This window comes from Streptomyces sp. NPDC056527, from assembly GCF_042794475.1.
In the GTDB taxonomy this organism is placed as follows: domain Bacteria; phylum Actinomycetota; class Actinomycetes; order Streptomycetales; family Streptomycetaceae; genus Streptomyces.
On the sequence record NZ_JBHTTQ010000055.1, the window covers coordinates 1 to 46,659 of the forward strand.

Annotated in this window: 50 protein-coding genes, 2 pseudogenes and 1 riboswitch; of the genes and pseudogenes, 27 read left to right on the forward strand and 25 right to left on the reverse strand. The window is 70.6% G+C overall.

The annotated features are described in order from the left end of the window. Positions 1-95: pseudogene (locus ACFQ7Q_RS23920) on the forward strand (ectoine/hydroxyectoine ABC transporter ATP-binding protein EhuA); the annotation flags it as partial. A gap of 60 nt (positions 96-155) precedes the next feature. On the opposite strand, the gene ACFQ7Q_RS23925 reads toward ACFQ7Q_RS23920, so the two are convergent. Next, positions 156-920 carry a class I SAM-dependent methyltransferase gene (locus tag ACFQ7Q_RS23925; RefSeq protein ID WP_383558595.1) on the reverse strand — a complete coding sequence of 255 codons (765 nt, stop codon included), beginning with the start codon at positions 918-920 and terminating at the stop codon, positions 156-158. Positions 921-1,014: 94 nt separating this feature from the next. Here ACFQ7Q_RS23925 and ACFQ7Q_RS23930 point away from each other — a divergent pair, with 94 nt between their 5' ends. Further along, entirely contained in the window at positions 1,015-1,644 is a 630-nt protein-coding gene (locus ACFQ7Q_RS23930; protein ID WP_383558597.1) for a CGNR zinc finger domain-containing protein, read from the forward strand. Here ACFQ7Q_RS23930 and sodX read toward each other — a convergent pair. Further along, complete coding sequence (gene sodX / locus ACFQ7Q_RS23935; protein ID WP_383558599.1) at positions 1,548-1,982, reverse strand: nickel-type superoxide dismutase maturation protease; 435 nt, start codon at positions 1,980-1,982, stop codon at positions 1,548-1,550. The genes ACFQ7Q_RS23930 and sodX overlap by 97 nt on opposite strands. Before the next feature lie 150 nt (positions 1,983-2,132). Here sodX and sodN point away from each other — a divergent pair, with 150 nt between their 5' ends. Continuing rightward, positions 2,133-2,528 carry a superoxide dismutase, Ni gene (gene sodN / locus ACFQ7Q_RS23940; RefSeq protein WP_137993403.1) on the forward strand — a complete coding sequence of 132 codons (396 nt, stop codon included), beginning with the start codon at positions 2,133-2,135 and terminating at the stop codon, positions 2,526-2,528. Positions 2,529-2,612: 84 nt separating this feature from the next. Here sodN and ACFQ7Q_RS23945 read toward each other — a convergent pair whose 3' ends face one another. Together ACFQ7Q_RS23945 and ACFQ7Q_RS23950 are read right to left on the reverse strand one after the other, a co-directional pair. Then, complete coding sequence (locus ACFQ7Q_RS23945; RefSeq protein ID WP_383558600.1) at positions 2,613-3,083, reverse strand: GNAT family N-acetyltransferase; 471 nt, start codon at positions 3,081-3,083, stop codon at positions 2,613-2,615. A 67-nt stretch (positions 3,084-3,150) separates the two neighbouring features. Then, positions 3,151-4,107, reverse strand: a complete 957-nt coding sequence (locus ACFQ7Q_RS23950; protein ID WP_383558602.1) for a LysR family transcriptional regulator — start codon at positions 4,105-4,107, stop codon at positions 3,151-3,153. A gap of 191 nt (positions 4,108-4,298) precedes the next feature. On the opposite strand from ACFQ7Q_RS23950, the gene snpA reads away from it, so the two are divergent. Further along, the gene (gene snpA, locus ACFQ7Q_RS23955) at positions 4,299-4,952 is read left to right on the forward strand and encodes a snapalysin (RefSeq protein ID WP_383558603.1); all 654 of its coding nucleotides are present in this window, start codon (positions 4,299-4,301) and stop codon (positions 4,950-4,952) included. Between the two features lie 131 nt (positions 4,953-5,083). Further along, a complete protein-coding gene (locus tag ACFQ7Q_RS23960) occupies positions 5,084-5,542 on the forward strand; it encodes a group II truncated hemoglobin (RefSeq protein ID WP_383558605.1) in 459 nt (152 codons plus the stop codon). Positions 5,543-5,621: 79 nt separating this feature from the next. On the opposite strand, the gene ACFQ7Q_RS23965 is transcribed toward ACFQ7Q_RS23960, so the two are convergent. Both ACFQ7Q_RS23965 and ACFQ7Q_RS23970 read right to left on the reverse strand, forming a co-directional pair. Next, the gene (locus ACFQ7Q_RS23965; protein ID WP_383558607.1) at positions 5,622-6,041 is read right to left on the reverse strand and encodes a DUF6304 family protein; all 420 of its coding nucleotides are present in this window, start codon (positions 6,039-6,041) and stop codon (positions 5,622-5,624) included. Between the two features lie 375 nt (positions 6,042-6,416). After that, positions 6,417-6,998 (reverse strand): dihydrofolate reductase family protein, encoded by a 582-nt coding sequence (locus ACFQ7Q_RS23970; RefSeq protein ID WP_383558609.1) that lies wholly within the window; start codon positions 6,996-6,998, stop codon positions 6,417-6,419. 120 nt (positions 6,999-7,118) lie between these two features. Here ACFQ7Q_RS23970 and ACFQ7Q_RS23975 point away from each other — a divergent pair, with 120 nt between their 5' ends. Next, the gene (locus tag ACFQ7Q_RS23975; RefSeq protein WP_383558610.1) at positions 7,119-7,694 is read left to right on the forward strand and encodes a TetR/AcrR family transcriptional regulator; all 576 of its coding nucleotides are present in this window, start codon (positions 7,119-7,121) and stop codon (positions 7,692-7,694) included. Between the two features lie 3 nt (positions 7,695-7,697). On the opposite strand, the pseudogene ACFQ7Q_RS23980 reads toward ACFQ7Q_RS23975, so the two are convergent. Both ACFQ7Q_RS23980 and ACFQ7Q_RS23985 read right to left on the reverse strand, forming a co-directional pair. Then, a pseudogene (locus ACFQ7Q_RS23980) lies at positions 7,698-7,856 on the reverse strand (polyprenyl synthetase family protein); the annotation flags it as partial. Between the two features lie 168 nt (positions 7,857-8,024). Beyond that, positions 8,025-9,440 carry a family 2B encapsulin nanocompartment shell protein gene (locus tag ACFQ7Q_RS23985; RefSeq protein WP_383558611.1) on the reverse strand — a complete coding sequence of 472 codons (1,416 nt, stop codon included), beginning with the start codon at positions 9,438-9,440 and terminating at the stop codon, positions 8,025-8,027. Between the two features lie 265 nt (positions 9,441-9,705). On the opposite strand from ACFQ7Q_RS23985, the gene ACFQ7Q_RS23990 reads away from it, so the two are divergent. Then, positions 9,706-10,296 (forward strand): N-acetylmuramoyl-L-alanine amidase, encoded by a 591-nt coding sequence (locus tag ACFQ7Q_RS23990; protein WP_329116169.1) that lies wholly within the window; start codon positions 9,706-9,708, stop codon positions 10,294-10,296. 11 nt (positions 10,297-10,307) lie between these two features. Continuing rightward, complete coding sequence (locus tag ACFQ7Q_RS23995) at positions 10,308-11,243, forward strand: 1-aminocyclopropane-1-carboxylate deaminase/D-cysteine desulfhydrase (RefSeq protein WP_383558613.1); 936 nt, start codon at positions 10,308-10,310, stop codon at positions 11,241-11,243. A 2-nt stretch (positions 11,244-11,245) separates the two neighbouring features. Here the strand turns inward: ACFQ7Q_RS23995 and ACFQ7Q_RS24000 are convergent, their stop codons facing one another. After that, positions 11,246-12,841 (reverse strand): Na+/H+ antiporter, encoded by a 1,596-nt coding sequence (locus tag ACFQ7Q_RS24000; RefSeq protein ID WP_383558614.1) that lies wholly within the window; start codon positions 12,839-12,841, stop codon positions 11,246-11,248. 46 nt (positions 12,842-12,887) lie between these two features. Here ACFQ7Q_RS24000 and ACFQ7Q_RS24005 point away from each other — a divergent pair, with 46 nt between their 5' ends. From ACFQ7Q_RS24005 to ACFQ7Q_RS24015, 3 genes are all read left to right on the forward strand, one after another. Continuing rightward, positions 12,888-13,148, forward strand: a complete 261-nt coding sequence (locus ACFQ7Q_RS24005) for a UBP-type zinc finger domain-containing protein (RefSeq protein ID WP_383558615.1) — start codon at positions 12,888-12,890, stop codon at positions 13,146-13,148. A 258-nt stretch (positions 13,149-13,406) separates the two neighbouring features. Beyond that, a complete protein-coding gene (locus ACFQ7Q_RS24010) occupies positions 13,407-13,820 on the forward strand; it encodes an anti-sigma regulatory factor (RefSeq protein ID WP_015036094.1) in 414 nt (137 codons plus the stop codon). Beyond that, positions 13,817-14,836: a SigB/SigF/SigG family RNA polymerase sigma factor gene (locus ACFQ7Q_RS24015; protein WP_383558616.1), complete on the forward strand. Its 1,020-nt coding sequence runs from the start codon at positions 13,817-13,819 to the stop codon at positions 14,834-14,836. Before ACFQ7Q_RS24010 ends, ACFQ7Q_RS24015 begins: the two co-directional genes overlap by 4 nt. Positions 14,837-14,881: 45 nt before the next feature. On the opposite strand, the gene ACFQ7Q_RS24020 is transcribed toward ACFQ7Q_RS24015, so the two are convergent. Continuing rightward, the gene (locus ACFQ7Q_RS24020) at positions 14,882-15,295 is read right to left on the reverse strand and encodes a hypothetical protein (protein WP_383558617.1); all 414 of its coding nucleotides are present in this window, start codon (positions 15,293-15,295) and stop codon (positions 14,882-14,884) included. Positions 15,296-15,385: 90 nt separating this feature from the next. Between ACFQ7Q_RS24020 and ACFQ7Q_RS24025 the strand changes: the two genes are divergently transcribed. Both ACFQ7Q_RS24025 and ACFQ7Q_RS24030 read left to right on the forward strand, forming a co-directional pair. After that, positions 15,386-16,354 (forward strand): diacylglycerol/lipid kinase family protein, encoded by a 969-nt coding sequence (locus tag ACFQ7Q_RS24025; protein WP_383558619.1) that lies wholly within the window; start codon positions 15,386-15,388, stop codon positions 16,352-16,354. Positions 16,355-16,671: 317 nt separating this feature from the next. Then, the gene (locus ACFQ7Q_RS24030; protein ID WP_003953983.1) at positions 16,672-16,929 is read left to right on the forward strand and encodes a WhiB family transcriptional regulator; all 258 of its coding nucleotides are present in this window, start codon (positions 16,672-16,674) and stop codon (positions 16,927-16,929) included. A gap of 173 nt (positions 16,930-17,102) precedes the next feature. On the opposite strand, the gene ACFQ7Q_RS24035 is transcribed toward ACFQ7Q_RS24030, so the two are convergent. Continuing rightward, complete coding sequence (locus ACFQ7Q_RS24035) at positions 17,103-18,569, reverse strand: PAS domain-containing sensor histidine kinase (RefSeq protein ID WP_329125378.1); 1,467 nt, start codon at positions 18,567-18,569, stop codon at positions 17,103-17,105. 353 nt (positions 18,570-18,922) lie between these two features. After that, positions 18,923-19,534, reverse strand: coding sequence for a TetR/AcrR family transcriptional regulator (locus tag ACFQ7Q_RS24040; protein WP_383558621.1), 612 nt, complete (start codon positions 19,532-19,534; stop codon positions 18,923-18,925). Between the two features lie 83 nt (positions 19,535-19,617). Here ACFQ7Q_RS24040 and ACFQ7Q_RS24045 point away from each other — a divergent pair, with 83 nt between their 5' ends. Both ACFQ7Q_RS24045 and nagB read left to right on the forward strand, forming a co-directional pair. Then, a complete protein-coding gene (locus ACFQ7Q_RS24045; protein ID WP_383558623.1) occupies positions 19,618-20,370 on the forward strand; it encodes an SDR family oxidoreductase in 753 nt (250 codons plus the stop codon). 172 nt (positions 20,371-20,542) lie between these two features. Beyond that, positions 20,543-21,328, forward strand: coding sequence for a glucosamine-6-phosphate deaminase (gene nagB, locus ACFQ7Q_RS24050; RefSeq protein ID WP_383558625.1), 786 nt, complete (start codon positions 20,543-20,545; stop codon positions 21,326-21,328). A 66-nt stretch (positions 21,329-21,394) separates the two neighbouring features. Here the strand turns inward: nagB and ACFQ7Q_RS24055 are convergent, their stop codons facing one another. From ACFQ7Q_RS24055 to ACFQ7Q_RS24070, 4 genes are all read right to left on the reverse strand, one after another. Further along, positions 21,395-22,909 (reverse strand): glycoside hydrolase family 3 protein, encoded by a 1,515-nt coding sequence (locus ACFQ7Q_RS24055; RefSeq protein ID WP_383558627.1) that lies wholly within the window; start codon positions 22,907-22,909, stop codon positions 21,395-21,397. A gap of 8 nt (positions 22,910-22,917) precedes the next feature. Beyond that, positions 22,918-23,772, reverse strand: a complete 855-nt coding sequence (locus ACFQ7Q_RS24060) for a carbohydrate ABC transporter permease (protein WP_383558628.1) — start codon at positions 23,770-23,772, stop codon at positions 22,918-22,920. After that, positions 23,769-24,761 carry a carbohydrate ABC transporter permease gene (locus ACFQ7Q_RS24065; RefSeq protein WP_383558630.1) on the reverse strand — a complete coding sequence of 331 codons (993 nt, stop codon included), beginning with the start codon at positions 24,759-24,761 and terminating at the stop codon, positions 23,769-23,771. The genes ACFQ7Q_RS24060 and ACFQ7Q_RS24065 overlap by 4 nt, the downstream gene beginning before the upstream one ends. 79 nt (positions 24,762-24,840) lie before the next feature. Continuing rightward, a complete protein-coding gene (locus ACFQ7Q_RS24070) occupies positions 24,841-26,118 on the reverse strand; it encodes an extracellular solute-binding protein (protein ID WP_383558631.1) in 1,278 nt (425 codons plus the stop codon). 283 nt (positions 26,119-26,401) lie between these two features. Here ACFQ7Q_RS24070 and ACFQ7Q_RS24075 point away from each other — a divergent pair, with 283 nt between their 5' ends. The 6 genes from ACFQ7Q_RS24075 (at position 26,402) to ACFQ7Q_RS24100 (ending at position 33,518) form a co-directional block, all read left to right on the forward strand. After that, complete coding sequence (locus ACFQ7Q_RS24075) at positions 26,402-27,166, forward strand: GntR family transcriptional regulator (protein WP_329125380.1); 765 nt, start codon at positions 26,402-26,404, stop codon at positions 27,164-27,166. A gap of 210 nt (positions 27,167-27,376) precedes the next feature. Then, complete coding sequence (locus ACFQ7Q_RS24080) at positions 27,377-27,631, forward strand: DUF3311 domain-containing protein (protein ID WP_361436479.1); 255 nt, start codon at positions 27,377-27,379, stop codon at positions 27,629-27,631. Beyond that, on the forward strand, positions 27,628-29,247 hold the full coding sequence (gene mctP, locus ACFQ7Q_RS24085; RefSeq protein ID WP_383558633.1) for a monocarboxylate uptake permease MctP: 1,620 nt from the start codon (positions 27,628-27,630) through the stop codon (positions 29,245-29,247). The genes ACFQ7Q_RS24080 and mctP overlap by 4 nt, the downstream gene beginning before the upstream one ends. 81 nt (positions 29,248-29,328) lie before the next feature. Further along, a complete protein-coding gene (locus ACFQ7Q_RS24090; protein WP_383558635.1) occupies positions 29,329-29,832 on the forward strand; it encodes a GNAT family N-acetyltransferase in 504 nt (167 codons plus the stop codon). Between the two features lie 78 nt (positions 29,833-29,910). Next, positions 29,911-29,989: riboswitch (cobalamin riboswitch) on the forward strand. Between the two features lie 149 nt (positions 29,990-30,138). Continuing rightward, entirely contained in the window at positions 30,139-32,502 is a 2,364-nt protein-coding gene (locus ACFQ7Q_RS24095) for a ribonucleoside-diphosphate reductase subunit alpha (protein ID WP_383558636.1), read from the forward strand. Next, entirely contained in the window at positions 32,502-33,518 is a 1,017-nt protein-coding gene (locus tag ACFQ7Q_RS24100) for a ribonucleotide-diphosphate reductase subunit beta (RefSeq protein ID WP_383558637.1), read from the forward strand. Before ACFQ7Q_RS24095 ends, ACFQ7Q_RS24100 begins: the two co-directional genes overlap by 1 nt. A gap of 77 nt (positions 33,519-33,595) precedes the next feature. Here the strand turns inward: ACFQ7Q_RS24100 and def are convergent, their stop codons facing one another. The 8 genes from def to ACFQ7Q_RS24140 form a co-directional block, all read right to left on the reverse strand. Next, entirely contained in the window at positions 33,596-34,225 is a 630-nt protein-coding gene (def, locus tag ACFQ7Q_RS24105) for a peptide deformylase (RefSeq protein WP_383558639.1), read from the reverse strand. Between the two features lie 69 nt (positions 34,226-34,294). Further along, entirely contained in the window at positions 34,295-35,275 is a 981-nt protein-coding gene (locus ACFQ7Q_RS24110) for a hypothetical protein (RefSeq protein ID WP_260228954.1), read from the reverse strand. 79 nt (positions 35,276-35,354) lie between these two features. Then, the gene (locus ACFQ7Q_RS24115) at positions 35,355-36,617 is read right to left on the reverse strand and encodes an HD-GYP domain-containing protein (protein WP_383558640.1); all 1,263 of its coding nucleotides are present in this window, start codon (positions 36,615-36,617) and stop codon (positions 35,355-35,357) included. Beyond that, positions 36,614-38,155: an HD-GYP domain-containing protein gene (locus ACFQ7Q_RS24120; protein WP_383558656.1), complete on the reverse strand. Its 1,542-nt coding sequence runs from the start codon at positions 38,153-38,155 to the stop codon at positions 36,614-36,616. The genes ACFQ7Q_RS24115 and ACFQ7Q_RS24120 overlap by 4 nt, the downstream gene beginning before the upstream one ends. 138 nt (positions 38,156-38,293) lie before the next feature. Beyond that, complete coding sequence (gene rsrA, locus ACFQ7Q_RS24125; RefSeq protein ID WP_376441382.1) at positions 38,294-38,599, reverse strand: mycothiol system anti-sigma-R factor; 306 nt, start codon at positions 38,597-38,599, stop codon at positions 38,294-38,296. Then, positions 38,596-39,252, reverse strand: a complete 657-nt coding sequence (locus ACFQ7Q_RS24130) for a sigma-70 family RNA polymerase sigma factor (RefSeq protein WP_055641410.1) — start codon at positions 39,250-39,252, stop codon at positions 38,596-38,598. Before ACFQ7Q_RS24130 ends, rsrA begins: the two co-directional genes overlap by 4 nt. A gap of 225 nt (positions 39,253-39,477) precedes the next feature. Next, positions 39,478-40,116 (reverse strand): alpha/beta family hydrolase, encoded by a 639-nt coding sequence (locus tag ACFQ7Q_RS24135; protein WP_383558642.1) that lies wholly within the window; start codon positions 40,114-40,116, stop codon positions 39,478-39,480. Between the two features lie 38 nt (positions 40,117-40,154). After that, a complete protein-coding gene (locus ACFQ7Q_RS24140) occupies positions 40,155-40,970 on the reverse strand; it encodes an SOS response-associated peptidase (RefSeq protein ID WP_383558644.1) in 816 nt (271 codons plus the stop codon). Between the two features lie 103 nt (positions 40,971-41,073). On the opposite strand from ACFQ7Q_RS24140, the gene ACFQ7Q_RS24145 reads away from it, so the two are divergent. The 4 genes from ACFQ7Q_RS24145 (at position 41,074) to ACFQ7Q_RS24160 (ending at position 44,550) form a co-directional block, all read left to right on the forward strand. Next, positions 41,074-41,760 (forward strand): M50 family metallopeptidase, encoded by a 687-nt coding sequence (locus ACFQ7Q_RS24145; RefSeq protein ID WP_383558646.1) that lies wholly within the window; start codon positions 41,074-41,076, stop codon positions 41,758-41,760. Between the two features lie 28 nt (positions 41,761-41,788). Beyond that, complete coding sequence (gene aroA / locus ACFQ7Q_RS24150) at positions 41,789-43,117, forward strand: 3-phosphoshikimate 1-carboxyvinyltransferase (RefSeq protein WP_383558647.1); 1,329 nt, start codon at positions 41,789-41,791, stop codon at positions 43,115-43,117. Positions 43,118-43,120: 3 nt separating this feature from the next. Beyond that, positions 43,121-44,134 (forward strand): ribosome small subunit-dependent GTPase A, encoded by a 1,014-nt coding sequence (gene rsgA / locus ACFQ7Q_RS24155; protein WP_383558648.1) that lies wholly within the window; start codon positions 43,121-43,123, stop codon positions 44,132-44,134. Positions 44,135-44,226: 92 nt separating this feature from the next. Beyond that, entirely contained in the window at positions 44,227-44,550 is a 324-nt protein-coding gene (locus ACFQ7Q_RS24160) for a DMT family transporter (protein WP_376441362.1), read from the forward strand. Here the strand turns inward: ACFQ7Q_RS24160 and ACFQ7Q_RS24165 are convergent. Continuing rightward, on the reverse strand, positions 44,442-45,104 hold the full coding sequence (locus ACFQ7Q_RS24165) for a TetR/AcrR family transcriptional regulator (RefSeq protein WP_383558650.1): 663 nt from the start codon (positions 45,102-45,104) through the stop codon (positions 44,442-44,444). The genes ACFQ7Q_RS24160 and ACFQ7Q_RS24165 overlap by 109 nt on opposite strands. A 106-nt stretch (positions 45,105-45,210) precedes the next feature. Between ACFQ7Q_RS24165 and hisN the strand changes: the two genes are divergently transcribed. Then, positions 45,211-46,011: a histidinol-phosphatase gene (gene hisN, locus ACFQ7Q_RS24170; RefSeq protein ID WP_383558651.1), complete on the forward strand. Its 801-nt coding sequence runs from the start codon at positions 45,211-45,213 to the stop codon at positions 46,009-46,011. Between the two features lie 215 nt (positions 46,012-46,226). Continuing rightward, positions 46,227-46,628 (forward strand): cyclic nucleotide-binding/CBS domain-containing protein, encoded by a 402-nt coding sequence (locus ACFQ7Q_RS24175; protein ID WP_383558653.1) that lies wholly within the window; start codon positions 46,227-46,229, stop codon positions 46,626-46,628. The last annotated feature ends 31 nt before the right edge of the window (positions 46,629-46,659 follow it).

A 46,659-nucleotide genomic window follows, 5' to 3' on the forward strand; every position in this document is an offset into this window, starting at 1 on the left:
ACGGCGGCGTCGTGGTCGAATCCGGCCACCCCCGCGACGTCCTGGGCAACCCCCAGCACGACCGCACCAAGGCATTCCTCTCCAAGGTGCTGTAGCAGCCGGTACGACGAGGAAGGGGCGGTACGGGATCCCGTACCGCCCCTTCCTCGTACGCGCTACTTCACGGCCAGCACGAGGGTGTCCGAGGGCGAGGCCCAGACGGGCCGGGCCTCGGCGAAGCCGGAGTCACGGAGGATCTCGGCGTGGCGGCGCGAGGACGGCATGTCGCCGTCGGCGTGCTCGCCGTAGATCTCGAAGCGGCGGGCGGTCGGCTCGGCGAGGACCGGGTGCTTGGCGGCCACGGCCCACCACTCCGCCCAGTCGAGGGCGCCGGCGGCCTTGGCGCGGTCCATGGCGGCATGACGGTGGGCCCGCTCGGCGGCGTTGATCCGGGGTGTGGTCTCGTCGATCATGTGGTCGGCGTTCATGAAGACTCCGCCGTCGCGGACGAGGCCCGCGAGCTGCCCGTACAGCGCGGTGAGCGGCTCGGTGTGGAGCCAGTGCAGCGCGGTGGCGGTGAGCACGGCGTCGTACGAGTCGTGCGGAAGCCCGGTGACCCACTCCGGGTCCTTGAGGTCGGCGGTCAGGAAGGTGACGCGCTCGTCGCCGGCGAAGTACCCCTCGGCGATGGCGAGCAGGGCGGGGTCGAGGTCGACACCGACGCTGGTCGCCTTCGGGAACCGCTTGAGCAGCCGATCCGTAATACTCCCTGTACCGCACGCCAGGTCCAGGACGCGGGGCTCCGGCCCCACCACGGCCTCGACCATGTCGAGCATCACGCGGAACCGCTCCTCGCGGTCCGGCATGTACCACTCCTGCTGACGGTCCCAGCTCTGCTGCCAGGCCGCCCAGTCGGTTCCGGTCGTAGCCGCGTCCGTCATCCCTCTGCCTCGCCCTCTTCGTAATACCCTCGGAGGGGGGACATCCATTACCCCCTCCGCACCCGACACTAGACCTCCGCCGTAAGGACTACAAGTGGAACTGGCCTATTACTCGGATTACGCCGTGCGTCTGGTCAACACCGAGGAGCCGGCCCGCAACAAGGACTCCCTGACCTCGGTCGAGGCGGTCCGGGAGCTCTTCGGCGCAGCCTCCCAGATGGCCCGGCGGGCGACGGACGCCGACGTCACGCGCTTCCGCTCGGTACGCGCCCGGCTGCGGGCGGTCTTCACCGCGGCGGACGAGGGGGACCACACCCAGGCGGTTGACCTGCTGAACTCACTGCTCCTGGAGTTCCCGGTCAGCCCGCAGATCTCCGGTCACGACTACCTCGACGACGAGGGCCATCCGCGCTGGCACATGCACCTCGCCGACCACCCCTCGAACGCGACCGCGGGATACGCGGCGATCGCGGCGATGGGTCTCGCCTTCCACCTCACGGAGTTCGGCGCCGACCGGCTCGGACTCTGCCAGGCCTCCCCCTGCCGCAACGCCTACCTCGACACCTCGACCAACCGCTCCCGCCGCTACTGCTCGGACCGCTGCGCCACCCGCGCCAACGTGGCCGCCTACCGGGCCCGCAAGCGCCTGGAGGCCGAACGGTCCGACCGGACCGGCCTGAGCGCGGAGAACAGCCAGGAGAGCACCACGCCGACCGACCGCTGACGCCCCGGGGTGACGGGCCGGTACCTGACCCGGACGCGCCCCAGCACCAGCTCGGCGGGTACGGCTCCGAAGACCCGGCTGTCGCCCTCGGCGTCCGGGTTGTCCCCGAGCACCCACCAGCCGGCGTCCCGTCGCTCGATCAGCCGCTTCACGATGAGCAGGTCCTGCTGGAGCGGGTGACGCAGGACGGCCACGCTCCCCACCTTCAACCGCCCCCCGTAGTGCACGAGGAGCTGATCGCCGTGGAGCAGCGTGGGCACCATGGACACCCCCGTCACCTCGGCGATCCCGAACAGTGGCCCGGACCCCCGCCCCGGCTCCCGCCCCGCCTCCGTCATCCGGCACCTCCCGATCCGATCGTCCACTCGTACACGAGTCCCATGGTGACCCTGGACTTTTGTCCTAAGCCCCAGGGGGCGCTCGCGAAAACGGCCCTCTCGGGGAGTAATCTCCCACCTGAGAAGACGATCACGAGGAAGGACAGCTCAATGCTCTCCCGCCTGTTTGCCCCCAAGGTGAAGGTCAGCGCCCACTGCGACCTCCCCTGCGGTGTCTACGACCCGGCCCAGGCCCGGATCGAGGCCGAGTCGGTCAAGGCCGTCCAGGAGAAGTACCAGGCCAACGAGGACGCGCACTTCCGCGCGCGTGCCACGGTCATCAAGGAGCAGCGCGCGGAGCTCGCGAAGCACCACATCTCGGTGCTGTGGAGCGACTACTTCAAGCCCCCGCACTTCGAGAAGTACCCGGAGCTGCACCAGCTCATCAACGACACCCTGAAGGCCCTCTCGGCCGCCAAGGCGTCGACGGACCCGAAGACGGGCGAGAAGGCGCTGGAACTCATCGCCGAGGTCGACCGGATCTTCTGGGAGACGAAGAAGGCCTGACCTTCCTCGCGCGAAGCACCGCCCGAAGGGGCCCGCCCGGCAATCCCGGACGGGCCCCTTCGGCTTGTGTGCCGTCCGGCCGGGTCAAGCCGTGGGCTCCACCGGGAGGGTGTAGCGGAGCTTCTGCTTCGACGTGGCGCCCAGGCGGTCGTAGAAGCGGATCGCGCCCTCGTTCCAGGTCGGGGTCTGCCACTGGATCTCGGTGAGGCCGAGGACGCGGGCCTCCTCGCGCAGGGCGTCGACGAGCAGGGGTCCAAGCCCCAGGCCGCGTTCGGCCGCGGAGAGGTAGAGGCAGTCCATGTGGAGGTACTCGGCGCCGTCCCAGGTGGAGAGCTCGGGGGCGCACGTGGCGTAGCCGACGAGGCGGCCGTCGGGGAGCTCGGCCACCAGGCAGCGCAGGCGGGGCGGTTCGGGACCGAAGAGGAGGCGGGCCAGCCGGTCCGCGAGACCGGGGGCCGGGGGCGTGGCCTTCTCGTACGCGGCGTGCTCGGCGGCCAGTTCGGCCACCCGGTCCAGATCCTCCGGAAGCGCGTGCCGTACGCATGCCGCGCTCAACGGAGCTCCCCCTCGACGGCCGCGGCCGCGCGCGTGGCCCCCGCCGCCGTCCCGTCCACAAGATCCTTCATACCGTCATCATGCCCGGCCCCACCGACATCCCGTGCCGGCGCAGCCACTGCCGGTACGGCGCGGCCCGAAGCGCCGCCTCTCGGTAGGCCGCCGCCAGGTCGGCGTAGAGCGGGTCGAGCAGCGCCCCGTCGCGGGCGTACAGGAGCAGCCGTACCGCCAGCGGGTCGTCCCTGAGCGGCCTGATCGCCATGTCCTCGCGTGGCAACGATGTCGGCTGGCAGGGCGCCACCGCCTCGCCGAGGACGATCAAGGACGCGGCCGTGTGGTAGTCGCCGTGCAGCAGCGGCGGGTCGATGCCGGCCTCGCTCAGGACGCGCCGCAGACCGTCCCACTCACCGTCCACCGTCGGGTCGACCATCCAGCGGTCCTCGGCGAGGTCCGCCAGCTCCACCACGGACAGCGCGGCGGCCGGGTGGTCCGGGGCCATCGAGACGAACTGCGGCTCCCGCTCGACCAGGACCCGCGCGAGGAGGCCGTCCGGCACCCGCAGCGGGCACCCCTCGACCTCGTGGACGAAGGCCACGTCCAGCTGGCCCACGGCGACCGACCGCAGCAGGGCGTTGGCGGAGACGTCCATGTGGAGCGCGATGTCCGTGCCCGGGAGGCCCTGTCGCAGCCGCCGCAGCCAACCCGGCAGTGCCCTGCTCGCGGTCGAACCGACCCGCAGCCGCGGCCCGTCGGTACGGGCGGCCGCGGCCCGGGTCTCCGTGATCAGCGCGGCCATCTGGTCGACGAGCGGGCGCGCCCTGCTGAGCACCGAGCGGCCCAGCGGTGTGGGGCGACAGCCGGTGCGGCCGCGTGCGAAGAGCTCCGCGCCGAGGGCGTTCTCGATGCGGCGCAGCTGTGTCGTCAACGAGGGCTGGCTCATGCCCAGTTGCCGCGCCGCCTTGTGCAGACTGCCCGTGTCCGCGATGGCGCAGAGCACGCGCAGATGCCTCACCTCCAGCTCCATGCCCCGAGGGTAGGGCCGCACCGGGGGCCGCACCAGACACCCTCGTCCCCTCAATTCCCGCTATTTCGAGGGGAGTTCAGACTCATCCCCATCGGGTGATGATGCCTTCGCGCTATCCCCTGCTGCCATCATCCGCAGCGGCCCCGGCTCCCCCGACACTCTCTCCAACCGACCAGGAGGAGCCACCCCCCATGAGACACCCCAAGGTCCTCACCGCCTCGCTCGCCGCCACCCTCGGCCTCGGACTCGCCGCCGCGCTGGGCGTCCCCACCGCCTCCGCCGCGCCCGTCGACTCCACCGCCGCACCCACCGGGTACGCGGCCTACGCCGGGTCCGCCGAGGACGCCAAGGCGACCAAGGCGTTCCACGAGGCCGTCATGAAGTCCGTGGCGAAGAAGCGGGCCGCCAACCCCGGCGCGGCCGCCGTCACCGTCGTGTACAGCGCCGCCAACGCCCCGAGCTTCCGCAGCCAGATCTCCCGCAGCACCCAGATATGGAACAGCTCTGTGGTCAACGTACGGCTGGTGGAGGGCAGCAACCCCGACTTCCGCTACTACGAGGGCAATGACTCGCGCGGTTCGTACGCCAGCACCGACGGGCACGGCAACGGCTACATCTTCCTCGACTACCGGCAGAACCAGCAGTACAACTCCACCCGCGTCACCGCCCACGAGACCGGGCACGTCCTCGGCCTCCCCGACCACTACTCGGGCCCGTGCAGCGAGCTGATGTCCGGCGGCGGTCCGGGCACCTCCTGCCAGAACGCCCAGCCCAACACCCAGGAGCGGGCGCGCGTCGACCAGCTGTGGCGCAACGGCCTCGCCTCGGCCGCGAAGACCTTCTGAGCCCACCCGGGCAAGCGACCGGCGGGGCGGACGGCCACGTGCCGCTCGCCCCGCCGAGAGCGAACATCCTTGGATCCGGGCCGAGTTGTGTGAAAGCTGGGAGCACACATCCCGGACACCGGAGGCGTCCCATGACCGCCGAGCACACGAACACCCTGTACGAGGCCGTGGGCGGCGCCGACGCGCTGCGCCGGTTGTCCGACACGTTCTACGAGGCGGTCCTGGCCGACCCCCTCCTCGCGCCCGTCTTCGCCGACTTCACCGCCGCCCATGTCGAGCACGTCGCCGTGTGGCTGGCGGAGGTCTTCTCGGGGCCCGCCGATTTCACGGCGGAGCTGGGCGGCCATCAGGCCCTGCTCCGCGCCCACCTCGGGCTCGGCATCACTGAGGAGCAGCGACTGCGCTGGATGGAGCTGATGACCGCGGCGGTGGAGAAGGAGCTGCCGGACGACGAGCTGCTGCGACGCCGGGTGGTGGAGTACTTCGACTGGGGGACCAGGATCGCCAAGGACGTCTCGGCCTCGGAGCCGGGCACGGATCTCGGCGAACCCGGACCCACCCCGCGCTGGGGATGGAACGGCCTCGCGTGACCCCCGTGCGCCCCGCCCGACGGCCTCGCGTGACCCCGGTGCGCCCCGCCCGACGGCCGCCCGGCCCCGCGCTCCGCGTTCAGGCGGCCTGACGCAGCCTGCGGCCGAACTCCGCCCCGTCCGGGAGCTGGCGCCTCACCCGCTCGAGGGCCTCGTCGAAGTCGCCCCCGGCGATGCCGGATTCGAAGGCGGCGCCGCCGTAGTGCAGCGTCAGACTCAGGTCCACGCGCTCACCGAGCGTCAGCAGGCAGCCGAGGGTGGCCTGCTGCGTGGCACCGTCCATGACGACGGGGAGCGGCAGGTCCCACTCCAGGACACAAGCGGTGAGGGCCTCGCCGCCCTCGTCCGTCGCGCGCAGGGCGTCGAAGGTCGCGCCCGTGTACTCGACTCCCCTGATGCGGGTGGACACCTGGCTCCCGCCCGCCGTGATCACGATCGCTTCCGCGCCGCTGCGGTCCCGGTACCAACCGGTCCAGATTTCTGACGACTCCGATGACATGCGCGGACTGTAGCGGTCTGACCGGCTCCTTCGCGCGTCCGGTCACCCCGGGGCCGGACTTCTCCCGGTCTCGCCGTTCTTGCCGGTCACGTGCGCGGTAGTGGCTTCCGCACCACCCTCGGGAGTTCCGTCCCCGGCCCCCTCAGAGGCGTCGTCGCCCCGGTCGGACCCCTCGGGGCCGACGTACGACCGGCAGCCCGGGTTGCCGCACGGCTGCACTTCCCACTCCGGCACCCAGGCCCCCAGGACCTTGTGCCGCTTCGCGACGATTCCGAGGGACCGTCCGCAGGCCCGACACGTGGGCGTGGCCTGCGGGTCCCGTACCGTACGCGGGGTTTGGCTGCCCATACCTCCCAGGGTAGGGCGCCGCCCTTGTCACCGCTTCCTGGTGTACGTACGGACGAGCACGCCGTTGTCGAAGGTCCGCACCGCGCCCAGTTCGAAGTCGCGGGGCTCGAAGTCGGCGCCGAACATCGGCATGCCGGAGCCGTAGACCTGCGGGTACGTCTTGATGATCAGCTCGTCGATCTCCTCGATGAGCTCGCCGGCGATGGTGGAGCCGCCGCAGAGCCAGATGTCGAGCGGGCTGTCCTCGGCCTTCAGTTCGCGGACCCGGCCGACCAGGTCGTCGGCGATCAGCTCGACGTTCGGATCGGGCGACTCGGCGAGCGAGCGGGTCGCGACGATCTCCCGGAGGTGCCCGTAGGGGCTGGTGACGCCGATGTCGAGGGCGAGCTGGTACGAGCCGAGGCCCTGGATGACGGTGTCGAAGTGCTTGTTGTCCGCGTCGATCCCGAGCGGCCCACGCCCCTGCGTCGGAATGGTCTCCGGGTACTCGGCGGCCATGAACCCCACGTACTGCGGGTCCAGGAACGTGAACATGGACGTGGCGTCCCCCTCGGGGTCGCCGATGAAGCCGTCGATGGTGCACGCGATGTAGTAGGTGAGCTTGCGCAAACCGGTCCTCTTCTTCTCTCGGGATGTGGGCTGCGACCGCAACCACGACAGTTATAGTGCTTCACTTGTAGTGGTTACGCAAGAGCTATCTTCCGACGAGAAGTGGAACCAGGAGGTCCGGTGGCGAGAAATCCCGAGCGGCGCGCGGCGCTGCTCGACGCGGCGATCGATGTGCTCGCGGACGAAGGTGCCCGTGGGCTCACCTTCCGGGCGGTGGACGCCCGGGCGGGTGTGCCCACGGGCACCTCGTCCAACTACTTCACCGACCGGGACCAGCTGCTGTCCCAGGTCGGGGACCGGATCTTCGTGCGGCTCACCCCTGAGCCGGGCACGCTGGACACGGCCCTGCGGCCGGAGCCCAGCCGTGAGCTGGTCGTCGAGCTGATGCGCTGGACCGCCCGGCGGATGGCGGCCGAGCGCAGCTGCTATCTGGGCCTGTTCGAGCTCCGCCTGGAGGCCACCCGCCGCCCCGAACTGCGCGACCGGCTCACGGAGGTGCTGCGCGGCGACCTCGCCTTCAACATCCGCCTGCATCTCGAATCAGGGATGCCGGGCGACGCGGACACGGTCCGGCTGCTCTACTTCGCCCTGACCGGACTGCTCTTCGACCACTTCACGGTCCCCGGGCTCCACGACGACCGCGAGCTGGACGTCCTCATCGAGACCGTGGTCCGCCGGATCGTCCCGGAGGACTGACGGTCAGCGCGTCCGGCGCGTGACGAACTCCGCCAGGGCCAGCAGGTCCCCCGCCGCCGTCAGATCCGGCACCGCGCGGGAGAGCTGCTGCACCGCCCTGGCCATCCGGTCGGCCGCCTGGGTCTGCGCCCAGTCCCGGCCACCCGCGCGCTCGACCGCGTCGAGGAGCGCCACGGCACGCCGGGGCTCGGCGAGGCCGTCCGCCCGAGCGCCGGTCACGTTGGTTTCCCTCCGTCTTGCGGTCCGTCCACGGCACGGCGGCCGTGCCGGGGCGGGGGGCCGTCGGCGCGGCCCCCCGCCCCGGATCGGCGATTCTCCGGATCGGCGAGATCAGCGCCAGCGGCTGACCTCCACGTTCTCCAGGACTCCCAGCGCGTCGGGCACGAGGATCGCCGCCGAGTAGTAGGCCGTGACCAGGTAGGAGATGATCGCCTGCTCGTCGATGCCCATGAAACGGACGGACAGGCTCGGCTCGATCTCGTCCGGAATGCCCGTCTGGTGGAGGCCGATCACGCCCTGGTCGGACTCGCCCGTACGCATACAGATGATCGAGGTGGTCCGGGCGTCCGAGACCGGGATCTTGTTGCACGGGTAGATCGGCACTCCGCGCCAGGTCGGGATCCGGTTGCCGTTGATCTCGATGGACTCGGGGACGAGACCACGCCGGTTGCACTCGCGCCCGAAGGCGGCGATCGCGCGCGGGTGGGCGAGGAACAGCTTGGAGCCCCGACGGCGCGAGAGGAGCTCGTCCATGTCGTCAGGGCTGGGCACGCCGTCGTGGGGCTGGAGCCGCTGCCCGTAGTCGCAGTTGGAGAGGAGGCCGAACTCCCGGTTGTTGATGAGCTCGTGCTCCTGGCGCTCGCGCAGCGCCTCGACCGTGAGCCGCAACTGCTGCTCGGTCTGGTTCATCGGCTGGTTGTACAGATCGGCGACGCGGCTGTGGACCTTCAGCACGGTCTGGGCGACGGACAGTTCGTACTCGCGCGGGGAGGCGTCGTAGTCCACGTAAGTGTGCGGGACGACCGCCTCGCCGACGTGGCCGGCGGAGAGGTCGATCTCGGCCTCGCCGTAATTGTTGGTGCGCTGGTGGGGCAGTGCCGCCACGCCCGCGAGGTGGGCGGCGAGCGACCCGGCCCGCTCGGCGAGGTTGCGCACGTCGTCGCGGGTGAGCTCGAGGACCGTGCAGGTGGTGGCCGCGCGGGCGGTCCACTCCCAGGTGGCGTCCTCGTGGGTCAGCGAGCTGTCGCCGAAGTAGGCGCCGTCGGCGAGGACTCCGAGGATCGCCTCGTCGCCGTACGGCCCCTCGCCGATCTGCTCGATCTTGCCGTGCGCAAGGAGGTGGACGCGGTCGGTGGGCTCGCCCGCGGTGGCGATCACCTCTCCGGGCGCGTACTGGCGCTGGCGGCAGCGCGAAGCGAGCTCGGTGAGCGCCTCCTCGTCCTCGTAGCCGCGCAGCGCCGGGAGTTCGCCGAGTTCGGCGGGGATCACGGCGACACGCTCTCCGGTCTGCACGAAGGTGACACGGCCGTCACCCACGGAGTAGCTGAGCCTCCGGTTCACCCGGTACGTACCGCCCTGGACCTGCACCCACGGCAGCGCCCGCAGCAGCCACCGAGAGGTGATCTCCTGCATCTGCGGGGCCGACTTGGTGGTGGTCGCCAGGTTCCGCGCGGCGGCGGTACCGAGACTCTGCTGCGGGCTTGCCTGTTCCGCGCGGACCTCGTCGCCAACCGAACCAACGGACATGGAACTCCCTCTCGATATGACTGAGCTGCGAGAGGAAGCCTTTCAGCACGGAGAGTGCGCGCGCCATTACACAAATGAGTGGGAGTGGATCACTCGCGGCTGGGCATGTCACCCGGTTTCCACTCGAACAGCACGTCCCCGTCCTTCTCCTGGCGCAGTGTCCGGATCGGCTCGCACACAGCCCGAACGGGTGGCCCGGAGCCGAGGACTCCGGTACTCCGGTAGTCGGTTCCGTCCCGTTCCGCTTACTCCGAAGGAGTCGGCCATGGCCCCACCCATGTCCGCGAGCAGGTTCCTCGACGCACTGCGCGACGAGGGCCTGACGGTCGTCCAGGTCGGCGACTGGCGCACGCACAACCGCAACCACAAGGGCCCCTGGGGCCCCGTCCACGGCGTGATGATCCATCACACCGTCACCCGGGGGACCGCGAACACCGTCCGGCTCTGCCGGGACGGCCACAGCACCCTGCCCGGGCCGCTCTGCCACGGCGTGATCGCCAAGGACGGCAGGGTCCACCTGGTCGGCTACGGCCGCGCCAATCACGCCGGAGCGGGCGACGACGACGTCCTGCGCGCGGTCATCGCCGAGCAGCGCCTCCCACCGGACAACGAGGCCACGACGGACGGCAACCGCCACTTCTACGGCTTCGAGTGCGAGAACCTCGGGGACGGCAAGGACCCGTGGCCCAAGGTCCAGCTGGAGGCGATCGAGAAGGCCGCGGCGGCCGTGTGCCGGGTGCACGGCTGGACCCACCGCTCGGTGATCGGCCACCTGGAGTGGCAGCCGGGGAAGGTGGACCCGCGCGGCTTCACGATGGCCTCGATGCGGGAGCGGATCGCGGAGCGCCTTCGGTAGACAATGGCCGGGTGAACGCGTTCGACCTCTCCCGGCTGCGGCCCCGGCTCCCGTCCCCCTTGGAGCCGGTCGAGGACGAGCGCTTCACCCGCCGGGACCTGCGGCTGCTGCTCAAGCGCGACGATCTGATCCATCCGGACCTGCCGGGCAACAAGTGGCGCAAGCTGGCGCTCAATCTGCGCGAGGCCGACGGCCGCCCGGTGCTCACCTTCGGCGGCGCGTACTCCAACCATCTGCGCGCCACGGCGGCCGCCGGCAGGCTCCTCGGCTTCGACACGATCGGGGTCGTACGGGGGGACGAACTGGCCGGCCGGCCGCTGAACCCCTCGCTGGCGCGGTGCGCGGCGGACGGGATGCGGCTGGTGTTCGTGGACCGGTCCACGTACCGGGCGAAGACGGACCCGACGGTGCTGGCGCGCGTCCTGGCGCTGGCGGCGGAGGCGCCCGGTGCCGCGGGGGCCGCCGTGGGGACCGCCGCGGACGCCCCGTACGTCGTCCCCGAGGGCGGCAGCAACGCCCTCGCCGTCGAGGGGTGCGTGGAGCTCGGACGCGAACTGCGCGGCGCCGCCGACGTGGTCGCCGTCGCCTGCGGCACAGGAGGCACGCTGGCGGGCCTGGCGGCCGGTCTGGGTCCCGGACAGAAGGCCCTCGGCGTCCCGGTCCTCAAAGGCGGCTTCCTGGGCGACGAGGTACGCGCCCTCCAACGCGCCGCCTTCGGCGGTCCTCGCGGCGACTGGAGCCTCGACGAGCGCTTCCACGGCGGCGGTTACGCCCGTACGACCCCCGTCCTCGACGCGTTCGCGCGGGACTTCGAAGAGCGGCATGGACTCGCCGTCGAGCGACTGTATGTGGCCAAAATGCTCCACGGCCTTGTCGTGCTGGCCGAGGAGGGCGCGTTCGCCCCGGGAACGACCGTCGCCGCGGTGGTCACGGGCAGCCCGTCCTGACCTCAGCCGGTCTCCTCGCGGTAGGCCGCCGCCTCCTCGAGATCCAGTCGGCGCAGCAGGGTGCGCATCATCTCGTCGTCGATGCCGCGCTCGTCCCGGAGCCGCACGAAGACCTCGCGCTCGGCCTCGATCATCTCCCTGGCCAGCCGCCGGTAGGTGTCGTCGACCGTCTCCCCCGTGACCTCGTTGACGGCGCCGAGGCGCTCCCACACCGCGTTGCGGCGCCGTTCAAGGACCGTGCGGAGCCGTTCGGCGAGCGGCTCGGGCAGGGCGTTGCGCTCGTCGCTCAGCAGCGCGTCGAGACGCTCCTCCGCGGCGCGGGACGCCTCGCTCTGGGCCTGGGCCTCGGCCAGGGTCTCCTGGTACGTGTCGCGGCCCGGCAGCTTCAGGAGCCTGATGAGCGGCGGCAGCGTGAGGCCCTGGACGACGAGCGTCCCGATCACGGTCGTGAAGGTGAGGAAGAGGACGAGGTTGCGCGCGGGGAACTCCACGCCGTCCGTCATCACCGGGATCGAGAAGGCGATGGCGAGGGAGACCACTCCCCGCATCCCGGCCCAGCCGACGATCAGCGGCGCCCTCCAGTCCACCCCCGGTTCGCGCTCCCTGATGCGCTCGGAGAGCCATCGGGGCAGGAAGGTGGCCGGGTAGACCCAGACGAACCGGACCACGACCACCGCGACGAACACGCCGACGGCGTACCAGATCGCCTCGGCGATCCCGTACCGCCCGAGGCCCTGGACGACGTACGGCAGTTGCAGCCCGATCAGGGCGAAGACGGCGGACTCCAGGATGAAGGCGACCATCTTCCACACGGCCTCCTCCTGGAGGCGGGTCGCGAAGTCCACCTGCCAGTTGCGGTGTCCGAGGAAGAGGCCGACCACGACCACCGCGAGGACACCGGAGGCGCCGACCTCCTCCGCCGCCGCGTAGGCGACGAAGGGGATCAGCAGCGAGAGGGTGTTCTGCAGCAGGGCCTCGCCGAGCCGGCAGCGCAGCCAGTGGATGGGGACCATCAGGACGAGACCGACGCCGATCCCGCCGATCGCCGCGAGCGCGAACTCGCCGAAGCCGCCCGCCCAGCTGATGCCCTCCCCGACCGCCGCGGCGAGCGCGACCTTGAAGGCCGTGATGGCGGTGGCGTCGTTCACCAGGGACTCGCCCTGGAGGATGGTGGTGATCCGGTTCGGCAGCCCCAGCTTGCGGGCGATCGCCGTCGCCGCGACCGCGTCCGGCGGCGCGACGACCGCGCCCAGCACGAGCGCGGCGGTCAGCGGCAGGTCCGGGACGAGCACGTACGCGAGCCAGCCGACGGCCACGGTGGCGAAGAGGACGTACCCGACCGAGAGCAGGGCGACGGGCCGGATGTTGGCCCGCAGATCGAGGTAGGAGGAGTCCACGGCCGCCGTGTAGAGGAGCGGGGGCAGGATGAGCGGAAGGACGATGTGCGGGTCGAGGGTGTAGTCCGGGACGCCGGGGACGTACGACGCCGCGAGGCCGACGGCCACCAGGAGCAGCGGCGCCGGTACGGGTGTCCGGCGGGCCAGGCCCGCCACCACGGCACTGGCCGCGACGAGTCCCACCAGCTCCAGTGCGTCCATTCCTCGGCCCCGTCCCCGTCTCGTTCCACCACGTAACCTGGCCATCATGAGCGAGTGCCCGCACGTTGCCGAAATGCCGCGCCCCGAACCGGCGCCGCTGACCGACACCTGCCCTGAATGCCTGGCCGACGGCACCCACCCCGTCCAGCTGCGGCTCTGCCTCAGCTGCGGACACGTGGGGTGCTGCGACTCCTCGTCGGGGCGGCACGCGACAGGGCACTTCTCGACCACCGGGCACCCCGTGATGCGGACCTTCGAGCGGAACGAACGCTGGCGCTGGTGCTTCGTGGACGGTTCGATCGTCTGAGGGCTGGGTACGACACCCCGGCGATCGACTGCCGGTCGCCGCGCAATTGGGCCCCGCAGACCTCTAGCCACTGTCCGTACTCGTGGCCTTACCATGAGTGACAGACGGGGGCGGGGTCCCGCCAAGGGCCCACGGCGACACGGCAGTATGGATCGCGATAGCGTCACCGCGGATTGCGCAACCGACTGCGCACCGCCCGGTTCGGGGGGCTTTCTCCCCCCGGGCCCCGAATGAGCTTGTGCCACCTTGGAGGTGAGGGTGTCCCAGATCGCAGGCGAGCCCGGGACCCAGGACTTCGTGGAAGTCCGGCTGCCCGCTGCGGGTGCCTACCTGTCCGTGCTGCGTACGGCCACGGCCGGTCTCGCGGCGCGCTTGGACTTCACCCTCGACGAGATCGAGGACTTGCGGATCGCGGTCGACGAGGCGTGCGCCATCCTGCTCCAGCAGGCCGTACCGGGGTCCGTACTGAGCTGCGTCTTCCGCCTGGTCGACGACTCGCTCGACGTGACGGTGTCGGCCCCGACGACGGACGGACGGGCACCGGAGCGGGACACCTTCGCGTGGACCGTGCTCTCCGCGCTGGCCGGGAAGGTCGAATCGTCCGTCGCGGAGGACCGTACGGTCTCCATCAGCCTGTACAAACAGCGCGGCGCGGGGCCAGGCCCGGCGTGAGGAGCGGGGACGCGACGGCCGGCATCCCTGAGCAGCAGGCGCGGCCGCATCCGGAGGTCGAGGTCGAGGTCGCTACGGAGCAGGCGGTCCACATGAGCGAGCACCAGCACAACGAGGTTTCCGAGCCGCGGGAGGCTCCGGAGACGCACGAGTCCCAGGAGGGCCCGGCGGCGCACCAGGCCCCGGAGGCCCCGGAGGCTCCGGAGACGCACGAGGCACCGGAGGCTCCGGAGACGCACGAGCCGCGTGAGGCTCCGCATCCGCACGACCGGAGCGGGGCGCGGGCGCTCTTCATCGAGCTGCGCAAGCTCCCGGAGGGCTCCGCAGAGAAGGCGGAGCTCCGCAATCAGCTGGTACGGATGCATCTGCCGCTGGTCGAGCACCTGGCCCGGCGCTTCCGCAACCGTGGCGAGCCGCTCGACGACCTGACGCAGGTCGCCACGATCGGCCTGATCAAGTCGGTGGACCGGTTCGACCCGGAGCGGGGCGTCGAGTTCTCGACGTACGCGACTCCGACGGTCGTCGGCGAGATCAAGCGCCACTTCCGCGACAAGGGCTGGGCGGTCCGGGTGCCGCGCCGCCTTCAGGAGCTGCGGCTCTCGCTGACGACGGCGACGGCGGAGCTCTCCCAGCTGCACGGCCGCTCGCCGACGGTGCACGAGCTGGCGGAGCGGCTCGGCATCTCGGAGGAGGAGGTCCTGGAGGGCCTGGAGTCGGCGAACGCCTACTCGACGCTCTCGCTGGACGTCCCGGACACGGACGACGAGTCCCCGGCGGTCGCGGACACGCTGGGCGCGGAGGACGAGGCCCTGGAGGGCGTCGAGTACCGCGAGTCGCTCAAGCCTCTCCTGGAGGACCTGCCGCCCCGGGAGAAGCGGATCCTGCTGCTGCGCTTCTTCGGCAACATGACGCAGTCGCAGATCGCGCAGGAGGTCGGCATCTCGCAGATGCACGTCTCCCGTCTGCTGGCCCGCACGCTGGCACAGCTCCGGGAGAAGCTCCTCGTGGAGGAGTAGTCACCACCGGCGGGCCGAAGGTCCGCCGCACGCCCGACGCGGGCGTTACGCCTCGCCGCGACGGCCGATGCCCAGGGCCTCGGTCGTCGCCGGGTTCACCAGGAGGACCAGGCCGGTCACGGCGAGGACCGCGAGGGCGATGCCCGCGGGGATCATGGCGCTGTTCGCCTGGAGGAGCTGCCAGGCGACGGGCAGGGCCAGGATCTGGGTGATGATCGCGGGACCGCGGCTCCATCCACGGCGCAGCAGCAGACCACGTGCCGCCGCCCCCGGGATCAGGCCGAGCGCGATCAGCGTCGCCCCGCCGGTGACCGCCTGGGTCAGGCTGTCGGGGTTTCCGGTGAGTCCGGTCACGAGCACGTACACGCCCCCGATCACCAGCGCGAGGGCCTCGATACCGGCCACCGCCGCGGCGGCGGTCAACCGGACAGGGCGGGGAGTCTGCTCCGTACTGCTCATACCAGGCAGGGTAGCCGGGGGTCGCTGCGGAGCTGTCCGGCAGGTGGCCGCGACTGGGATCGGTACCCCCGGGTAGGTACGCTGGCGGCCATGCGCGCACTTCTCGTGGTCAATCCGGCAGCCACCACCACCAGTGCGCGCACGCGTGACGTCCTCATCCACGCGCTCGCGAGCGAGATGAAACTGGAGGCCGTCACCACCGAGTACCGCGGCCACGCCCGCGATCTCGGCCGCCGGGCCGCGGACTCCGACGACATCGACATGGTCGTCGCCCTGGGTGGCGACGGCACCGTGAACGAGGTCGTGAACGGGCTGCTGCACAACGGGCCGGACCCGGAGCGGCTCCCCGGTCTCGCGGTGGTGCCCGGCGGGTCCACGAACGTCTTCGCCCGCGCGCTGGGGCTGCCCAACGACGCCGTCGAGGCGACCGGCGCACTGCTCGACGCGCTCCGTGAGCGCCGGGCACGCACAGTGAGCCTCGGGCTCGCGTCCGGGGCGCCCGGGACCGAGGACGAGGGAGTGCCGGCCCGCTGGTTCACCTTCTGCGCCGGCTTCGGTTTCGACGCCAGTGTCATCGGGCGAGTCGAACAGCAGCGGGAGCGCGGGAAGAGATCGACCCACGCGCTGTACCTGCGCCAGGTGGTCCGCCAGTTCCTCGGCGAGTCGAACCGACGGCACGGCACGATCACCCTGGACCGCCCCGGGGAGGACCCGGTCGAGGGCCTGGTCCTGTCGATAATCTGCAACACCTCCCCCTGGACCTACCTGGGCAATCGCCCGGTGTACGCGTCCCCGGAGGCATCCTTCGAGACCGCCCTGGACGTCCTCGGACTGAGCCGGCTCTCGACCCCCGCGGTGGCCCGCTACGCCACCCAGCTGCTCACTTCGTCCCCCGAGCGGGGCCCCCACGGCAAGCATGCCCTGTCTCTGCACGACCTGACCGACTTCACCTTGCATTCGAAGGTTCCGCTCCCTCTGCAGATGGACGGAGACCACCTCGGACTGCGTACCAGCGTGGCGTTCACAGGCGTTCGCCGTGCACTGCGTGTGATTGTGTGAGTGGAAGGGCCGAAAGTCCTTTCACTCGAACGTTTAGGCTGCCATCCACCCCTTAGAAGTACGGCTGTGACCTAGCCGACACCGAGGAATCAAAAAAAACTTTCCGGAAGGGGTTGTATCCGCTCCCGGGGTTTGGGAGTCTCTTCTTGGCGATCGGGACGGCCCGCAAGACCGGCCTCCACTGAGAGCCAGAACCCCTCCTCAATCCAAGGACCACACCAGTTCACCTGGCGGTCGGCCCTTCCCTTGCGGGGGGATTCGTGAAAGCGTTCACATTCACAAGCAACCCGCACGTAATACCAAGAGAGGTAGCAGCCATGGACTGGCGTCACAACGCCGTTTGTCGTGAGGAAGACCCCGAGCTGTTCTTCCCCATCGGCAACACCGGTCCTGCGCTGCTGCAGATCGAGGAAGCCAAGGCCGTCTGCCGCCGCTGCCCCGTCATGGAGCAGTGCCTGCAGTGGGCGCTCGAGTCCGGCCAGGACTCCGGCGTCTGGGGTGGCCTCAGCGAGGACGAGCGCCGCGCGATGAAGCGCCGTGCCGCTCGCAACCGGGCGCGCAACGCCAGCGCCTGAGCACCCTGACAAGCCTGAGGCAAGCGGCGCGTACATCGCGTACGCAATCACCGCCCCCGAGCCGCAGCGCGCAGCAGTAACCCACAGCATTCGAGCCCCGGACCGATCTCCTCGGTCCGGGGCTCGCTGCTGTGCTCACCCCTTCCGACCCGCGGACTCCCCCGGGCGCGCGCCTACTTCTGCGGCTGTACGGGGATGTCGAGGACGACCTTGGTCCCGCGCTCCGCGCCCGGCTGCATGTCGAACGTGCCGCCCAACTCCCCCTCGACCAGGGTCCGCACGATCTGCAGGCCGAGGTTGCCGGCGCGCTGCGGGTCGAAGCCCTCGGGCAGACCGCGGCCGTCGTCCCGGACGGTGATCAGCAGCCGGGCGTCGGCGCGGGGTTCGCCGCGGACGGCCGTGACCTCGACGGTGCCCTGCTCCCCCGGCGCGAACGCGTGCTCCAGGGCGTTCTGCAGCACTTCGGTGAGGACCATGGAGAGCGGGGTGGCGACCTCGGCGTCCAGGATGCCGAAGCGGCCGTTGCGCCGGCAGGTCACCTTGCCCGGCGAGATCTCGGCGACCATCGCGATCACGCGGTCGGCGATCTCGTCGAACTCCACGCGCTCGTCCAGGTTCTGGGAGAGCGTCTCGTGCACGATGGCGATCGAACCGACCCTGCGCACCGCCTCGTTGAGGGCCTCGCGCCCACGGTCGGAGTCCATCCGGCGCGCCTGGAGGCGCAGCAGGGCGGCCACCGTCTGGAGGTTGTTCTTCACCCGGTGGTGGATCTCCCGGATGGTCGCGTCCTTGGTGATCAACTCACGCTCACGACGACGCAGTTCGGTGACGTCGCGGAGCAGGACGAGCGAACCGATGCGGGTGCCCTTGGGCTTGAGCGGGATCGCCCGCAGCTGGATCACACCGCCGTTGCCCTCGACCTCGGCCTCGCGGGGGGCGTAGCCGGAGGCCAGTTTGACCAGGGCCTCGTCGACGGGACCGCGGGAGGGGGCGAGTTCGGCGGTGATCTGGCCGAGGTGCTGACCGACGAGGTCGGCGGCGAGGCCGAGCCGGTGGTACGCGGAGAGTGCGTTGGGCGAGGCGTACTGGACGATGCCGTCGGCGTCGAGTCGGATCAGGCCGTCGCCGGCGCGCGGCGAGGCGTCCATGTCGACCGCTTCGCCGGGGAAGGGGAAGCTGCCGGCGGCGATCATCTGGGCCAGGTCGGAGGCGGACTGGAGGTACGTGAGCTCCAGCCGGGACGGGGTGCGCACGGTGAGCAGGTTGGTGTTGCGGGCGATGACGCCGAGGACCCGGCCCTCTCGGCGCACGGGGATGGACTCGACCCGTACGGGGACCTCCTCGCGCCACTCGGGGTCGCCCTCGCGCACGATCCGGCCCTCGTCGAGGGCGGCGTCCAGGAGGGGACGGCGGCCGCGCGGAACGAGATGGCCGACCATGTCGTCCTGATAGGAGGTGGGGCCGGTGTTGGGCCTCATCTGGGCCACGGAGACGTACCGCGTGCCGTCGAGGGTGGGGACCCAGAGGACGAGGTCCGCGAAGGAGAGGTCGGAGAGCAGCTGCCACTCCGAGACCAGCAGGTGGAGCCACTCGAGGTCGGACTCACTCAGAGCGGTGTGCTGGCGGACGAGGTCGTTCATGGAGGGCACAGGTGCGAGCGTACCTGCGGAATTGAGACACGATGAACCTGGATCTCCCGGCGTTCGTGTTGGAGGATGGGCCGGGAAACACCGTGCGCATGTGGATGGACAGACGAGAATGGTCTAGTCCACAATGACTGTGCACCAGTTTCCATGAAGACCTCCGCCCTCCCCGCACAGGAGGGTGGACGAGGTACCCGGCGCTCTCTGCCCTGACTGCGCCGAGACCTCCCATACGGCCGAGGGACCGCACACCCCCGGCCGGGCAACTCCGGGCTGCGGTGCCGGACGGGTTGAGGGTCCCGTCGGGCGCCGTAGCCCGCGGGTTTTTCCGGAGGCCCTTCGCGCCCCCTTCAGCCCTTCGCCGGCATCGGCGCCGGCCAGGCCAGCATCGCCAGCTCGGCCACCGCCTCCAGCTCCGCCCTGGTCGCGCCGTCCCTGGACTGCTGGGACATGCCCTGGACGACCGCTCCGTACAGCCGGGCCAGCGCGCCCGCGTCGGTGTCGCCCGGCAGCTCACCGGCCTCGACGCCTTGGCGGATCCGGGCCTCGAACGACGCCAGATTGCTGTTGCGCCGCTCCCGCAGGGCCTCCTCGACCTCCGGGGTCGAGCAGTTGATCGCCGCGGAGATCATCAGGCAGCCGCGCGGATGGGACGGGTCGGTGAAGACGTCCGCCGCCTCCACGAGCATCCGACCGAAGGCGCCGCGCGCCGTCGGCTCCTCCTCGAAGGCCAGGCCGCCGTACGCGCCGTAGCTGACGGCGTACGCCTGCACGACCTCCTCGAACAGGGCCTTCTTGTCACCGAAGGCCGCGTAGAGGCTGGGCGCGCTGATACCCATGGCGCGGGTGAGGTCGGAGACGGAGGTGGTCTCGTACCCGTGCTCCCAGAACGCCATCGTGGCCTGCTCCAGCGCCGTGAGGCGATCGAAGGAGCGGGGGCGGCCACGCTGTTTGGTCGTCATGGGGACACATTCTATAGCGGCCGTTACGAAACGATGCTACGGTTCTTTCTGTAACGACCACTATGAAATTAGGGGGGCGTCCGATGGGTGCGCTCAAGGGGAAGACGGCACTGGTCACGGGCGGCGGCCGGGGAATCGGGCGAGGTATCGCGGAGCGGCTCGGGCGGGACGGCGCCCGGGTCGCGGTGCACTACGGGGCCAACGAGGCGGCGGCGAAGGAGACGGTCTCGGCGATCGAGGCGGCCGGCGGCGAGGCGTTCGCGATCGGCCAGGAGCTGGGGGTACCGGGGGACGCGGCGGCGCTGTGGGCACGGTTCGACGCCCATACGGAAGGGCTCGACATCCTCGTCAACAACGCGGGGATCGGGGCCTCGCGGCCCTTCTCCGCGATCGACGAGACGGAGTACGACCGGCTCTTCGCGGTGAACACGAAGGCCCCGTTCTTCCTGGCGCAACAGGGTGCCGAGCGCCTGCGCGACGGGGGCCGGATCGTCAACATCTCCACCGGGCTGAGCCACGCCGCGATGATGCCGGAGCTGATCGCCTACGCGATGTCCAAGAGCGCCCTGGACACCTTCACGCGCTATCTGTCCAAGGTGCTGGGCGCCCGGGGCATCACGGTGAACGCGGTGGCGCCGGGGATCGTGGACACGGACGTCAACGCGGACTGGCTGCGGGGGAACGAGGAGGCGTGGGCGGGCGCGGCGGCGCTGTCGGCACTAGGAGCGGTCGGCACACCGGCGGACATAGCCGATGTGGTTGCCTTCCTGGCCTCGCACGACGGGCGCTGGGTGACGGGCCAGTGGATCGACGCCACGGGAGGGTCGATCGCCTGACCGGGGACGGGACTCAGGTGGCTGCGCGGGTCGCCCCGTTCGACCATGGGGATGGCACCGTCCACCGACCGGAACGGCCTGAGCGGACGGCTTTCGCTCTGCTAGATTGAGGTTTGATTGGTCTATACCACCAGGCCCCTCACCAGCCCCTCACCAGATCGGCAGGCAAAGCGTGGAAGTTGTCATCGTCCCGGACGCCACGGCAGGCGGAGAGCTCATCGCGGACGGCATCGCCGGCCTTCTGCGTCGCAAGCCCGACGCCCTGCTCGGCGTTGCCACGGGTTCGACTCCGCTGCCCATCTACGAGGCCCTGATCGCCCAGGTCAAGGCCGGTTCCGTGGACGCCTCGGGTGCCCGGATCGCGCAGCTGGACGAGTACGTCGGACTGCCCACCGGGCACCCGGAGTCGTACCGCTCCACCGTGCTGCGCCAGGTCGTGGAGCCGCTCGGGCTCTCCCAGGACGCCTTCATGGGGCCGGACGGCGCCGCTGAGGACGTCCAGGCGGCCTGCGAGGCCTACGACCGGGCCCTGCGGGACGCCGGCGGTGTGGACCTGCAGATCCTCGGGATCGGGACCGACGGACACATCGGCTTCAACGAGCCGTGCTCCTCGCTCGCCTCCCGGACGCGGATCAAGACGCTCACCGAGCAGACCCGGGTCGACAACGCGCGCTTCTTCCACAACGACATCGAGCAGGTGCCGCACCACGTCATCACCCAGGGCATCGGCACCATCCTGGAGGCCCGCCACCTGGTCCTCCTGGCCACCGGCGAGGGCAAGGCGGACGCCGTCGCCCAGACCGTCGAGGGCCCGGTCGCCGCGCTCGTACCGGCCTCGGCACTGCAGCTGCACCCGCACGCCACGGTCGTCGTGGACGAGGCCGCCGCGTCCAAACTGAAGCTCGCGGACTACTTCCGCCACACCTTCGCCAACAAGCCCTCCTGGCAGGGCATCTAGGGCCTCGCCCGCCACGACGAAGGGCCCGGCACCTGAACCAGGTGCCGGGCCCCTCTCGTGCCGTTCTCAGAGTCCGGCGATGGCCTCCGCCGCCGCGCGGCCACAGACCCGGGCCGCACCGTGCGTGGCGATGTGGAGGGCTCCGCGGGGCTCCGCCTCGTTCAGGCCCATCTCCACCACGACCGTGTCCGGCCGGGCCGCGAGGAGGGCGTCCAGGGCCTCGGTCATCCACGGGTACCGGTGGGCGTCCCGTACGACCGCGACGATCCGTCGCTCCCCCGCGGCGGCGAGGACCTCGCCCACGGCCGGCTGGTCGTAGGCGCCCGTCTCGGTGCCCGGCAGCAGCCGCTCCAGCTCCGCCGCGACACCCCACGGTGTCTCGTCACCGACCGCGATGTTGGCGACCGGCGTGAAGGCGGCGACATAGGGGGCAGCGGTCATGGGGGTGTACGGCCGCTCACCCGTCGTCCTGACGGCCCGGCGGGCGGCGACCAGTCCGATCTCGGTGCCGGGCGCGGTCCCCTCCTGCACTGCCGCGCCCGGCCCCGATACAGCCCCCCTGGCCCGGTGCGCCTGGGTCCAGGCCGCCAGGGCGCGTACACGCGCCGCGGCGTCCGCCAGTCGCTCCTCGGACAGCTCACCGGTTCGTACCGCGTCGACCAGCGCGTCGCGCAGTCGCAGTACGGTGTCCTCGTCGGCCAGCCCGCCGCCGACGCAGATGGCGTCGGCGCCCGCGGCGATCGCGAGGACGGATCCGCGCTCGATGCCGTACGTCGACGCGATGGCCTGCATCTCCATGCCATCGGTGACGATCAGCCCGTCGAAGCCCAGCTCCTTGCGCAGCAGACCGGTCAGGATCTGCGGGCTCAAGGTCGCCGGACGGTCCGGGTCGAGCGCGGAGAGCAGGATATGCGCGCTCATCACCGCTTTGGTACCCGCCGCGATGGCGGCGCGGAAAGGTACCAGCTCACGGGCGTGCAGTGTGTCCAGATCCACATCGATCCGGGGCATCGCGTGGTGGGAGTCCACGTTGGTGTCGCCGTGCCCGGGGAAGTGCTTGGTGCAGGCGGCGACACCGACGGCCTGGAGGCCCTCGACGTACGCCACGGTGTGCCGGGCGACCAGCTCGGGGCCCGGACCGAAGGACCGGACGCCGATGACCGGGTTGTCGGCGTTGGAGTTCACATCGGCCGAGGGCGCCCAGTTGAGGTCGACCCCGCACGCGGCGAGCCGGCGGCCGAGCTCCTCGGCCACGGCGCGGGTGAGGTCCACGTCGTCGACGGAGCCGAGGGCGTAGTTGCCGGGGAAGGAGGAGCCGTTGCGGACCTCCAGGCGGGTGACGTCCCCGCCCTCCTCGTCGATGGCGACGAGGACGTCGTCCCGTTCGGCCCGCAGCTGCGCGGTGAGCAGGGCGAGCTGCTCGGGGGAGGCGATGTTCCGGCCGAACAGGCCGACGGAGGAGAGTCCCTCGCCGATCCTGCGGAGCAGCCAGTCGGGCGCCGTCGTGCCGACGAAACCGGGCTGGAGGACGGTGAGCGCGTCGCGGGTCAGGGTGTCCGAGGCGCGTACGAGTGTGGTCATGGGCGGCGTTATCCCTTCACCGCGCCGGCCGTCAGGCCGGCGGCCATCTTGCGCTGGACGAGGAGGAAGAGGATCACGATGGGGACGGCCATCATGGTGGAGCCCGCCATCATCGGGGCGTACTCCGTGCCGTTCTTCGTGATGAAGTTGGAGAGCCAGACGGTGGCCGTCTGGTTCTGCTGGCTCATCAGCATCAGCGCGTACAGGTACTCGTTCCACGCCTGGATGAAGCCGTAGACGGAGGTGGCTACCATGCCCGGGGCGAGCAGCGGGAAGACGACCCGGATGAAGGCGCCGGTGCGGGTGCAGCCGTCGACCTGGGCCGCCTCCTCCAGCTCCTTGGGGATGTTGACGATGAAGCCGCGCAGCGTCCACACCGTGAAGGGGAGGATGAAGGTCAGGTACGTGATGATCAGGCCGGTGAGCCTGTCGTACTGACCGAGGTCGTTCAGCATGAGGAAGACCGGGATGATCATCGCCACGAGCGGGACCATCTGGACGGCGAGGATGCCGACGATCACGATCTTGCGGCCGCGGAAGGCGAAGCGGGAGATGGCGAGCGCCGCCAGCATCCCGACGACTATGCCGATGACGACGACCACGGACGAGACGACGAGGCTGCGGGTGACCGGGCCCCAGAAGTCGGCGATCTCCAGCGCGCGCTTGAAGTTCTCGACCGTGAACGTGGTCGGGAAGAAGTGCGGGTTGGGGTCGATGGCGTCCTTGGCCGGCTTCAGGGCCGTGTTCACCATCCAGTAGACGGGGAAGCCGACGACGACGAAGACGAGGAGACCGAGCAGGTTCCAGCCGAGCTTGGACGTGCGGCGGCGGGTGACGGCGGGGGCCGCGGTGGTCGTGGTCACTCCACCTCTCCGATCTTGAGCATCTGACGCATGTACACGGCGACCACTCCGAGCAGCAGGACGACCGTGACGAGCGCGATCGCGGAGCCGGTGCCGTAGTCGTTGACGACGAACGCCTTGTCGAACGAGTACGTGGTGAGCAGCTGGAACTCCGCCTCGGGGTGGCCGTTGCGCATCACGTAGACCTGCGGGAAGACACCCATGTCCCAGATCACCGAGAGCGTCGTCAGCATGACGATGATCGGCTTGAGGATGGGCAGGGTGACGAAGCGGAAGACGCCCCAGGCTCCGGCGCCGTCGAGACGCGCTGCCTCTTCGAGCTCCTTGGGGACCTGGGTCAGGCCGGCGCTCAGGGTGATGACGACGAAGGGCACCGCGCCCCAGACGACGAGCAGCATGATCACGGCGAGGCCCTGCGGCCCGCTGGCGAACCAGTTGTGGCCGATCATGTCGACGCCGGGCAGCCTGCTCAGCAGCCAGTTGAGCACGCCGTAGTCGGCGTCGAAGAGCCACTTGAAGATGGCGGTCGCGACGATGATGGGCATGCCCCAGCTCGCCACGAGCACGATGTTGATGAGGGCCTTCACCCAGCCGGAGACCTTCTGCAGCAGCAGCGCGATCATCATGCCGAGGACCATGGTGAGGACGACCGCGCCGACCGTGAAGATCACGGTGCGCAGGACGACGGTCCAGAACTCGCTCTCGCCGAGGATCTTGGCGAAGTTGGAGAAGCCGGCCGACTCCGCCTCCTGGAAACCCCAGAGCTGCGGTTGTCCGAAGTGCTGGAAGGAGAGGGTGACCAGGCGCACGAGCGGATAGCCGAGCACCAGGAGCAGGACGAGCAGGCACGGCGCGAGCAGGAGCCAGGGGACTCCGCCTCCGCCGTTGGTGGGCTTCTTCCCCGGCTTCGGGGCACCGGCCCCCGGGCCGGATGGTGGCGATTGCCGCACCGGCGGCACCTTCGCGGTGGTTGTGTCTGCGGCACTCATCCCGTGCTCCTCAGCGATCCCTCTCGTGGTACGGGAAGCAGGGCCCCGTCGTCGTGACCGACGGGGCCCTGCTCGTAGGTCACTTGGTGTTGATGACCTTGTCGATCGCGGCGTCCGCGTCCTTGGCGGCGGCCTCGACCGACTTCTTGCCGTTGGCGATGTCGATCAGCATCGTCTTGAGGATCTGGGCCTTCTCGACCTGACCCCAGCCCGGAGCGGTCGGGACGAACCAGCTGGACTCGGCGGCCGTGGCGGCGACCGTGGTGGCCGGGTCGTTCTTCAGCGGGGCGAGGTCCGCCTTGTTGTTGGGCAGGTTGCCCTTGGCGACGAGGCCCTTCTGGCCCTCGGCGCCGGTGAAGGCGTTGATCCACTCGGCCGCGAGGCCCTGGGCCTTGGACTTGACCGGGATGGCCAGGTCGGAGCCGCCGAGGAAGACCGGGAGGTTCTTGCCGGACGGGCCGGGCATCACGAAGTTCTCGAGCTTGTCCTTCAGCCCGCCGACCTTGTCGCTCTTCGGGTCGGCGGCGGTGGCGCCCTCCCAGCCCGCGGCGAACATGGTGGCGGCGTTGCCCTGGCCGTAGACGACCGGGCGGTCGGCCTCGTCCTTGGTCTTGTCGCCGTGCATGTACTTGTCGAGGATGGTCTTGTACTCGTTGAGGCCCTTGACGGACTCCGGCGAGGACAGGTTCGCCTTCCAGGTCTCGCCGTCCTGCTTGGCGATGGAGCCGCCGGCCTCGAAGACGAAGGACATCGCGGCGTACCAGTCGGGCGACGGCTGGTACCAGGCGCTGAACTTGTCGCCCTTCTTCTTCTGGATGGCGTCGAGCGCGGCGGTCAGCTCGGCCCAGCTCTTCGGGGCGGCCTTGACGCCGACCTCCGCGGCGATGTCCTTGCGCCAGGTGCCCACGCGGCCACCGGCGTAGTAGGGGACACCGTAGGTCTTGCCGTTGTAGGTGACCGAGTCCTTGAGGGCGTCGAGCCACTTGTCCGAGTTCTCGAACTTCGACGCGTCGACCTCGGCGAAGGCACCCTTGGCCATGTAGCTGATCATCTCGGAGTTGCCCATCTCGACAACGTCCGGGGCCTTGTCCGTGGCGAGCACCGCGTCGAGCTTGGTGTTCTTGTCCGGCCAGCCGTAGTACTCGTGCTTGATCTTGACGCCCGGGTGCTTCTTGGTGACCGCGTCGTCCGCGGCCTTGACCAGGTCGGGCCAGTTGTTCTGGGCGTCGACCGTCAGCCAGACGGTGAGCTCCTTGGCGTCTCCGCCGGCGTTGTCCCCGCTCTTGTCCGAACCGCATGCCGCGATACCGACCATGATGCCCGCGACGCCGATCGCCGCGATGAGCTTGCGCTTCACGCCACCCTCCTCAGGGATGCCTGCAACCCCCCCACCGCGCGAAGACATACGTCGAGTAGTGCTCGTGGGGCTGGGACCTGGTCTTTAATGGTTTAGACCAGTACCCGGAGCTTGGCCTAGACCTTTAGGGGTGTCAAGGGTGTATAAGAAGGGCAGTCGCGTCCGTTATCGGACCGACACCTGAGGGAGGGCGACGACCCGTGACCGGTCCGTGCCACCATGTGAGCCGCGACAGACGGAGGAGCCGGTGACGGCAGCAGCACAGGAGTCGGGAAGGCGGGCCATGGCCACGGACGCGGGCAGTACGGAGAAAGACAGCGGGGTCACCACCCGCACCGCGCGCGTACCCAAGTACTACCGACTGAAGCGGCATTTGCTCGACATGACGGAGACCCTGCCGCCCGGCACACCGGTCCCGCCGGAGCGAACCCTTGCCGCGGAGTTCGACACCTCGCGCACCACCGTGCGCCAGGCACTGCAGGAGCTGGTCGTCGAGGGCCGGCTGGAACGCATCCAGGGCAAGGGCACCTTCGTGGCCAAGCCCAAGGTCTCGCAGGCGCTCCAGCTCACCTCGTACACCGAGGACATGCGCGCCCAGGGCCTCGAGCCCACCTCGCAGCTGCTCGACATCGGGTACGTCACCGCCGACGACACCCTCGCCGGGCTGCTCGACATCTCGCCCGGCGGGCGCGTGCTGCGGATCGAGCGGCTGCGCCTCGCGAGCGGCGAGCCGATGGCGATCGAGACCACGCACCTGTCCGCCAAGCGCTTCCCGGCGCTCCGGCGTTCGCTGGTGAAGTACACCTCGCTCTACACGGCGCTCGCCGAGGTCTACGACGTCCATCTGGCCGAGGCCGAGGAGACCATCGAGACCTCCCTCGCCACCCCGCGCGAGGCCGGTCTGCTCGGTACGGACGTGGGCCTGCCGATGCTGATGCTCTCCCGCCACTCGCTGGACGCGCAGGGCGAGCCGGTCGAGTGGGTGCGCTCGGTCTACCGCGGCGACCGGTACAAGTTCGTGGCAAGGCTTCAGCGGCCCAACGGCTGAACGGAAAGCGCCACTTCGGCGTGAACCGATGCCCCGGCACATCCGTGAGGAGTGTCGGGGCCTTGTCGTCTCCGCTGGTCCGCACAGATCGACACCCGTCCGTTATTCGGACGGGGGTTCCATGGAGCGAAACAGTCCCCTAGATTTCACGCGCATTACGCAGGTGATCCATGCGATCCATGGAGTTCAGCGAGGGGACGGAGTCGCCGTATGTCTGAAGTGACACAAGGGAAACAACCGGTCGTCACACCGGTCCGTGTGGTGGTCGCGCTCTGTCTGATCGCGCCATTCGTGGCGATGCTCTGGGTGAGCTCGTACGCGAAGGTCGAACCGACCTTCGCCGGCATCCCGTTCTTCTACTGGTACCAGATGGCCTGGGTCGTCATCTCGACCGTGCTGACCATGATCGCTTACAAGCTGTGGCAGCGTGACCAGCGCGCCCGCAAGGAAGGTGCGTCGAAGTGAAGGACGGCGTGAACGGCGTCGCACTCGCCGTCTTCATCTTCTTCTTCCTGGCCGTCACGGTCATGGGATTCCTCGCCTCGCGCTGGCGCAGAGCCGAGAACGAGAACAGCCTCGACGAATGGGGCCTGGGCGGCCGCTCGTTCGGCACCTGGGTGACCTGGTTCCTGCTCGGCGGCGACCTCTACACCGCGTACACCTTCGTCGCCGTCCCGGCGGCCATCTACGCGGCGGGCGCGGCCGGCTTCTTCGCCGTCCCGTACACGATCCTCGTGTACCCGCTGATCTTCACCTTCCTGCCCCGCCTCTGGTCGGTGTCGCACAAGCACGGCTACGTCACCACCTCCGACTTCGTCCGGGGCCGCTTCGGCTCCAAGGGCCTGTCGCTCGCGGTCGCCGTCACCGGCATCCTCGCCACCATGCCGTACATCGCGCTCCAGCTGGTCGGCATCCAGGCCGTCCTGGACGTGATGGGCGTGGGCGGCGGCGAGAACACGCACTGGTTCATCAAGGACCTGCCGCTGCTCATCGCCTTCGGCGTCCTCGCCGCGTACACCTACTCCTCGGGTCTGCGCGCCCCGGCGCTCATCGCCTTCGTCAAGGACACGCTGATCTACATCGTCATCGCGGTGGCGATCATCTACATCCCGATCAAGCTGGGCGGCTTCGACGAGATCTTCGCCAAGGCCGGCGAGGCGTACGCGACGATCAACCCGGCCACCGACAAGCCGCGCGGCGCGCTGGTGCCCGGCGAGATGGGCCAGTGGGGCTACGCGACGCTCGCGCTCGGCTCGGCGCTCGCGCTCTTCATGTACCCGCACTCGATCACGGCGACGCTCTCCTCGCGCAGCCGTGACGTGATCCGCCGCAACACCACGATCCTGCCGCTGTACTCGCTGATGCTGGGCCTGCTGGCGCTGCTCGGCTTCATGGCGATCGCCGCCGGTGTGAAGGTGACCAACGGCCAGCTCGCGATCCCGCAGCTGTTCGAGAACATGTTCCCGGACTGGTTCGCGGGCGTGGCCTTCGCCGCCATCGGCATCGGCGCGCTGGTGCCCGCCGCGATCATGTCGATCGCCGCCGCCAACCTCTTCACCCGCAACATCTACAAGGACTTCCTGAAGCCGGACGCCACTCCGGAGCAGGAGACCAAGGTGTCCAAGCTGGTGTCGCTCCTGGTGAAGGTCGGCGCGCTGGCCTTCGTCCTCACCATGGACAAGACGGTGGCGATCAACTTCCAGCTGCTCGGTGGCATCTGGATCCTGCAGACCCTCCCGGCGCTCGTCGGCGGTCTGTTCACCCGCTGGTTCCACCGCTGGGCGCTGCTGGCCGGCTGGGCCGTCGGCATGGTCTACGGCACCGCGGCGGCGTACGGCGTGGCCAGCCCGACCCAGAAGCACTTCGGCGGCTCGTCCGCCGAGATCCCGGGCATCGGCGAGATCGGCTACATCGGTCTCACCGCCTTCGTGATCAACGTGATCGTCACCGTCGTCCTGACCTTCGTCCTGAAGGCCGTCAAGGCGCCCGAGGGCGTGGACGAGACGTCCCCGTCGGACTACACGGCGGACGCGGGCGACTCGGGCGTCAAGCCCCTCCCCAAGGTCGGCGCCGGTCACTGACCTTCCGGTACACGCGAGGGCCCGGGATCTCCGAGAGGAAATCCCGGGCCCTTCGCCGTGGACCGGAGGCAGACTGCACCCATGGACTTCACCATCAGGGCGGTACGGCCCGAGGAGTACGAGGCTCTCGGCGAGGTCACCGCGCGCGCCTTTCTCGACGACGGACACCTCGACTTCGGCGAGGACGACGCCTATCTGCATCTGCTGCGGGACGTGGCCAGGCGGGACGCCGAGGCGGAGGTGCTGGTGGCGGTGGACCGCGCCGGCACGGTGCTCGGCGGCGTGACCTTCGCCATGGGCGGCGGGGAGTGGGCCGACATCGCGGCCGAGGGCGAGGCCGAGTTCCGGATGCTCGCCGTGGCGAAGGACGCGCGGGGCCGGGGCGTCGGCGAGGCGCTCGTACGGTTCTGTGTGGAGCGGGCCAGGGAGACCCCGGGATGCCGGCGGCTGGTGCTCTCCACCCAGTCGAACATGGCCTCCGCGCACCGGATCTACGAGCGGATGGGCTTCGTCCGTACCCCCGAACGGGACTGGAAGCCGCTGGCCGACATGGATCCCCTGTACACATACGGCTTGGAGCTCTGAGCCGCCAACGACACAACATGTGGGGGGTGCTTCGAGGAGCGCCCCCCACATGTATGCTCTTGCTCGCTGTCCTCGCAGGGGAATCCGGTGCAAATCCGGAACTGTCCCGCAACGGTGTGGTTTCTGTGTGCTTGCACGCCGGCCGAGTCCGAAGACCTGTGGACAGCGCGCCCGGTCCTTCCGTTCCGGGTGCACAGACGTCCGGGCCTCGCGGAGTGGGCCGCGGCGCGGCGCTGCCCTGCGTACGGGCGCGCCGCCGCCCGCCTTCCCCCGCCGGCCCCGAGCCGAGCGAGGGAGAGCCCCCACGTGACCATCGCGCCCGCCGATCCGGCCGCAGCGATCGAGAGCGACGGACCCGGGACCGTACTTCTGCGGACCCTGACCGACCTCACCACCGATCTCCCCGACACCGACCCCGGCAAGGTCGCCGCCGCCGCGCTCCGCGGCCGCAACGCCGGTTCGGACGAGGCCGAGCTGCGCGAGCTGGCCACGGAGGCGGCCGCCGGTCTGATCGCCGAGGACCCGGCGTACTCCCGGCTCGCCGCCCGGCTCCTGACGATCACCATCGCGGACGAGGCGGCCGGACAGGGCGCGTACTCCTTCTCCGCCTCGGTCGCCGTCGGTCACCACGAGGGCCTGATCGCCGACCGCACCGCCGAGTTCGTCCGGCTGCACGCCGAGCGCCTCGACTCGCTCATCGACGCGGAAGCGGACGACCGCTTCGGCTACTTCGGTCTGCGCACCCTCTTCTCCCGCTACCTGCTGCGCCACCCGATCACCCGCAAGGTGATCGAGACCCCGCAGCACTTCATGCTGCGCGTCGCCTGCGGTCTGGCAGAGGACGACTCCACCCGCGCGCTGGACGAGGTCACGGCGCTGTACGGGCTGATGAGCCGGCTCGACTACCTGCCCTCCTCCCCCACGCTCTTCAACTCCGGCACCCGCCACCCGCAGATGTCCTCCTGCTATCTGCTGGACTCCCCGCTGGACGAGCTGGACTCGATCTACGACCGCTACCACCAGGTGGCCCGGCTCTCGAAGCACGCCGGCGGCATCGGGCTCTCGTACTCCCGCATCCGTGCCCGCGGTTCGCTGATCCGCGGCACCAACGGGCACTCCAACGGCATCGTGCCGTTCCTGAAGACGCTCGACGCCTCCGTCGCCGCCGTGAACCAGGGCGGCCGGCGCAAGGGCGCGGCCGCGGTCTACCTGGAGACCTGGCACGCGGACATCGAGGAGTTCCTGGAGCTGCGCGACAACACCGGTGAGGACGCCCGGCGTACGCACAACCTGAACCTCGCGCACTGGATCCCGGACGAGTTCATGCGCCGGGTCAACGCGGACGCCGACTGGTCGCTGTTCTCCCCGGCCGACGTGCCCGAGCTGGTCGACCTGTGGGGCGACGAGTTCGACGCCGCGTACCGGGCCGCCGAGGCGAAGGGCCTGGCCCGCAAGACCATGCCGGCCCGTGACCTGTACGGCCGGATGATGCGGACCCTGGCCCAGACCGGCAACGGCTGGATGACGTTCAAGGACGCCTCGAACCGTACGGCCAACCAGACCACCGAGCCGGGCCACACGGTCCACTCCTCCAACCTCTGCACGGAGATCCTGGAGGTCACGGACGACGGCGAGACGGCGGTCTGCAACCTGGGCTCGGTCAACCTCGGCGCCTTCGTCCTGAACGGCTCCATCGACTGGGAGCGGCTCGACGCGACCGTCCGTACGGCCGTCACGTTCCTCGACCGGGTCGTGGACATCAACTTCTACCCGACCGAGCAGGCCGGCAACTCCAACGCCCGCTGGCGCCCGGTGGGCCTGGGCGCGATGGGCCTCCAGGACGTCTTCTTCCAGCTGAAGCTGCCCTTCGACTCCCCCGAGGCGCGCGCGCTGTCCACCCGGATCGCCGAGCGGATCATGCTCGCCGCGTACGAGGCGTCCGCGGACCTCGCCGAGCGCAACGGCCCGGTGCCGGCCTGGGACAAGACCCGCACGGCCCGCGGTGTCCTGCACCCGGACCACTACGACGTCGAGCTCAACTGGCCCGAGCGCTGGGCCGCGCTGCGCGAGCGGATCGCCGCCGTCGGGATGCGCAACAGCCTCCTGCTCGCCATCGCGCCGACGGCGACCATCGCCTCGATCGCGGGCGTGTACGAGTGCATCGAGCCGCAGGTCTCCAACCTGTTCAAGCGCGAGACGCTCTCGGGCGAGTTCCTCCAGGTCAACTCGTACCTGGTCGACGAGCTGAAGAAGCTCGGCGTGTGGGACGCGCAGACCCGTGAGGCGCTGCGCGAGTCCAACGGCTCGGTGGCCGGCTTCACCTGGGTCCCGGCCGAGGTGCGCGAGCTGTACCGGACGGCGTGGGAGATCCCGCAGCGCGGCCTGATCGACATGGCGGCGGCCCGTACGCCGTTCCTGGACCAGTCGCAGTCCCTGAACCTGTTCCTGGAGACGCCGACGATCGGCAAGCTGTCGTCGATGTACGCGTACGCCTGGAAGCAGGGCCTGAAGACGACGTACTACCTGCGCTCCCGCCCGGCGACGCGGATCGCCCGCGCGGCCCAGGCCGCGGCGCCCACCGCCGCCACCATCCCCGTCCAGCAGGTCGCCGACCCCGACGCCGTCGCCTGCTCCCTTGAGAACCCCGAGTCCTGCGAGGCCTGCCAGTGATGAGCTCCAACGAACAGAAGAACCTCCTCGACCCGGGCTTCGAGCTGACTCTCCGTCCCATGCGCTACCCGGACTTCTACGAGCGCTACCGGGACGCGATCAAGAACACCTGGACGGTGGAGGAGGTCGACCTCCACTCGGACGTCGCCGACCTCGCCAAGCTGACGCCGGGTGAGCAGCACATGATCGGCCGTCTGGTCGCGTTCTTCGCGACCGGCGACTCGATCGTCGCCAACAACCTCGTGCTGACGCTGTACAAGCACATCAACTCCCCCGAGGCGCGGCTGTACCTGTCGCGCCAGCTGTTCGAGGAGGCCGTGCACGTCCAGTTCTATCTGACGCTGCTCGACACCTACCTGCCCAACCCGGAGGACCGCGCGGCCGCGTTCGCCGCCGTCGAGAACATCCCCTCCATCCGCGAGAAGGCTCAGTTCTGCTTCAAGTGGATGGACTCGGTCGAGAAGATCGACCGGCTGGAGACCCAGGCCGACCGCCGCCGCTTCCTGCTGAACCTGATCTGCTTCGCCGCGTGCATCGAGGGCCTGTTCTTCTACGGTGCCTTCGCCTACGTGTACTGGTTCCGGTCCCGCGGTCTGCTGCACGGTCTCGCGACCGGCACCAACTGGGTGTTCCGCGACGAGACGATGCACATGAACTTCGCCTTCGAGGTCGTGGACACCGTCCGCAAGGAGGAGCCCGAGCTCTTCGACGACGCGCTTCGGCAGCAGGTCACCGACATGCTGAAGGAGGCCGTCGAGGCGGAGCTGCAGTTCGGCCGCGACCTCTGCGGCGAGGGGCTGCCGGGCATGAACACCGAGTCGATGCGCGAGTACCTCCAGTGCGTCGCCGACCAGCGCCTCCAGCGCCTGGGCTTCGCCCCGGTCTACGGCTCCGAGAACCCGTTCGCGTTCATGGAGCTCCAGGGCGTCCAGGAGCTGACGAACTTCTTCGAGCGCCGTCCGTCCGCGTACCAGGTCGCGGTCGAGGGTTCGGTGGACCTGGACGAGGACTTCTAGGTCCCCGCCCGTAGATGACGAAGGGCCCCGCTCCGGGGGAGCGGGGCCCTTCGTCATGCACGCGTACGGGAACGAGATCAGGCGTTCGGGACGGTCTCGTAGCGCGGGGTGCCCTCTTCCATCTGGCGCAGCGCGTCCTTGCGGTCCCGCTTGGAGAGGCGGTCGATGTACAGGTAGCCGTACAGGTGGTCCGTCTCGTGCTGCAGGCAGCGGGCGAAGTAGCCGGTGCCGCGGACCTTGATCGGGTTGCCCTGCGCGTCCTGGCCGTGGACCTCGGCGTAGTCCGGGCGGGCCAGCGAGGCGTACGCGGTCGGGACCGACAGGCAGCCCTCGTTGGAGTCGTCCAGGATGCGGCGGTCGGCCGGCAGGTCCTGGAGGACCGGGTTGACGACGACACCGGTGTGTCGCACGCCCTCGTCGTCGGGGCAGTCGTAGACGAAGACCTTGAGGTCCACACCGATCTGGTTCGCGGCGAGGCCCACGCCCTCGGCCGCCTTCTGGCTGGCGAACATGTCGTCGATCAGCGCCGCGAGCTCGTCGCCGAAGTCGGTGACGTCCTTGCACTCCTTGTGGAGCACCGGGTTGCCGACGACCGTGATCGGGCGCGCCGTGCCGCGCTCGCGGTACGCGAGCTCACGCGCCTCGCAGTCCTCCGTGTCGACGACGAAACCGTCGTTGATCTGCTCGTCAGTCTCCTGCTGCGCCATTCCGCCGCACGCCTTCCTCAGAACCCCAGTCGATGGTCCCGTACAGCCTAAGGGCATGATCCGGGCGGATCAGCAGACCTCTTCGAGATCCCGCCACTCGCGGCTGTCCGGGCTGTCCGCCACCCAGCCGTCGAGAAGCCCGCGGACCAGGCCGACGGGCGCGGCGATCCCGCACTCCCGTTCGGGGACCCAGAGCTCGCCGGGCGAGCGGTGGCCGAGGGGGCCGGGGTGGCCCGGTTCGCTGTGGTCGTGGGGGTCGAGATGCTCGCCCTCGCCCTCGGCGCTGGGCATCGTCGACTCGGAACAGGCGCGACAGAGCAGCCGGACCGACGAGGACCAGTCCTCGGCGGCGAATCCGGCGTCCGCGGCGAGCTGCTCCAGGGCGTCGCGGTCGGCCTCGGTGGCGGCCTCCAGGAGGACGACCCAGGTGGGGACGGGCGACGGGGCCCACAGCTCGATCTCGTCGAAGACGGGGTAGGAGGGACCCGCGGAGGTGGTGCGCTCGCCGTTGGGCACGCCGTCGTGGAGGACGACCTCGCCCCAGCGCCGGCCGGAGGACGGCAGGGGGATGGACAGCACCTCGATACGGGCCGGGTCGAGCCTGCGGCCCCAGACGACCTCGGCCTCGCCCTCGGGCGAGAGCCGGACGGCGGCGCTGCCGAGTTCCATGCCGGCGGGTTCACCGGTCCCGGCGGAGGCCCCGGGCACCTTCAGCCCGTACGCCTGCCAGGCGCGGCGGGCCAGCGGCCAGTCCTGGAGCGCGGTGGCGGCGATGCCGACGTTCCACCAGTCCGGTGCTCCGGTCTCCTTGTCGAGGAGCGCGACGGCGCGCAGCCCGGCGGCCCGCGCCTGCTCCCAGTCGTGCCGGAACTTGTGCAGCAGCGCCAGGTTGAACCAGGACTCCGAGAGCCAGGGCTCCAGATCCGCCGCGCGCGTCAGCAGCGCGCCCGCGTCCTCGTACCGGCCGTCGCCGATCAGCGTGAACGCGCGGTCGGTGGCCTGCCGCCACGAGGCGGAGGGCCGATGCCGTACCTTCCCGAAGATCCTCACGATTCCCGCCTGCCGGTCGCTTCACCCTCTTGTTCGCATCCAACCATGCCCGGTTGGACGCGCGCTCATTACCCATGGGTTACCCAGGAGGGACAGGGGTGACGCCGCCCCTCGCCAGGACTCTGGCGAGGGATTCCACGACCTTCGGCTGGTGGTCGCGGGCCGTGGAGAGGCGGAGCCTCTCCAGGGCGGCGAGCGCCCCGCCCGCGCTGTCGCCCGCGAGGTCGTCGTAGGCGTTGACGGTCCGGACGATCCGGGCGGGCAGCGGTTGGTCGCGGTACGGGTCGGCCTGGCGCTCCACGACGACGGCGACGGCCGCGGGGACGCCGGTCTGGCGGACGACCGCGCCGCCGAGGAGGGCGATCCGGCGCTGCTCCTCGGGTGGGAGGAGGGCCGTGGCGCCCTCGGGGACGGGGTCGACGAGGGAGAGCTGTCCGATGTCGTGCATGAGCGCCGCGTACTCCAGGACGGTCAGCTCGGAACCGGAGAGCCCCAGCTCGCGCCCGACGGCGCCGCTGAGGGCGGCGACGCGGTGGGCGTGCCCGGGGGCGGTGTATCCGGCGATCTCGGTGGCACGGGCGAGGGAGGCGATGGTCTGCCGGTTGGTGGTGCGCACGGCCGCGTACCGCCGGAAAGAGACCTGGGTGAGCAGCAGCGGTACGCAGAAGACGGGCAGCGCCCAGAGCCCCGCGGCGGCGACTCCGAGCGCCATCACGGTGCCGGTGGCGCAGACCGCGGAGCCGATGCCGAGGAGGGCGCGCAGCTCGTCGCGCAGGAGAGGGCCGTACGGGTAGCGGGTGCGGGCCCGGAGCATGGTGGCGCCGAGTACGGCGTCGCACAGGGCGGTGAGGACGAGCAGAAGCAGCAGGTAGAGGGCGTAGGAGGGGCCCTGACCGAGGTAGTGGGTGAGTTCGCCCGAGTTGTAGAGCGGCTGGAAGCAGAGGGCGGCGAAGGCGACGGTCAGGATGCGCCGGGCCAGGTTGTCCAGGTCGGGGCCCTTGCCTCGGGCGACGTGCGGGACGATTCCGGCGAGCCCGGCCGCGACGACCACGGCGATGATCTGGAGGACGCCGTGCGTGGTGGTGCGGCCCGCGCTCTCGCCGAGCAGCGCGTACGCGAGGGCTCCGGCGGCGGCGATCGGCGCGGGCTCCCTGCCCGGTAGCTCGCCGAGCACGGGTGGTGCGCCCCAGCGGGCGAGCTCGCCGAGCGCGATGAGAACGCCGAACGCGAGGGCGTGACCGGGCTCGTCGACCCCGTACCAGAGCGTGGAGGCGAATCCGGCGACGGTGAGGACGAGCGCGGTCCCGTGGACCGCGCCGACGGTGACCGCCCCGGGCCTCACGCGCGCCCGCCGGGCGGGACGTGGGCCTTCGGCGCCGAGAGGCCCGACCGGCGGACCTCGGCGCCGCGGGCGCGCGCGGCGGCGGCCGGTACGGCGTCCGCGCGGGGCGCCTTGACGTGGGAGAGGCCCGGATCGGACGGGCCGTCGGCGCCGGAGCTCCGCACGTCACCGGGCGGGACTCCCGCGCCGGAGCTCCTGGCCGGAGGCACGCCCGCGCCCGGGAGGGCCGGCTCGTCCGCGGTGACCGCTGTCTGCCAGCCGTGGTGGGCGAGAGCCCGGACCAGTGCCCGGACCATCCGCGGGTCGAAGTGCGTGCCCGCGCAGCGCTCCAGCTCCGCGACCGCGGTCTCCACCGGCCGCGCCCTGCTGTAGCACCGGGTCGACGTCATCGCGTCGAAGGCGTCGGCGACCGCCACCACCCGGGCGAACTCGGGGATCTGGGCGCCTCTGAGCCCGTACGGGTAGCCGGTCCCGTCCAACTTCTCGTGGTGGTGCAGGATCGCCGCCCGTGCCTCGCCCAGGAAGCCGATGCCCCGGACCATCTCGTGTCCGTACTCCGGGTGCAGCTCGATGATCCGGCGCTCCTCGGGTGTCAGCGGCCCGTCCTTCCTCAGCACCCGGGTCGGTACGCCGAGCTTGCCGACGTCGTGGAGGATTCCCGCGAAGCGGAGGATCTCCAGGCGCTCCTCCGCCATCCCCAGCTCTCGGGCGATCAGCACGGAGGCACGGCCCACCCGTTCGCTGTGTCCCCGGGTGTACTCGTCCTTGATGTCGACCGCCTGGACCAGGGCGCGGATCGTCGCCTGGTGCGCGGCGCGTTCGCGGTGGTACTGGGTGAAGATCCAGCAGGAGATGTACATCGGCAGCAGGACGAAGAGCGCGGCGACGGGGCCGTACGAACTGCGCCACAGCACCGCCATCATCAGCCCGGCGAGGCCGTGCGCCACGTGCGGGGCGAGGGCGCGGGCGAAGAGGCCGCGCCAGGCGCTGCCCGGGACGAGGCCCTCGGCCGTCGTCCGGATTCCGCCGTCGAGAGCGGTCAGGACCAGGCAGAAGGTGAGCGCGGAGGCCCCGGCCGGCAGCAGGACGTACGGGAAGTCCGGGGTGTGCGTCCCGTGGCCGAGGACGTCGTCGCAGCTCAGGAGGGCGGCGACCAGGGAGGCGGTCCACACGGCGAGCACGAGCTGACCGGCCCGCCACAGCCGGCGTACCCCGGCCGGCCGCTGCGCGACGCGGGAGAGCAGCGCTCCGGGCACCGCCGTGAGCGCGGCGGCGGAGGGCGGCAGGAGCAGCGCCGAGGCCAGCAGGACGGGAAAGAACGATCCGGCTCCCAAGGGCGCCGAGCCGCCCAGCACCCGGCCGAGCAGCGGGCAGCGGCCGGGCAGCTCGCACACGGCGTACAGGGCGCCGAGCAGCGCGACGGTGCCCCAGGGGGTCCCCGCGCCGGGAGCCAGCGCGGGCAGGACGCATCCGGCGGCACCGAGGAGGGTGCAGCCGATGTACACCCGTGCCGCTCGCGGAATCGCCATCACGCCCATCACGCCTGTCACGCTAGCGAGTTGGACGGCGCGTGAGGGCGGTCGGCGGCCGATTCGCACCATCGGGTGATACAAGCTGATGAACGAATGAAGGCCGCCGCGATCATCTCGCGGCGGCCCATCAGGCAGGTCCGGCGGTCACTCCTGGGCGGTCGCCGTGATGTCCATGTCCTGCTCGGGCACCAGCTGGCCCGAGCGGATGAGGTCGATCCGCCCCATCACCTTGGCCCGCAGATCGGTGGGCACGTCGTCACTGCCGCAGCAACGCTTGACGAGCTTCTTCACCGCCTGCTCCAGGCCGTACTTCTCCAGGCACGGGGAGCACTCCTCGAAGTGCACCTCGAACTTGGTGCAGTCACTGTCGGGCATCTCATGGTCGAGGAACTCGTAGAGATGATCCAGGACCTCTGAGCAATCCGTCTCGTGCGGCTCTCCGCAGCTCATGAGCCCGAGCCTTTCAGATCGTTCGACGACTCTCCGGCGCCCGCGGGAACGAGCCCGCGGTCGCGGGCGTAGTCCTCGAGCATGCCGCGCAACTGGCGGCGGCCCCGGTGCAGTCGGGACATCACCGTACCGATGGGTGTACCCATGATGTCCGCGATCTCCTTGTACGCAAAGCCCTCGACATCCGCGAGATAGACGGCGATGCGGAATTCCTCGGGGATCGCCTGCAGCGCTTCCTTCACGTCGGAGTCCGGCAGGTGGTCGAGGGCCTGCGACTCGGCGGAACGCAGACCGGTCGACATGTGCGACTCGGCACGGGCGAGCTGCCAGTCCTCGATCTCCTCGGCGGCGCTGCGCTGGGGCTCACGCTGCTTCTTGCGGTACGAATTGATGAAGGTGTTGGTCAGGATGCGGTACAGCCACGCCTTCAGATTCGTACCCTCGCGGAACTGGTGGAACGAGCCGTACGCCTTGGCATACGTCTCCTGCACCAGGTCCTCGGCGTCCGCGGGATTGCGCGTCATACGCAGCGCGGCGGAGTACATCTGGTCGAGGAATCCGAGGGCGTCCCGCTCGAAGCGCGCGTTGCGCTCCGCGGTCGTCTCCTCGGGGCCGTCGTCGGTCCCTGTGTCGGTCCCAGTGACCGGACCCACCTCCTCCAGCGCTGCGGCGAACCCGAATGCGGACCCGCTCGATTCGGAGGATAGACGAGGAACCGCTCCGCCCGCCGCCCGAATAGGGGCGGTCTTGGGAGCGGGCAGCACTGTCCAGTCGAGGTCAGCGGCCTGCGCGCGCTCGGGGCAGATGGTCGAACCCATGCGACGGACTCCCTCTTCCTTGCTCTCACACCGACATGCGTGACAACCGTGGTCGCACGCTCAACATTCCCGGAGTGACGCGACCCACGAAGTGACTTCTTCGACGATGAGTTCGAGGGTTCCGTCCGGTGTGACGGGGGCGCGTTTGGCGACGGCGAAGCTGTGATCGCCGTACGGCACCTCGACGAGCCGGTAGGGCCCTTCGGGGAACTCCTGGGGCTTCCCGAAGGCGTCGTTGCCGCCCTGGACGACCAGGGTGGGCAGGCCCGTGCCGAGCAGTTCGTCGGCCCGTGAGCTCTCCGGCCTGCCCGGCGGGTGCAACGGGAAGCTCAGGGCGAGCACGGCGGCGGCCCCGAGCTCCGCCCCGGTCCGGCAGGCGACCCGGGCGCCGGCGCTGCGCCCCCCGGCGATCACCGGGAGGCCGGGCTCGGCGAGCGCGGGCCAGATCCCGCGCCACCCGACGTCCAGGGTCTTCGGCGCGGGTGCCACCTTCTTCCCCGCGACCCGCCACGGCTGCTCGACGAGCGCCACCGTCACCCCGTGCGCGGGCAGCGCCCCGGCCAGGGCCTGGAGGTCCCGCGCCTCGATCCCGCCACCGGCCCCATGACCGAGGGCCAGGACCGTCCAGGGCTTCTTGCCGGGGTGCCAGGTGATCCGGGCGTCCCCGGCGTCGGTCGTCACGTTCTCGCTCTTGGTCACGCGCCCATCCTGCCGCGCGGGACCGTCCGGAGCCGCGCTCAGAACAGCGTGCCGACCTCCGGGCCCTCCAGCTCGGTCAGGAGCTCCGGGCCGTTGTTGCGGACGTTGCTGACCGCCGTGGCCACCGGGTACGCCCGCATCAGGCCCTCCGGCGGGGCCGCGAGCAGCCCGCGCAGGTCCTCCACGTCCGTGTGCCGCGGGTCCAGCCAGGCGTCCCAGCGGTCCGGGGTCAGCATCAGCGGCATCCGGGGGTGGATGTCGGCGAGCGAGTGGGGGCCCTCCTCCGGGGCCACGCCGAGCGGCCCCTTCTCCGCCTCCGTCGTGATCACGGAGCAGGTCACCCACCACGCCGACGGGTGGTCGTCGGGCAGTGTGCGGTCGCGCCAGAACTCGTAGAGTCCGGCCATCGCGAAGACCGAGCCGTCCGCCGGGGTCACGAAGTACGGCTGCTTCCGCGGCCGCTTCTTCTTCCCCTCGACCTCCAGCTCCCGCTCCCCCGAGCCGGTCACCCACTCGTAATAGCCGTCGGCCGGCAGGATGCACCGCCGCGCGGAGAAGGCCTTCTTGAACGACGGCTTCTCGGCGATGGTCTCCGACCGGGCGTTGATCATCCTGGCCGCGCCCTCCGGCGACTTCGACCAGGACGGCACCAGACCCCACTTCAACGTCCGCAGCTGGCGAACCGGGCTGGGTGAATCCGCGTCTTTCAAAGGGCGTTCCAGGACCGCGTAGACCTCCTTGGTCGGGGCCACGTTCCAGTCGGGAGCCAGGGTCTCCTCGGGCTCCCACTTCTCGACCTCGAAGACACCCACCAGGTCCTCGGGCCGACGACTCGCTGCATACCGTCCGCACATACGTGCCACACTGCCACTCCCTCCCGTCGCCCGACCACCACCCCTCAACGACGGCGCTGCGCACCGGCACCGTTTCCACCCCTCCCGAGGAGCCGATCCGAAAATGACCGAAGTCCTCGGCACCCAGCCCGCCCCGGAAGAGTGGCTGGTGATCGTCACCGGAGTGGCCGCGCTGCTCGTCACGGTCCCCCAGGGGATATGGCGGCTGTCCCGCAACGCCATCACCATCGCCCACGAGGGCGGTCACGGTCTGATCGCCCTCCTCACCGGCCGCCGGCTGCAGTCCATCCGGCTCCACTCGGACACCAGCGGCCTCACCGTCTCCCGCGGCCGCCCGACCGGCATCGGCATGATCCTCACCGCCGCCGCCGGCTACACCGCCGCCCCGCTGCTCGGCCTCGGCGGCGCCTGGCTGCTCGCCGACCACCGGATCACCCTGCTGCTCTGGCTGGCCACCGCACTCCTGCTGGCCATGCTCTTGATGGTCCGCAACGCGTACGGGATCTTCACCGTGCTCCTCACGGGCGCCGCGTTCCTCCTGGTCTCCTGGCTGACCGGCCCGGACGTCCAGTCGGCCTTCGCGTACTCCGTCGTGTGGTTCCTGCTCCTCGGCGGCGTCCGGCCGGTCTTCGAGCTCCAGCGCAAGCGGCGCCACGGCGGCGCGCCGGACTCGGACGCCGACCAGCTCGCCCGGCTCACCCATGTCCACCCGGCGCTCTGGCTGTTCCTCTTCCACGCCGTCTCGATCTGCTCCCTGATCGGCGGAGGCCGCTGGCTGCTGGGGCTGTAGTCGGTGCGGTCCCCACTAAAGTGAGGGCATGACCGAAACCTCCTCGCACACCGACCTGCAGACCGACCCCTGGCCCGCCCCGTACGCGAGCGGTCCCGTCGACGCGACCGTCACCGTGCCCGGATCGAAGTCGGTCACCAACCGCGGCCTGGTCCTCGCCGCGCTCGCCGCCGAGCCGGGCTGGCTGCGCCGCCCGCTGCGCTCCCGCGACACGCTGCTGATGGCCGAGGCGCTGCGCACGCTGGGCGTCAGGATCGAGGAGGGCGTGGGCCCCGACGGCACGGGCGAGGCGTGGCGGATCATCCCGGCCGCGCTGCGCGGCCCGGCGACGGTGGACGTCGGCAACGCCGGTACGGTCATGCGTTTCCTTCCGCCGGTCGCGGCCCTCGCCGACGGCCCGGTGCACTTCGACGGCGACGCCCGTTCCCACGAGCGGCCGCTGAACGGTGTGATCGACGCGCTGCGCGTGCTCGGCGCCCGGATCGACGACGACGGGCGCGGCGCGCTGCCGATGACCGTGCACGGCGGCGGGGCTCTCGACGGCGGCCCGGTGGAGATCGACGCCTCCTCGTCCTCGCAGTTCGTCAGCGCGCTGCTGCTCTCGGCCCCGCGCTTCAACCAGGGCGTGGAGGTACGCCACGTCGGCGCGAACCTGCCCTCCATGCCCCACATCCGGATGACCGTCGACATGCTGCGCGTGGTCGGAGCCCAGGTCGACGAGCCGGAGACCGGTGGTGAGCCGAACGTCTGGCGGGTCTCCCCCTCCGCACTGCTCGGCCGGGACCTGGTCGTCGAGCCCGACCTGTCCAACGCCCAGCCGTTCCTGGCCGCGGCCCTGATCACCGGTGGCCGGGTCACGGTCCCGGACTGGCCGGCCCGGACCACCCAGCCCGGTGACGCGCTGCGCGAGATCTTCACCGAGATGGGTGGCTCCTGCGAGCTGACCGAGGCGGGGCTCACCTTCACCGGCACCGGCCGGATCCACGGCATCGACGTCGACCTGAGCGAGGTCGGCGAGCTGACGCCCGGCATCGCGGCGGTCGCGGCGCTGGCCGACTCCCCGTCGACGCTGCGCGGCGTCGCCCATCTGCGGCTCCACGAGACGGACCGCCTGGCGGCCCTGACCAAGGAGATCAACGAGCTGGGGGGCGATGTGACGGAGACCGAGGACGGTCTGCACATCCGCCCGCGCCCGCTGCACGGCGGTGTCTTCCACACGTACCACGACCACCGCATGGCGACGGCGGGCGCGATCATCGGCCTGGCGGTCGAGGGCGTGGAGATCGAGAACGTGGCGACGACCGCCAAGACCTTGCCCGACTTCCCCAGGATGTGGACCGAAATGCTCGGAGCCTGAGCCATGCGGCGTTACGGGAAGCACACCGACGAGGACGACATCCGCCAGCGGCCCAACCGCAAGGGCAACCGTCCCCGCACCAACATCCGCCCCAAGCACGAGGACGCGGTCGAGGGCATGGTCCTCACCGTGGACCGGGGCAGGCTCACCTGTCTCGTCGACGACCGGGTCGTCCTGGCGATGAAGGCGCGCGAGCTGGGCCGCAAGGCCGCCGTCGTCGGCGACCGGGTCTCCCTCGTGGGCGATCTGTCCGGCGAGAAGGACACGCTGGCCCGGATCGTACGGATCGGTGAACGCAGCTCAGTGCTCCGCCGTACGGCCGACGACGACGATCCGTTCGAGCGCGTGGTCGTCGCCAACGCCGACCAGCTGGCGATCGTCACCGCGCTCGCCGACCCCGAGCCCCGCCCGCGGCTCATCGACCGCTGTCTGGTCGCCGCGTACGACGGCGGGCTGACACCGCTCCTCGTCCTGACGAAGTCGGACCTGGCCAAGCCGGACGAGCTCCTGGAGATGTACGGCGCGCTCGGTGTGCCGCATGTGGTCACCACGCGCGACGAGTTCGTGGACGGGGTCGCCGCGGAGCGGGTGCACGAGCACCTCAAGGGGCGCACCACCGCGTTCGTCGGACACTCCGGCGTAGGCAAGACGACCCTGGTCAACGCCCTGGTCCCGGAGGACCGGCGGCGGACCACGGGCCATGTCAACGCGGTCACCGGCCGCGGCCGGCACACCACCACCTCGGCGCTCGCCCTGCCGCTCAACGACAAGGAGGGCGGCTGGGTCATCGACACCCCGGGCGTGCGCTCCTTCGGCCTGCACCACGTCGACCCGTCCCGGGTGATCCTCGCCTTCCCCGACCTCGTGCCCGGTACCGAGAACTGTCCGCGGGCCTGCAGCCACGACGAGCCGGACTGCGCGCTGGACGCATGGGTGGCGGAGGGTCATGCCGATCCGGCGCGGCTGTACTCACTGCGCCGACTGCTCGCGACCAGGGAGCGACGCGAGGGCGACTGAGTCGCGCACGTTTGCGGTCGGCTGCTGCTGGTAAGTGCATAATCGCACCAAGTGAGACGAAGCAGTCAGCGACGGCGTGGGAGGCACTGACGATGGCGTGGCTGCTGGTGGTGGTCGCGGGGCTGCTGGAAACGGGCTTCGCCGTCTGCCTGAAGCTCTCGCACGGGTTCACCCGGTTCTGGCCGACCGTCGCCTTCGCCTGCTTCGCCCTCGGCAGCTTCGGACTGCTGACGCTCGCCCTGCGCAAGCTGGACGTGGGCCCCGCGTACGCCGTGTGGACCGGCATCGGCGCGGCGGGCACGGCGATCTACGGCATGGTCTTCCTCGGCGACGTCGTGTCCACCCTGAAGATCGTCTCGATCACGCTGGTGATCGTCGGCGTCGTGGGCCTCCAGCTCTCCGGTTCGGCCCACTGACCGTCCGCCGCGGACGGCCCGGGGGCGACGACGTACGACAGCGCGAGGCGCAGGACGACCTCGCACGACCGCAGCACGTCCTCGCCGCCGCCCTCGCCGAGCGCCGTCGCGGCCCGGTCCCTGGCGAGTCCGAGCAGATCCGCGGGCGAGGGCACCCCGGCGTCGGCCCGCCGCTGGGCGGGTACGGCGGAGGCCCGGGCACCCGCCCTGGCCGGCCGTGGCACGGGGAGCCGTTCGCCCCAGGAGCCGGTGAGCAGCGCGCGCAGCACCGGGCGGGCACCGGCCGCGGCGACGGTCCACTCGGCGACGGCGGCGAGGTTACGGACGGGCGGGACGGGACGGGCGAGGACCTGGTCCACGCCCTGGAGGTAGACGTCGGCCTCGCGGCGTACCAGAGCGCGGGCCAATCCCTCCTTGCTGCCGAACTCGTTGTAGAGGGTCTGCCGGGAGACTCCCGCGGCGGAGGCGACGTCGACCATCCGGACCGCGGACCAGGGCAGCCCCCCGAGCGCCGCCAGCGCGGCGTTCAGCAGGGCCTCACGGGCAGTAGGCATCGTCGCCTCCCGGCCAGAACGGTTCTGCGCACAGAGTTGACGGGCCGCCACGCACTGTCAAGGGCTCCCGTGGGCCCACGTACCTTCGAGGGATAGAGTTTCGACCATGGCCGATTACCACGACGATCTGCGCCTCGCCCATGTCCTCGCGGATGCCGCCGACGCGGCCACCATGGACCGGTTCAAGGCGCTCGACCTGAAGGTCGAGACCAAGCCGGACATGACGCCGGTCAGCGAGGCGGACAAGGCCGCCGAGGAGCTGATCCGCGGTCAGCTCCAGCGCGCCCGGCCGCGCGACGCGATCCTCGGCGAGGAGTACGGCGTGGAGGGCACCGGCCCGCGCCGCTGGGTGATCGACCCGATCGACGGCACCAAGAACTATGTGCGCGGCGTGCCGGTCTGGGCGACCCTGATCGCGCTGATGGAGGCCGGCGACACCGGCTTCCAGCCGGTGGTGGGCGTCGTCTCCGCGCCGGCGCTCGGCCGTCGTTGGTGGGCGGCGAAGGGCGCGGGCGCGTACACGGGCCGGAGCCTGACGTCGGCGACGCGGATCCAGGTCTCGAAGGTCCCGGAGCTCGGTGACGCGTCCTTCGCGTACTCCTCGCTGAGCGGCTGGGAGGAGCGGGGCCGCCTCGACGGCTTCCTCGACCTCACGCGCGCGTGCTGGCGGACGCGCGCCTACGGCGACTTCTGGCCGTACATGATGGTCGCCGAGGGCGCGGTGGACATCTGCGCCGAGCCGGAGCTGTCCCTCTGGGACATGGCGGCGACGGCGATCGTCGTCCAGGAGGCGGGCGGCACGTTCACCGGCCTCGACGGCCGGCACGGTCCGCACAGCGGGAACGCGGCGGCGTCGAACGGCCTGCTCCACGGCGAACTGCTGAGCTACCTGAACCAGAAGAACTGACCCCGGCGGGCGGGGGCGCCGCGCGCGCCCCCGCGCCGCCCGGGCCCCGGACGCCCAGCAGGAGTGGGCGGCGCCCCTTCACACGCCGCGCACTCCGACGCGCCCCCTTGTCGACCCCCTCGACCGATGCCACGCTGAGAGTCCCCCCACTTGTGAACTTGTGAAACCGTTCTCGTTGAAGGCGGGAACGGTTCACCAAGGAGGTGGCTCCCTTCATGCTCGTCCGTGACGCCATGAGCACGGTGGTCCTCACCATCGGCCCCGCCCACACCCTCCGCCAGGCCGCCAGACTGATGTCGGCGCGCCGCGTCGGCGCGGCCGTCGTCCACGACACCGACGCCGGCGGGTTCGGAATCCTCACCGAGCGCGACATCCTCAACTCGATCGGCGCCGACCAGAACCCCGACCACGAGACCGCGAGCTCCCACACCACCACCGACGTCGTCTTCGCCGCACCCACCTGGACCCTGGAGGAAGCGGCCGCCGCCATGACCCACGGCGGCTTCCGCCACCTCGTCGTCCTCGACGGGCACGGGCCCGTGGGCATCGTCTCCGTGCGCGACATCATCCGCTGCTGGACCCCGGCACACCGGCACGCGGCGCCCGTGGCGAGCTGAACACCGGAGCGGGCCGGACCTCCGCAGGAGG

Coding starts and splice junctions, on each gene's coding strand:
- ACFQ7Q_RS23925 (WP_383558595.1), bottom strand. CDS start 920: ATGACGGACGCGGCTACGACCGGAACCGACTGGGCGGCCTGGCAGCAG.
- sodX (WP_383558599.1), bottom strand. CDS start 1,982: ATGACGGAGGCGGGGCGGGAGCCGGGGCGGGGGTCCGGGCCACTGTTC.
- sodN (WP_137993403.1), top strand. CDS start 2,133: ATGCTCTCCCGCCTGTTTGCCCCCAAGGTGAAGGTCAGCGCCCACTGC.
- ACFQ7Q_RS23950 (WP_383558602.1), bottom strand. CDS start 4,107: ATGGAGCTGGAGGTGAGGCATCTGCGCGTGCTCTGCGCCATCGCGGAC.
- snpA (WP_383558603.1), top strand. CDS start 4,299: ATGAGACACCCCAAGGTCCTCACCGCCTCGCTCGCCGCCACCCTCGGC.
- ACFQ7Q_RS23960 (WP_383558605.1), top strand. CDS start 5,084: ATGACCGCCGAGCACACGAACACCCTGTACGAGGCCGTGGGCGGCGCC.
- ACFQ7Q_RS23965 (WP_383558607.1), bottom strand. CDS start 6,041: ATGTCATCGGAGTCGTCAGAAATCTGGACCGGTTGGTACCGGGACCGC.
- ACFQ7Q_RS23985 (WP_383558611.1), bottom strand. CDS start 9,440: ATGTCCGTTGGTTCGGTTGGCGACGAGGTCCGCGCGGAACAGGCAAGC.
- ACFQ7Q_RS23990 (WP_329116169.1), top strand. CDS start 9,706: ATGGCCCCACCCATGTCCGCGAGCAGGTTCCTCGACGCACTGCGCGAC.
- ACFQ7Q_RS24000 (WP_383558614.1), bottom strand. CDS start 12,841: ATGGACGCACTGGAGCTGGTGGGACTCGTCGCGGCCAGTGCCGTGGTG.
- ACFQ7Q_RS24005 (WP_383558615.1), top strand. CDS start 12,888: ATGAGCGAGTGCCCGCACGTTGCCGAAATGCCGCGCCCCGAACCGGCG.
- ACFQ7Q_RS24020 (WP_383558617.1), bottom strand. CDS start 15,295: ATGAGCAGTACGGAGCAGACTCCCCGCCCTGTCCGGTTGACCGCCGCC.
- ACFQ7Q_RS24025 (WP_383558619.1), top strand. CDS start 15,386: ATGCGCGCACTTCTCGTGGTCAATCCGGCAGCCACCACCACCAGTGCG.
- ACFQ7Q_RS24030 (WP_003953983.1), top strand. CDS start 16,672: ATGGACTGGCGTCACAACGCCGTTTGTCGTGAGGAAGACCCCGAGCTG.
- ACFQ7Q_RS24035 (WP_329125378.1), bottom strand. CDS start 18,569: ATGAACGACCTCGTCCGCCAGCACACCGCTCTGAGTGAGTCCGACCTC.
- ACFQ7Q_RS24040 (WP_383558621.1), bottom strand. CDS start 19,534: ATGACGACCAAACAGCGTGGCCGCCCCCGCTCCTTCGATCGCCTCACG.
- ACFQ7Q_RS24045 (WP_383558623.1), top strand. CDS start 19,618: ATGGGTGCGCTCAAGGGGAAGACGGCACTGGTCACGGGCGGCGGCCGG.
- ACFQ7Q_RS24055 (WP_383558627.1), bottom strand. CDS start 22,909: ATGACCACACTCGTACGCGCCTCGGACACCCTGACCCGCGACGCGCTC.
- ACFQ7Q_RS24065 (WP_383558630.1), bottom strand. CDS start 24,761: ATGAGTGCCGCAGACACAACCACCGCGAAGGTGCCGCCGGTGCGGCAA.
- ACFQ7Q_RS24075 (WP_329125380.1), top strand. CDS start 26,402: ATGGCCACGGACGCGGGCAGTACGGAGAAAGACAGCGGGGTCACCACC.
- ACFQ7Q_RS24080 (WP_361436479.1), top strand. CDS start 27,377: ATGTCTGAAGTGACACAAGGGAAACAACCGGTCGTCACACCGGTCCGT.
- ACFQ7Q_RS24090 (WP_383558635.1), top strand. CDS start 29,329: ATGGACTTCACCATCAGGGCGGTACGGCCCGAGGAGTACGAGGCTCTC.
- ACFQ7Q_RS24100 (WP_383558637.1), top strand. CDS start 32,502: ATGAGCTCCAACGAACAGAAGAACCTCCTCGACCCGGGCTTCGAGCTG.
- def (WP_383558639.1), bottom strand. CDS start 34,225: ATGGCGCAGCAGGAGACTGACGAGCAGATCAACGACGGTTTCGTCGTC.
- ACFQ7Q_RS24120 (WP_383558656.1), bottom strand. CDS start 38,155: ATGGGCGTGATGGCGATTCCGCGAGCGGCACGGGTGTACATCGGCTGC.
- rsrA (WP_376441382.1), bottom strand. CDS start 38,599: ATGAGCTGCGGAGAGCCGCACGAGACGGATTGCTCAGAGGTCCTGGAT.
- ACFQ7Q_RS24140 (WP_383558644.1), bottom strand. CDS start 40,970: ATGTGCGGACGGTATGCAGCGAGTCGTCGGCCCGAGGACCTGGTGGGT.
- ACFQ7Q_RS24145 (WP_383558646.1), top strand. CDS start 41,074: ATGACCGAAGTCCTCGGCACCCAGCCCGCCCCGGAAGAGTGGCTGGTG.
- aroA (WP_383558647.1), top strand. CDS start 41,789: ATGACCGAAACCTCCTCGCACACCGACCTGCAGACCGACCCCTGGCCC.
- rsgA (WP_383558648.1), top strand. CDS start 43,121: ATGCGGCGTTACGGGAAGCACACCGACGAGGACGACATCCGCCAGCGG.
- ACFQ7Q_RS24160 (WP_376441362.1), top strand. CDS start 44,227: ATGGCGTGGCTGCTGGTGGTGGTCGCGGGGCTGCTGGAAACGGGCTTC.
- ACFQ7Q_RS24165 (WP_383558650.1), bottom strand. CDS start 45,104: ATGCCTACTGCCCGTGAGGCCCTGCTGAACGCCGCGCTGGCGGCGCTC.
- hisN (WP_383558651.1), top strand. CDS start 45,211: ATGGCCGATTACCACGACGATCTGCGCCTCGCCCATGTCCTCGCGGAT.
- ACFQ7Q_RS24175 (WP_383558653.1), top strand. CDS start 46,227: ATGCTCGTCCGTGACGCCATGAGCACGGTGGTCCTCACCATCGGCCCC.